General features: G+C 60.1%; 48 protein-coding genes (2 of these 48 cut by a window edge). 38 read left to right on the top strand and 10 right to left on the bottom strand.

The genetic code is table 11. From position 1 onward, the window contains the following. The 8 genes from HKN06_00845 to HKN06_00810 all read left to right on the top strand — a co-directional run. A protein-coding gene (locus tag HKN06_00845) for a hypothetical protein (GenBank protein NNF59854.1) crosses the window boundary here: on the top strand, positions 1-666 show its 3' portion. It extends 546 nt beyond the left edge of the window; 666 of the gene's 1,212 nt are visible here — the last part of the coding sequence; its start codon lies off the left edge, out of view; its stop codon occupies positions 664-666. Positions 667-684: 18 nt separating this feature from the next. Then, positions 685-6,579, top strand: a complete 5,895-nt coding sequence (locus HKN06_00840) for an OmpA family protein (GenBank protein NNF59853.1) — start codon at positions 685-687, stop codon at positions 6,577-6,579. A gap of 253 nt (positions 6,580-6,832) precedes the next feature. Further along, positions 6,833-8,758: an ATP-dependent DNA helicase gene (locus HKN06_00835; GenBank protein NNF59852.1), complete on the top strand. Its 1,926-nt coding sequence runs from the start codon at positions 6,833-6,835 to the stop codon at positions 8,756-8,758. Next, complete coding sequence (gene tsaB / locus HKN06_00830; GenBank protein NNF59851.1) at positions 8,755-9,420, top strand: tRNA (adenosine(37)-N6)-threonylcarbamoyltransferase complex dimerization subunit type 1 TsaB; 666 nt, start codon at positions 8,755-8,757, stop codon at positions 9,418-9,420. The genes HKN06_00835 and tsaB overlap by 4 nt, the downstream gene beginning before the upstream one ends. A 58-nt stretch (positions 9,421-9,478) precedes the next feature. Next, positions 9,479-9,973 (top strand): disulfide bond formation protein B, encoded by a 495-nt coding sequence (locus tag HKN06_00825; GenBank protein NNF59850.1) that lies wholly within the window; start codon positions 9,479-9,481, stop codon positions 9,971-9,973. A gap of 4 nt (positions 9,974-9,977) precedes the next feature. Continuing rightward, complete coding sequence (locus HKN06_00820) at positions 9,978-10,538, top strand: GNAT family N-acetyltransferase (protein ID NNF59849.1); 561 nt, start codon at positions 9,978-9,980, stop codon at positions 10,536-10,538. Positions 10,539-10,541: 3 nt separating this feature from the next. Beyond that, complete coding sequence (locus HKN06_00815; protein ID NNF59848.1) at positions 10,542-11,369, top strand: agmatinase family protein; 828 nt, start codon at positions 10,542-10,544, stop codon at positions 11,367-11,369. Next, complete coding sequence (locus tag HKN06_00810) at positions 11,362-11,781, top strand: DUF1801 domain-containing protein (protein NNF59847.1); 420 nt, start codon at positions 11,362-11,364, stop codon at positions 11,779-11,781. Before HKN06_00815 ends, HKN06_00810 begins: the two co-directional genes overlap by 8 nt. Before the next feature lie 8 nt (positions 11,782-11,789). Here HKN06_00810 and HKN06_00805 read toward each other — a convergent pair whose 3' ends face one another. Further along, positions 11,790-14,015 carry an adenylate/guanylate cyclase domain-containing protein gene (locus HKN06_00805; protein NNF59846.1) on the bottom strand — a complete coding sequence of 742 codons (2,226 nt, stop codon included), beginning with the start codon at positions 14,013-14,015 and terminating at the stop codon, positions 11,790-11,792. A gap of 33 nt (positions 14,016-14,048) precedes the next feature. Continuing rightward, positions 14,049-14,786, bottom strand: coding sequence for a hypothetical protein (locus HKN06_00800; protein NNF59845.1), 738 nt, complete (start codon positions 14,784-14,786; stop codon positions 14,049-14,051). Positions 14,787-15,273: 487 nt separating this feature from the next. On the opposite strand from HKN06_00800, the gene HKN06_00795 reads away from it, so the two are divergent. From HKN06_00795 to HKN06_00785, 3 genes are read left to right on the top strand one after another with little or no spacing between them, the layout of a single operon-like run. Further along, a complete protein-coding gene (locus tag HKN06_00795; protein NNF59844.1) occupies positions 15,274-18,723 on the top strand; it encodes a tandem-95 repeat protein in 3,450 nt (1,149 codons plus the stop codon). Then, positions 18,720-19,622 carry a hypothetical protein gene (locus tag HKN06_00790; protein ID NNF59843.1) on the top strand — a complete coding sequence of 301 codons (903 nt, stop codon included), beginning with the start codon at positions 18,720-18,722 and terminating at the stop codon, positions 19,620-19,622. The genes HKN06_00795 and HKN06_00790 overlap by 4 nt, the downstream gene beginning before the upstream one ends. Next, positions 19,623-21,545: a hypothetical protein gene (locus HKN06_00785; GenBank protein NNF59842.1), complete on the top strand. Its 1,923-nt coding sequence runs from the start codon at positions 19,623-19,625 to the stop codon at positions 21,543-21,545. Here HKN06_00785 and dapE read toward each other — a convergent pair. Genes dapE through map form a run of 5 tightly spaced genes read right to left on the bottom strand, consistent with a single transcriptional unit; the run spans position 21,542 to position 28,111 of the window. Next, positions 21,542-22,666 carry a succinyl-diaminopimelate desuccinylase gene (gene dapE, locus HKN06_00780; protein NNF59841.1) on the bottom strand — a complete coding sequence of 375 codons (1,125 nt, stop codon included), beginning with the start codon at positions 22,664-22,666 and terminating at the stop codon, positions 21,542-21,544. The genes HKN06_00785 and dapE overlap by 4 nt on opposite strands. Further along, a complete protein-coding gene (gene dapD, locus HKN06_00775) occupies positions 22,663-23,487 on the bottom strand; it encodes a 2,3,4,5-tetrahydropyridine-2,6-dicarboxylate N-succinyltransferase (GenBank protein NNF59840.1) in 825 nt (274 codons plus the stop codon). The genes dapE and dapD overlap by 4 nt, the downstream gene beginning before the upstream one ends. A 6-nt stretch (positions 23,488-23,493) precedes the next feature. Then, the gene (dapC, locus tag HKN06_00770) at positions 23,494-24,693 is read right to left on the bottom strand and encodes a succinyldiaminopimelate transaminase (protein ID NNF59839.1); all 1,200 of its coding nucleotides are present in this window, start codon (positions 24,691-24,693) and stop codon (positions 23,494-23,496) included. Then, positions 24,690-27,344, bottom strand: coding sequence for a [protein-PII] uridylyltransferase (glnD, locus tag HKN06_00765; GenBank protein ID NNF59838.1), 2,655 nt, complete (start codon positions 27,342-27,344; stop codon positions 24,690-24,692). Before glnD ends, dapC begins: the two co-directional genes overlap by 4 nt. Continuing rightward, positions 27,344-28,111 (bottom strand): type I methionyl aminopeptidase, encoded by a 768-nt coding sequence (gene map / locus HKN06_00760; GenBank protein NNF59837.1) that lies wholly within the window; start codon positions 28,109-28,111, stop codon positions 27,344-27,346. Before map ends, glnD begins: the two co-directional genes overlap by 1 nt. A gap of 208 nt (positions 28,112-28,319) precedes the next feature. On the opposite strand from map, the gene rpsB reads away from it, so the two are divergent. From rpsB to HKN06_00655, 21 genes are all read left to right on the top strand, one after another. Further along, positions 28,320-29,381 (top strand): 30S ribosomal protein S2, encoded by a 1,062-nt coding sequence (gene rpsB, locus HKN06_00755; protein NNF59836.1) that lies wholly within the window; start codon positions 28,320-28,322, stop codon positions 29,379-29,381. A 53-nt stretch (positions 29,382-29,434) separates the two neighbouring features. Further along, positions 29,435-30,310, top strand: a complete 876-nt coding sequence (locus HKN06_00750) for an elongation factor Ts (protein ID NNF59835.1) — start codon at positions 29,435-29,437, stop codon at positions 30,308-30,310. A 37-nt stretch (positions 30,311-30,347) separates the two neighbouring features. Further along, on the top strand, positions 30,348-31,094 hold the full coding sequence (locus tag HKN06_00745; GenBank protein ID NNF59834.1) for a UMP kinase: 747 nt from the start codon (positions 30,348-30,350) through the stop codon (positions 31,092-31,094). After that, on the top strand, positions 31,087-31,644 hold the full coding sequence (gene frr, locus HKN06_00740) for a ribosome recycling factor (GenBank protein ID NNF59833.1): 558 nt from the start codon (positions 31,087-31,089) through the stop codon (positions 31,642-31,644). Before HKN06_00745 ends, frr begins: the two co-directional genes overlap by 8 nt. 18 nt (positions 31,645-31,662) lie before the next feature. Next, positions 31,663-32,403, top strand: a complete 741-nt coding sequence (uppS, locus tag HKN06_00735) for a di-trans,poly-cis-decaprenylcistransferase (protein NNF59832.1) — start codon at positions 31,663-31,665, stop codon at positions 32,401-32,403. Further along, positions 32,393-33,196: a phosphatidate cytidylyltransferase gene (locus HKN06_00730; GenBank protein ID NNF59831.1), complete on the top strand. Its 804-nt coding sequence runs from the start codon at positions 32,393-32,395 to the stop codon at positions 33,194-33,196. Before uppS ends, HKN06_00730 begins: the two co-directional genes overlap by 11 nt. 71 nt (positions 33,197-33,267) lie before the next feature. Further along, entirely contained in the window at positions 33,268-34,626 is a 1,359-nt protein-coding gene (gene rseP / locus HKN06_00725) for an RIP metalloprotease RseP (GenBank protein NNF59830.1), read from the top strand. Between the two features lie 4 nt (positions 34,627-34,630). Beyond that, the gene (gene bamA / locus HKN06_00720; protein NNF59829.1) at positions 34,631-37,066 is read left to right on the top strand and encodes an outer membrane protein assembly factor BamA; all 2,436 of its coding nucleotides are present in this window, start codon (positions 34,631-34,633) and stop codon (positions 37,064-37,066) included. Positions 37,067-37,078: 12 nt separating this feature from the next. Then, positions 37,079-37,603: an OmpH family outer membrane protein gene (locus HKN06_00715; GenBank protein ID NNF59828.1), complete on the top strand. Its 525-nt coding sequence runs from the start codon at positions 37,079-37,081 to the stop codon at positions 37,601-37,603. A gap of 24 nt (positions 37,604-37,627) precedes the next feature. Beyond that, positions 37,628-38,644: a UDP-3-O-(3-hydroxymyristoyl)glucosamine N-acyltransferase gene (lpxD, locus tag HKN06_00710; GenBank protein ID NNF59827.1), complete on the top strand. Its 1,017-nt coding sequence runs from the start codon at positions 37,628-37,630 to the stop codon at positions 38,642-38,644. Positions 38,645-38,658: 14 nt separating this feature from the next. After that, positions 38,659-39,096 carry a 3-hydroxyacyl-ACP dehydratase FabZ gene (gene fabZ, locus HKN06_00705; protein NNF59826.1) on the top strand — a complete coding sequence of 146 codons (438 nt, stop codon included), beginning with the start codon at positions 38,659-38,661 and terminating at the stop codon, positions 39,094-39,096. Further along, complete coding sequence (gene lpxA / locus HKN06_00700) at positions 39,093-39,863, top strand: acyl-ACP--UDP-N-acetylglucosamine O-acyltransferase (protein ID NNF59825.1); 771 nt, start codon at positions 39,093-39,095, stop codon at positions 39,861-39,863. Before fabZ ends, lpxA begins: the two co-directional genes overlap by 4 nt. A 15-nt stretch (positions 39,864-39,878) precedes the next feature. Beyond that, positions 39,879-41,042 (top strand): lipid-A-disaccharide synthase, encoded by a 1,164-nt coding sequence (gene lpxB, locus HKN06_00695; protein ID NNF59824.1) that lies wholly within the window; start codon positions 39,879-39,881, stop codon positions 41,040-41,042. Then, positions 41,039-41,638 (top strand): ribonuclease HII, encoded by a 600-nt coding sequence (rnhB, locus tag HKN06_00690; protein ID NNF59823.1) that lies wholly within the window; start codon positions 41,039-41,041, stop codon positions 41,636-41,638. Before lpxB ends, rnhB begins: the two co-directional genes overlap by 4 nt. Further along, entirely contained in the window at positions 41,631-45,122 is a 3,492-nt protein-coding gene (gene dnaE / locus HKN06_00685) for a DNA polymerase III subunit alpha (protein ID NNF59822.1), read from the top strand. The genes rnhB and dnaE overlap by 8 nt, the downstream gene beginning before the upstream one ends. A gap of 6 nt (positions 45,123-45,128) precedes the next feature. Continuing rightward, on the top strand, positions 45,129-46,457 hold the full coding sequence (gene tilS / locus HKN06_00680; GenBank protein ID NNF59821.1) for a tRNA lysidine(34) synthetase TilS: 1,329 nt from the start codon (positions 45,129-45,131) through the stop codon (positions 46,455-46,457). A 186-nt stretch (positions 46,458-46,643) separates the two neighbouring features. Next, positions 46,644-48,290 (top strand): CTP synthase, encoded by a 1,647-nt coding sequence (locus tag HKN06_00675; GenBank protein NNF59820.1) that lies wholly within the window; start codon positions 46,644-46,646, stop codon positions 48,288-48,290. A 4-nt stretch (positions 48,291-48,294) separates the two neighbouring features. After that, positions 48,295-49,140 carry a 3-deoxy-8-phosphooctulonate synthase gene (kdsA, locus tag HKN06_00670; GenBank protein ID NNF59819.1) on the top strand — a complete coding sequence of 282 codons (846 nt, stop codon included), beginning with the start codon at positions 48,295-48,297 and terminating at the stop codon, positions 49,138-49,140. 3 nt (positions 49,141-49,143) lie between these two features. After that, on the top strand, positions 49,144-50,436 hold the full coding sequence (gene eno, locus HKN06_00665; GenBank protein NNF59818.1) for a phosphopyruvate hydratase: 1,293 nt from the start codon (positions 49,144-49,146) through the stop codon (positions 50,434-50,436). A 1-nt stretch (position 50,437) separates the two neighbouring features. Further along, the gene (gene ftsB, locus HKN06_00660; protein NNF59817.1) at positions 50,438-50,725 is read left to right on the top strand and encodes a cell division protein FtsB; all 288 of its coding nucleotides are present in this window, start codon (positions 50,438-50,440) and stop codon (positions 50,723-50,725) included. After that, positions 50,722-51,750 carry a tRNA pseudouridine(13) synthase TruD gene (locus HKN06_00655; GenBank protein NNF59816.1) on the top strand — a complete coding sequence of 343 codons (1,029 nt, stop codon included), beginning with the start codon at positions 50,722-50,724 and terminating at the stop codon, positions 51,748-51,750. Before ftsB ends, HKN06_00655 begins: the two co-directional genes overlap by 4 nt. 2 nt (positions 51,751-51,752) lie before the next feature. On the opposite strand, the gene HKN06_00650 is transcribed toward HKN06_00655, so the two are convergent. Next, positions 51,753-52,268 (bottom strand): DNA mismatch repair protein MutS, encoded by a 516-nt coding sequence (locus HKN06_00650; GenBank protein NNF59815.1) that lies wholly within the window; start codon positions 52,266-52,268, stop codon positions 51,753-51,755. A 71-nt stretch (positions 52,269-52,339) separates the two neighbouring features. Here HKN06_00650 and surE point away from each other — a divergent pair, with 71 nt between their 5' ends. Genes surE through rpoS form a run of 5 tightly spaced genes read left to right on the top strand, consistent with a single transcriptional unit; the run spans position 52,340 to position 55,936 of the window. Next, entirely contained in the window at positions 52,340-53,089 is a 750-nt protein-coding gene (surE, locus tag HKN06_00645) for a 5'/3'-nucleotidase SurE (GenBank protein ID NNF59814.1), read from the top strand. Then, positions 53,086-53,739 carry a protein-L-isoaspartate(D-aspartate) O-methyltransferase gene (locus HKN06_00640; GenBank protein ID NNF59813.1) on the top strand — a complete coding sequence of 218 codons (654 nt, stop codon included), beginning with the start codon at positions 53,086-53,088 and terminating at the stop codon, positions 53,737-53,739. The genes surE and HKN06_00640 overlap by 4 nt, the downstream gene beginning before the upstream one ends. Positions 53,740-53,741: 2 nt before the next feature. Then, positions 53,742-54,314 carry a DedA family protein gene (locus HKN06_00635; GenBank protein NNF59812.1) on the top strand — a complete coding sequence of 191 codons (573 nt, stop codon included), beginning with the start codon at positions 53,742-53,744 and terminating at the stop codon, positions 54,312-54,314. A gap of 17 nt (positions 54,315-54,331) precedes the next feature. Next, positions 54,332-55,009, top strand: coding sequence for a peptidoglycan DD-metalloendopeptidase family protein (locus HKN06_00630; GenBank protein NNF59811.1), 678 nt, complete (start codon positions 54,332-54,334; stop codon positions 55,007-55,009). A gap of 24 nt (positions 55,010-55,033) precedes the next feature. Further along, entirely contained in the window at positions 55,034-55,936 is a 903-nt protein-coding gene (rpoS, locus tag HKN06_00625) for an RNA polymerase sigma factor RpoS (protein ID NNF59810.1), read from the top strand. 5 nt (positions 55,937-55,941) lie between these two features. On the opposite strand, the gene HKN06_00620 is transcribed toward rpoS, so the two are convergent. Both HKN06_00620 and HKN06_00615 read right to left on the bottom strand, forming a co-directional pair. Then, positions 55,942-56,310, bottom strand: coding sequence for a hypothetical protein (locus tag HKN06_00620; GenBank protein ID NNF59809.1), 369 nt, complete (start codon positions 56,308-56,310; stop codon positions 55,942-55,944). 12 nt (positions 56,311-56,322) lie between these two features. Further along, a complete protein-coding gene (locus tag HKN06_00615) occupies positions 56,323-56,937 on the bottom strand; it encodes an OmpA family protein (protein NNF59808.1) in 615 nt (204 codons plus the stop codon). 19 nt (positions 56,938-56,956) lie between these two features. Here HKN06_00615 and prfB point away from each other — a divergent pair. Next, positions 56,957-57,671 (top strand): peptide chain release factor 2 gene (gene prfB / locus HKN06_00610; GenBank protein NNF59807.1). Its coding sequence is split into 2 segments (ribosomal slippage): positions 56,957-57,103 and positions 57,105-57,671, totalling 1,170 coding nucleotides; it runs 456 nt beyond the window's last position; the frame shifts between segments, so codons are not numbered across the junction.

Below are 57,671 nucleotides of genomic sequence, written 5' to 3'. Positions count from 1 at the left end.
CTGGTCGCCAATATCCCGCTGGCCCAGGTCGACGGTGATATTGCCGCATATGTGCTCGAGGCGCAGGTCGCAGAAGGCGGTGGGGCCGGCGTTGCAGGGGGCGCGATCGCTACAGATGATCGGGGAATTGCCGATACTACGTTGGGCGTAGAAGACGTTTTTGCCGACGGTGAAAACGCCAACTATGCGGGCGATGCCGACCGTGATGGTAAGCACTCGTCCGAAGACGCCTACAGGATTGCTGCGGCAGTCCTGTCGGTTCTGAAGAGCTCGGCGGTCATTAGTGATCCGTTCACTTGCCCGGGTGGTGTTTGCCCTGTGGGGTCATTCCCCAAGGCAATACCCGGTGCCATCGTCGAATACGTAGTAACGATTACGAACGCAGCAGGCGGTGCAGTGGCGACAAACGTGGTTATAGCTGATGACCTGAGCAGTGAGATGGGTGGGCCAACACCATCGCTGGCGTTTGTTGCGGACCAGTACGGGGCAGCCGGCGATATCCGCCTGGTTTATACCCCCGGTGCCGGAGCGCCGGTTACGAGTGATCTGAGCGAGGAAGCAGACGCTGATACCGGTCAGTTCATCGCAAATGTGATGACGGTGAACGGGGTAACGCTGAATGCCGGCGACAGAGCCGACGTTAGCTTCCGCGTGGAAATACAGTAAAGGAGGACTGGGGCGCGCATGATTCCGCGCTCGTACAACCAGAATAGAAATACAGCGGGCATTGAAGGTTTTGCAGGACTGCACCTGATCCCGCTGTGTTTCACGAGCCTCGACGCGCGTCAGATTCTGACGCGCGTCGTCGCGTTGCTGGCTGGTGCATTTTTGCCGCTGCTTTGCTCGGCGGCGACACCACCCGGCACTGTAATCCCGAACGTGGCGGCGGTTGCCTACAGTGACGCTGCCGGCGTCGGCCGCAGTGTCGCCAGCAATTCTGCCAATATCGTCACCAAAATGAGGCGCACGCCGGCGCGGCTGCAATTTGTTCGTGTCGATGCGGGCGGCGGGACATTTGCCGCGCCCACCGGACCCAGCAGCTGCGAAACCGGTTCGGGCCTGACCCTGCTGCCGCCACCGGTACTCGCTGACGGCACCCAGCTGAACGTCGCAGATTCCCAGCCACTGAGTCCGGCGCAGTTTTTTCATACCGGCGAGGCGTTTTTTGTCGAAGTCGCCGATCCCGACCAGAATCTCGATTCCGCCGTGGCGGAGACCGTCGAGGTGCAGCTGGAGGTACCTGCATCCGGCGACCTGGAAATAATCCAGCTGACAGAATCAGCACCCGACAGCGGGCAATTTGTAGGCTACGTGCCCAGCGCAGCGATGCCGTCAACGAGACACGATTGCCAGCTGCAGGTTGCGGTGGGTTACTCGATCAGGGCGACCTATGTTGATCCGGCCGATTCCAGCGATGTCACAACCGACAGCGCGCTGGTCGATCCGCTGGGCATTGTGTTCGACTCACAGACTGGTGTGCCGGTTGACGGTGCAATAGTCCGCTTGATTGAAGTGACCAGTGGATTGCCCGCGTTTGTTTTTGGTGACGACGGCGCAAGCGAGTTTCCTGCCGAAGTGGTAAGTGGCGGGGTCGCGACAGACAGCGGCGGGGCCGATTATGACTTCGATCCCGGCGCGTATCGTTACCCGCTGGTCAGCCCGGGGCAATACCGGCTGGAAGTGACTCCACCGGCGGGTTATACGGCGCCATCGACCACCGCGATAATTGATCTGCAGGCTTTACCCGGCGCACCGTTCAACATTAGTGCAGGTTCATTTGGCGATCCCTTCATGGTTGACCCGGGTCCGGCGATCATGATCGATATCCCGCTCGATCCGGTATCGACGGTCCTGTTTCTGCAAAAAAGCACGGCAACTGCCGTTGCGTCGATTGGTGATTTCCTCAAGTACACGCTCACACTGGAAAACCCGGACACACTGCAGCCGATAAACAATGTAATCATCACCGATGAGCTCCCGGTTGGTTTGCGCCTGATACCGGGTTCGGTCCGCGTGGACGGCAGCAGCGCCCCGGACCCGGCGGTATCAGCCGACCGCCGCCAGCTGCAGTTCGACATTGGTGACCTGCCCCCGGCCGGTCGCACGGTAATCGACTATGTTGCCGAGATCGTTGCAGGCAGCCGTGGTCCGGAAGCAATCAACACGGCGATCGCGCGCGCCGCGGGGGGCGCCGAATCCAACGTGGCTACTGCGACAGTACGCCTGGCAGAGGCGTTATTCCGCTCCCGCAGCACTGTGCTGGGCCGTGTCATCAGTGGATCCTGTGATGCGGATGTAGGCAACGACACTGACGGTGTGGCCGGAGTTCGCATCTACCTCGAGGACGGCAGGTATGTCGTCAGTGACGAGGGCGGGCGCTATCACTTCGAGGGCGTCCGGCCAGGTGGTCACGTTGTGCAGCTCGATGTCGATACCGTGCCGGAGGGCTTTGAGATCGTGCCGTGTGAGCGCAACGCACGGTTCGCCGGCCGCTCCTATTCACAGTTTATTGATGTACGCGCTGGCGCCTTGTGGCGCGCTGATTTCCACCTGCGTCAGTTGCCGGCGCCCAGCGGAGAGGTGGCGGTAGCATTGTCTTCCCGCGCCGCCGGTCAGGACGTGATTTACACGTTGACGGTAGGTGGTGATGGCGTGCCAGTCAGCAACGTCAGGACCATGGTGATGCTGCCAGACAACGTTATTTTCGTACCGGGCAGCGTCCGGCTCGATGGCGCACGCAGCGGCGACCCGACGGTGTCTGGAAACCTGCTGACGTTCCCGTTGAGTGATGCGGCGGGTGCCCCGTGGCAGCGGGTTATCCAGTTTCGTGGCCTGCCGGGAGCAGCTGCCGGCGAGCACGTAACCAAGGCCCTGGTCAGCTTCGACACCGAAACAAAGAAGAGGCAGCGCACGCCGCTGGCCGACAACACGCTCATACGCGAACCGCCGGTAAGCGACCGCGTCGACCTGGTGTTCACCACAAACTTTGATACCCGCAAGGCGGAGCTGAAGGCGCGCGACCGTGCACGCATTGCCGAAGCGCTGTCAGGATGGGAGCAGGCAAGCGACCTGCATGTCGTTATTTCCGGTCACACCGATAACGTACGAATTGCGCCACAGAATCGTCACGAATTCGCTGACAACTATGTGCTGTCACGTGCACGTGCAACGGCAGCTGCAGAATTCATTCAGTCGCTGCTGCAGCTGGCTCCGGAGCAAATCAGTATTTCAGGGAACGGGCCGGACAAACCGGTGGCAAGTAATGCAGGTGCGGCTGGCCGGGCGAAAAACCGCCGGGTCGAGCTGCAGCTCTGGGGTCAGATGCCGGTCAGTCCCGGTGCAATGCGCCTGGGCAAGACAAGCAGCGGGCCACAACGACTGGAAGTTGCACGCGAGCAGAAACTGTCGCTGGCGCAGTTACCGGTGGAGGCGTCTGATCCGCTGGCCGATTTCAATGACCCGGCATGGGTCAGCCGGCTCGATCCCGGCAGCGACCTGGTATTCCCGCTGCCCGGGTACAATCCGCCTATCCCGTCGCTGCGCATTGCGGTCAAGCACGCACCACGGCAGAAAGTCGAAGTTGCGCTGAATGGCGCACCGGTGAGCGCGCTGAGCTTTGAGGGCACCGATACCAATGCTGCAAAGACTGTCAGCCTGAGTCGCTGGCGTGGTGTCGATATTGCCGAAAACGACAACCAGCTTGTTGTCGTGGTGCGTGATGCAGACGGTACAGTGGTGCGACGGATTGAACGCAACGTGCACCTGTCCGGTGGACCGGTACGCGCCGAGGTCGACCGCGAGGCTTCGTCGTTGCTGGCCGACGGTCGCACCCGGCCGGTGCTGGCAGTGCGTCTTTACGATCGCTGGGGCTACCCGGCGCGGCCCGAGTCAATCGGGACATTTCGTGTCGATCCGCCGTACCGGTCCTGGTTTGAAGTGGAATCGTTACGCGAAAACCAGCTGCTCGAGCTCGGCAATCGACAGCCCCTTTACCGTGTTGGGGCCGACGGACTCGCCCGCATCGAGCTCGAGGCGACTTCGCTTAGCGGTGAAGTCGTGCTGCACATGGAATACGCCGACGAACGCGAGGAGGAGTTACGCGCGTGGCTCGAGCCGGCAACGCGTGAATGGATCCTGGTGGGATTTGCCGAGGGTACGGCCGGGTACAGTACGCTCAACGACAATGTCCAGAGCGCCAAAGACGCCGGTTATGAAGAGGACTTTTATACCGACGGGCGCGTAGCGTTTTTTGCCAAGGGTCGCATCAAGGGTGACTACCTGCTGACGCTGGCCTACGACTCGGATCGTGACGAACAGGAAGCGCGGCAGCGCCTGCATGGCACTATAGACCCGGATCGCTTTTACACGCTTTATGGTGATGCCACCGAACAGCAGTTCGATGCGGCCAGCCAGGATGAAATATTCGTCAAGCTGGAGCGTGGCCAGTTTTACGCCATGTTCGGCGACTACGACACCGGGATGACGGTAACCGAGCTGTCGCGCTACGACCGCAGCTTCAATGGCTTCCAGAGCGAGTACCAGGGCGAACGCTTTGGCTATACCGCATTCACCGCCCGCACTGACCAGGCTTTCGTCAAGGAAGAACTGCGTGGTGACGGTACTTCCGGGTTGTATCGTTTGTCACGTCAGCCACTGGTTATCAACAGCGAAAAAATCACGCTGGAAACGCGTGACCGATTCCGTTCGGAGGAGATTGTGAGCTCACGCACGCTCACTCGTCATCTCGATTACGATATCGATTACCTGGCCGGCACGATATTTTTCAAGGAGCCGGTGCGCCACCGCGACGAGCGATTTAATCCGGTATTTATTGTCGTCGATTACGAAAGCCGTGATCCGGTGGATCGCTCGACTACCGCAGGCGGGCGTGCATCGCTGCGACTGGCCGACGGCCGGGTCGAGGTCGGCGCGACCATGATCGACGAGGGTACCAGTGGTGCCGACGGAGACCTGCAGGGTCTCGATCTAAAACTGCGCATTGCCGACGGCACGGAGTTACGGGCCGAGTTTGCCAGCTCCGATACCCGCCAGGGCGGGGTGCCGACGGAGGGCGACGCGGCGATTGCTGAATTGCGCCACACCGCCGGCAAGGTAGATGGCAAGGTTTATTATCGCCAGATCGACACGGAATTCGGGCTGGGCCAGCAGCGCGCAGCAGAAACCGGAATGCGCAAGATGGGCTTTGATGGCCGGTTGCGTTTCAGCAAGCACCTGAGCATCGATGCTGCCGCCTATCGCCAGGATAACCTCGAGAGCGACGTGCGCCGCGAAGTGTATGAAAGCGGGTTACGCTGGCAACGTGGCGCTGCGACTGCCGGCGTTGGATATCGTGATGCAACAGACGAAGCGCGTGACGGGACGACTGCCGCCTCCGAGCAGGTCTTCGTCAACGGCAGCATCAAGACCATGGGTAACCGGTTGACGCTGCGCGGGTCGCTGGATTCTGATCTTGGTGATGATGCCAACATTGCCTATCCGACACGTACGATTGTCGGGCTGGACTACAAGCTGAACGATGACGTGACGCTTTATACCGAACACGAGCGGGCCGAAGGCCGGGATATTGAGTCACAGATGACACGTACCGGCGTACGCGCAACACCATGGAACCGGGCCCAGTTTAATTCCAGCGTCAGCCAGGAGATGACTGAATACGGGCCGCGGGCGTTTGCCACGCTGGGGCTGGTGCAGGGCTGGCAGATAAACGAACGCTGGGCAATGGACTTCGGCGTCGATCACTCCAATACGCTGACCGCGCCCGGTGCCGGTGCGTTCAACCCAGACGCCGGATTACCTTCAGGCAGCGAAGCTGCGGACTTCACCTCGCTCTATGTTGGTACGCTTTACAAGCATGATGACTGGACAGTCAATACTCGCAGCGAATGGCGCAACAGTGATGACGAGCGACGGGCCGGTCTGTTTGGCGGCTTCTATCGCGAAGAAAAACAGGGTCGCGCGTTTTCGGCGGCGCTGCAGTTCTTTAATTCGCAGCGTGATGTTGGCGTCGACCTGACCGATGCCGATATACGTCTGAGCTGGGCTTATCGACCGGCCACCGCACGCTGGGTATTCCTCGACCGGCTGGATCTCGAATACGAGGAACTCAAGGCGATCGGCACACAAACCGAGTCGTCACGCATCGTCAACAACCTCCATGCCAACTGGATGATAAATCGCAGCAATCAGCTGGGCTTCCAGTACGGCGTCAAATATGTGCGCAGCGATATCGACGGCAATGGCTACAACGGCTTTACCGACCTGGTGGGTATTGACTGGCGTCGGGACTTTTCGTCACGCTGGGATGCAGGCGTGCAGGGTTCACTGTTGCACTCGTGGAATTCTGATGTCGTCGACTACAGCATCGGCGCCGATATCGGTTACTCCTTTGCACGCAACGTCTGGCTGAGCCTGGGCTATAACTTTGCCGGATTCGACGACGAGGACTTCTCGGACGCCCGCTACACGGCGCGCGGCCCGTACATTCGTTTCCGCTTCAAGGCCGACCAGGACAACCTGCGCGACCGGGATTTCTGGGCGCGACGCGAGTCGAACGACTGACCGCAGGAGCGGCTTCAGCCGCGAACCTTCCATCTCGTTCATAACCCGGAACGCGCCTGCAGGAGCGGCTTCAGCCGCGAACCTTCCATTTTGTTCATAGCCCAGGACGTGACAGCAGGAGCGACTAACGCTGCGAATACTATTGCCTCGCGAAAATCTGACGCGCACGAACCCGTTGACACCGCGCATTTGGATCCAATGACCCGCAAATATCCGTTCGACCACCGTCCCGGCACGGTGCTATGGTGCGCCGGTGAACGATTACGCGCGTTTTTTCGGTTCCGACAGCCCGCTGGCAGAATATGTCAGCGGCTTCGCGCCGCGGCCGCAGCAGCAGGCGATGGCTGATGCCGTCGCCGACGCAATCGATGAGGGTCAGACGCTGGTGGTCGAGGCAGGCACCGGTATCGGCAAGACTTTCGCCTACCTGGTACCGGCGTTGCTCAGTGGCAAGCGGGTGATCATTTCGACCGGCACCCGCAATCTGCAGGACCAGTTGTACCAGCGTGATCTGCCAACCATTACCCGGGCAATCGGCCGGCCGGTGCGTGTGGCACTGCTCAAGGGTCGGGCCAATTACCTGTGCCGCCACCGCCTTGATCTCGCACGGGAGGAGGGCGGCGGCTCGTCCTGGCTGCGTGCGGTCAGCGAATGGGCGGCCTACACCACGGCGGGCGACCGGGCGGAGTTGCGTGAGATTCCAGAAGACGCTGCGGTCTGGGCGCAGGTCACTTCGACGGCGGACAATTGCCTCGGTAGTGAATGCCCGGCCTATGACGAGTGTCATGTCGTCAAGGCGCGTCGTACCGCGCAGGATGCCCATATAGTCATCGTCAATCATCATCTGCTGCTGGCAGACTTTGCGCTGAAGGAAGAGGGCTTCGGTGAGCTGTTGCCTGGCGCCGATGCGTGCATCATCGATGAAGCGCACCAGGTACCCGAGGTCGCGGCCAACTTTTTCGGCGTGACGGTCAGCGGTCGACAAATCAGCAACCTGGTCAAGGATTCGATTGCCGAGCTGATAAACGCAGGACAGGTGGAGCCCGAGTGGCGCAAGCCGGGCGACCAGCTGGATCAGTCAATGCGGGAACTTGCCGCCTCATTCGCGCGCCTGTCCGGGCGGCAGAACTGGACTGAGACCGGGCCTGGCACGCAATCGGCGCTCACAACGCTAAGGAAGAGCCTCGATAACTTCGATGACACGCTGGCGCCGCTGGCCGATACCAGTGCCGGCCTGGAAAATTGTCGCGAGCGTGCGCGTGATCTTAAGGAGCGGCTGGCACAGTTCTGCGATGACAGCGAGGAAAGTCCCGACGGGCTGCGCTGGCTGGATGTCCACCGGCGTGGCTTCAGCCTGCATCTGACCCCGTTCGATGTCGCGGAGCGACTTGGCGAACTGGTCGAGCGCCATGCCCGGAGCTGGGTATTCACTTCCGCCACCCTGGCGGTGGAGGATGACTTCGGTCACTTCCTCGGTCGCATCGGGGTAAGCGATGCTGATGTGCTGAAGCTCGACAGCCCCTTCGATTACGAGCGTAATACGTTGTTATTCCTTCCAAATGACTTACCGATGCCCAACGATCCCGGGTATACGGAGCAGCTGTGCAACATTGCAATCAAGCTGCTGGCTGCAGCAGGCGGCGGCGCTTTCCTGCTGTTTACCAGCTACCGCGCGCTCAATGAAGCGGCGGGACTATTGCGCCAGGCAGACCTGCCGTACCCGCTGCTTGTGCAGGGTGAGGCGCCGCGCGAGGCCCTGCTCGACCAATTTCGTGACCATGGCCATGCCGTGCTGCTGGGAACCTCGAGTTTCTGGGAAGGTGTCGATGTCCGCGGTGCGGCCCTGCGACTGGTCATCATCGACAAGCTGCCGTTCGCTTCGCCCGGTGATCCGCTGATGCAGGCGCGTCTGGAAGCAATACGGCGGGCCGGCGGTAATCCCTTCGCTGAATACCAGCTGCCGCAGGCCGTGCTGAGCCTGAAGCAGGGGGTTGGCAGATTGGTACGGGACCATGATGACTACGGTGTTGCAATGCTGTGCGACCCGAGGCTGCGCACGCGCAACTACGGGCGCGTATTTCTGCGCTCACTGCCTCCGATGCCGCTTACCGATGCGCTGGACAATGCCTGCGACTTTTATAATGAGCGACAGGCATTCGAGCTGACCGCACCCGCATGAAGATTCTGGCGCTCGACACCGCGACCGACGCCTGTTCGGCCGCCCTCAATATCGATGGTGAAATCAGCGAGCGATTCGAGATTGCACCGCGACAGCATGGTCAACTTATCCTGCCCATGATTGAGCACCTGCTGACATCGGCAGGGCTTGCGGTCAGCCAGCTGGATGCAGTTGCTTTCGGTCGCGGTCCGGGAGCATTCACCGGCGTCCGCATCGCCGCCGGGGTTACCCAGGGCATTTCCTTCGCCGCCGGTTTGCCGGTAATTGCCGTGTCAGACCTTGCTGCCGTCGCGTTGGCGGCAGCAGAAAAACATCGACAGGAGCGCGTGCTGGTTTGTATGGATGCGCGGATGGGCGAGGTTTACTGGTCCTTGTTCGAACAGGCCAACATTGCGCAATCCGGCAGCAAGGAGTCACTTGGCGCGCCCGAGACAGTGCTGCTTGCCGGGCCGGCCTTTGCGGCAGGCTCGGGCTGGTCGGCCTATCCGCAGATGAAGCAGCGCCTGGAAAAAAACCTGACCGGGGTCGACGACGAGCTGTTGCCGCGAGCCGGCGTGATCGCACGTCTGGCGGTATCGCTGCTGCAGCGTGGCGACCTGGTGCGCCCGGAACAGGCAATTCCTGTTTACCTGCGCGACGAGGTAGCCTGGAAAAAACCCTGAACTTGCAGCGCCAACGGCAAGTTTGCTCCAATAGTCGTTTACCCATTGCGGAGAAAGCATGCTTCCACTGTCAGCCAGGCAAGTGAATCTCGGTGGTGCGCTGACGTGTGCCGGCCTGATGGCCTGTGCGCTGTATTTCCAGCACGTCGTCGGCCTCGATCCCTGCCCCTTGTGCGTGTTCCAGCGCATTGCGGTAATTGCCCTTGGCATAGTCTTCCTGGTCGCGTTCATCCATCGATCTGCAGGCTGGGGCCGCTACATTTATGCGGTGCTGTTTTTTCTTGCGGGCGGGTTCGGTGCGGCGGTAGCTGCGCGCCACGTGTGGATCCAGAATTTGCCACCGGACCAGGTTCCGGCATGTGGCCCCAGTCTGGATTACATGCTGGATACTTTCCCGCTTGCAGATGTCCTGAAGAAAGTTTTTGTCGGCTCTGGTGAATGCGCTGAAGTAGTGTGGCAATTCCTCGGCCTGAGCATGCCGGCCTGGGTGCTGGTGTGGTGCGTCGCGCTCGGCCTGGCTGGCGTCGCCAACAGCCTGCGCCGGCCTGGATAGAAAAATGGCCGTCAGTGCGTTGATGCATTCAATTGCTATTCGCCCCTACCGGGTGAGCGACGCGCACGATGTCTACGCAGCCATCAGTGAATCTATCGAGCAGATGAGCCGCTGGATGCCATGGTGTCAGTCCAGCTACTCCGTGCATGACGCATTGAACTGGCTGGTCGAGCAGGAGAGCTGCCGCGACAGGGGGACGGCCTATGAATTTGCCATTACCGGCCCCGACGGCGGCTACCTGGGTGGCTGCGGTATCAACCAGGTAAATCGGGAATACCGTCTGGCAAACCTCGGCTACTGGGTGCGCAGCAGCGCAACTGGTCGCGGCATTGCCGCACATGCCGTCGAACTGGTTACGCAATGGACTTTTGCCAACACCGATCTGTTACGCCTCGAGCTGGTCATCGCGGTCGATAACCAGCGCAGCATCCGGGTGGCGGAAAAGGTTGGCGCGGTTTATGAAGGCGTGGCACGTTCCAGGCTGCTGCTTCGACAGCAACCCACCGACGCGCTGATGTATTCGATTATTCGAGCCGATGTGGCCGGTGGTATTTCTGGTTATTGAACCATGACCGCGGCCAACAGCGTGGTACTGCTGGGCGTGCCGAGCGATGAGAATTCCAGTTTTATGCGCGGACCGGCGCTTGCGCCGGCTGCTATAAGAAAGAGCCTGTTCAACGGCGCCTCGGGACTGACCGCCGAATGTGGCACTGATCTTGCCGGTCGCTCGGGTTTTCGCGACGACGGAGACCTGGAAATTGCACCCGCAGACGACTGGCTGGCATCAATTGAGCAGCCGGTCAGGCAGAGGGCCAGCCGCGGCGTACGCCCGTTGCTGCTCGGCGGCGATCATGCGATTTCCTACCCGGCGCTACGCGCCATCGTCGCAGTGCACGGCGCTGTCGAAATACTGCATTTCGATGCCCATCCCGATCTCTACGACGAATACGAAGGCAACCGGTATTCGCACGCCAGTCCGTTTGCCCGGGTTATGGAGGAGGGGCTGGCAACCCGGCTGGTGCAGGTTGGAATACGAGCACAAAACGCACACCTGCGTGAGCAGGCGCGCCGTTTCGGCGTCGAGTCCCACGTCGCAGCGGGTTTTGACGCTGAAGGTTTTGCGCCGATGCTGCGCGGGCCGCTGTATATTTCTATCGACCTGGATGCACTGGACCCGGCGTTTGCACCGGGCGTCTCCCATCATGAGCCCGGCGGACTTAGCATGCGTGATGTGCTGACCGTGCTGCAAAAACAGCGTGCGCCGGTGGTCGGCGCCGATATAGTCGAATACAATCCACGCCGCGACGTGCACGACATGACTGCGGCGGTTGCAGCCAAGCTGGTAAAAGAAATTGCGGCCTTAATGTTGCGGGAAGGAGAAAGAGCGGATGGCTGAACCAAAAACCAGGCCAGGCAAGCTAAGCGTGGCAAAATTTCTCAATTCCATCGAAGACGAGCAGCGCCGTCGGGATTGCAAGGCAGTCGCGAAGCTGATGCGCGAAATTACCGGCGAAAAACCGGTCATGTGGGGCGACAGCATGGTCGGCTATGGTAGTTATCATTACAAGTATGCCAGTGGCCGTGAGGGCGACTGGTTCCAGACTGGCTTTTCACCGCGTAAGCAGGCATTGACGCTGTACATCATGGCCGGCTTTTCAAGCTACGACGCGCTGATGAAAAAGCTTGGCAGGTACAAGACCGGCAAATCCTGCCTGTACGTGAAAAAACTGGACGATATCGATCAGAAGGTACTGGTGCAGCTGATCACCCGCTCGGTTAACTACATTCGCAAGACTTACCCCGACTGACAGTGCAGCTATTTTGACTTGTGCGTGTGTACGCCGTTCCAGTCATCGGGCGGCGGCGAGTTCTTGTAGTCTTCGATACGCCGCAGGTATTCCAGGTACAGAAACAGGTGCCAGTCCGCCCGGCCTGGTTTTTCTGCGTCCGCTGCCAGCCCATGCAGTATTTTTCCGGCATCCTTCCAGTTCTGCTCATGGTAATGGCTGATCGCCTTGTGAAAGCGTTCGATAAAGTCATTCTGTTCATCAGTAAGTTCGTCGCGGGGAGCGATCGGTTCGTGGATGCTCACCGGCTCGTCACGTCCCTTTACTCTCACTCGGTCAAGTTCCATGAAGCGGTAGGCCGGGGTGGCTTTCTTTGTGTTCTCGCTGGCAATTACCGGCACCCCGTATTGCTTGGTCAACCCCTCTAGTCGTGAGCCGAGGTTTACAGCATCGCCAAGCACCGTGTAGGCCATGCGAAACTCCGAGCCCATATTTCCGACATTCATTACGCCGCTGTTGACGCCGACACCAAGCTTGATTTCCGGCCAGCCGCGTCTGGCAAATTCGCTGTTGAGTTCATTCAGGCTGGCGATCATCGCGTGCGCAGCCTTGACGCCGTCATGGGCGTGGTCCGGTTTTTCCAGCGGTGCGCCCCAGAATGCCATCACGGCATCACCCATGTACTTGTCGATCGTGCCGCCATGGTCATGAATGACACGAGTCAGGGGCGTCAGCAGCTCATTCATCAGTGAAGTCAGCTCTTTTGGCTGCAGTCCCTCGGATATCGAGGTAAAGCCGCGTACATCGGCAAACAACACGGTCATGTCACGCGCCTGTCCTTCCATCGAAATGGAGTCGGGCTGTACCGCCATTTCATCGACGACTGCCGGCGGTATGTAGCGGCCGAATAATTTCTTGATTGACCGCCGGTTGCGGTGCTCGACCAGGTAACCCCAGCACATGTTGACCATGAACACGCCCAGCAACATCAACAGCGGGCTGGCCAGCGGCAGGATAAGGCCGGTGTTCCAGGCGTAAAAATTTCCCGCCACGACTACGGCGGCTATGCCGGCGATGAGCGCAATAATCGATTTTGGTCCCAGCCACTGCGGTACAACCAGCATGGTAATTGCCAGTAACAGCAGCAAAATCAGTTCCAGCGCGATTACCCACGCCGGTTGCATCGGAATACGGCTATCGAGAATGCCGCTGATGATGTTCGCGTGAACTTCCACCCCGGGGTAGGCGTTTGACAGTGGTGTCGTGCGCAAGTCCACAAGTCCCGGCGCAGTTGCCCCCACCAGCACAACGCGTCCTTCCAGCGCATCTTTTGGCAGTGACTTGTCGAGGATGGCGGCGATGGAATAGTAGGGGAAGCTGCCCTGGTTGCCGAGATACGGCACCGTCACCGACCCCGAGGCGTCCAGCGGAATAAGCAGACTGCCGACCTGCAGCTGCTCGATAGCTGCGTAGGCGCCATCGTCGAAAACCGCCAGGTTAATGGGTGGGTCATCGAGGGCGGCGCGCGTTACTGCCAGCGCAAGGGATGGGTAAAGGGCAGTGCCGTATGCCTGGATAATGGGTGCGCGTCGGACCATCCCGTCGACGTCGAAATCCGGGTTGTCAAAAAACCCGGCGGATGCTGCCTTGGACTGGAGTGCTTCCAGGTTGCCGGTAAAGCCTGCGGGTGTGAACAGTTCGAGCCGGTCAAGAAGGGCACCATCGATGTTTGCCATCGGGTCGGGCAGCACATTCCGGGCTACCGGCTCGTCCTGCTGGAATACATATCCCAGTACAACGTTTCTGTCTGCAAGCGACGACGCAAACTGCCGGTCAAATTCGTACTGACGTTTAAGCAGGCGGGCGACTGCCTGGTACTCGTCGAGGCCGCCCGCCGGGCTGCGGTCCAGCGAATCCAGCACGTCGAGAGCGACACTTTCGTCCGGTTCGGCAAACAGCACATCGAACCCCAGCACGAGGATGCCGTAGTGATCGAACAAGGTATCGACGAGCGAGCCCAGTTTGTCCCGGTTCCAGGGCCAGCGTCCGATTGCGGCCAGGCTGGCTTCGTCGATGTCTGCAATCACAATGCGATCGTCGATGTAGCCGGGCAGGGTCGCCCGCAGCCTTATGTCAGCGACATTTCGTTCCAGTGTCTCAATAAAGGGCAGGCGAAACGCGGGCGTAGCGTTTAGCAAAAGCGGAACGATGATGGCCAGGTTAATCAGGCTTTTTGCAAGACGCCTGGTCCGCATATGTTGTTTAGCCCGTTGCCGGCGGCGCGCAGCTCACATCCGGTATCCGTCGCGACGCGGCGTACTGTAGGGATCAAGCAGGGAGGAAAACGGCGGCGTTCGGCCAACTATCTCCTCCAGCAGCATGAGTTCCTGGTCAGTGTGATCCTTGAACGGTGCCGGTTCGATCAGCTTCCCGCCATAGGTATCGCTGTAGACGTACTTGGGCGCGTCGTGGTGTTTGGTCTTAAGTCGTTCTTTCACGTTTTCGTCTGCGCGGGCAACCAGGTCGACGGTGCCGTAACAGGTACAGATGTAACTGACGTCAGGATCCGCCTCGATATAGATACCGGTACCACGTATACCGATTACCGCCGTGGTGGTTTGAATCGTGTAACTCTCCTTGCGCTTTCTCCGCCCGAATACCGCAAGCACTTTGCCGGCAACCACACGCATTGCGTCCTCTACCATGCCGCTGCCGGATAATTCCAGCCGGCTGTTTTCACGTACATGGTGCGCATCTTTGCCAACCTTGAACTCAATAAAGCTGTCTGAGCCGGTCACAATCACTGAAGTGGCCGTGATAAGTGTCTCCATTGTTGCGGGCTCGCCATCAACCAGAACTTCGCCGCGCATGTCATAGATGGATCGGCCGGGTGGCAGCACCCTTGCTTTTTTTGCCGCGGCCATGAGAGGCGTGAGCAGGCCGCTGGCTGCAGCCAGCGTCCACGCCCCGCTGCGCAGCGCCTGGTCCATGAAAGCCCTGCGGCCGGCAAACTTATCTCGATCCATCCTGATTCCTTTTGTAGTTATAAGTAGTGCCTGTAGCTGATCACGCCATCGCAACAGGTATCGCGCAAGAGTAGTACGCCGTAGTCATCAAAAACAACCGATAAATGTAACCAGCAAAATTGTTTATGGAATGGTGCAGCGCACTCGTCTATGCTGGATTGATAATAGCTGCCTCCGCAACAAGAACTGAAAGGATGGGGACCGGGTGATGTCGTGTTACGTGGCTTGGCTGCGGCGTGTGCTTTTTGCGCTGGCCCTATATTGCGTACCACTCGCTCTTTCGGCAACCGTTACCTGGAACGGCACGGAAGGCGTTAGCGATCAGGTGTTCGCGCCTAACTGTACAGCGTGCCATGCCAGCACCGCACCTTGTTACTTCGCTGATTCCAGCAACTACACGGATTTCAACACGGCAAAGGTATCGATCGCGACTGTTTTGAGGCGCATTGATCCTGATGACCCTGGCTTCAACCCGGCGCTTGAACCGATGCCACCCGACTGCATTGGTGGCTTGCTGGACTCGTCCCTGATCGCGCTGGTGCGAGCGTGGCGCGATGCAACGGCGCTCCTGGAAGCTGCACCGACGGTTACGACGTTGCCGGCGACGGGGGTCGGCAAAAACAGCGCAACTCTCAACGGCACGCTCAATACCAATGGCGGGAATAACGCCATCTACGAATTCGCATACGGCGAGAATTTGGCGTTCGACAACACCATTGCGGCTAACTTTGATGCCGCCAACACGGGTGGCGGCCTCGAGTCACAGTCAGCGAACGCAAACCTCGCCAGCCCCACTCTGAAGTGCGGTACCACGTATCAGTTCCGGTTGGATGGTATGTCCAGCGCAGGATCAGCAGAAGGAAATGCCCCGGAGTTCACTACAGATTCCTGCCCGGTTGCAACGCCACAAAGTGTCTCGCTCAATGAGGATCCACAGGATTCGGCGCCAATTACGCTGACGGCGCAAAATTCCGACGGTGTGACGGGTTTTGTTGTTACCTCGGGACCAGCGAACGGCGTCCTGTCCGGCACGCCGCCAAACCTTTTTTACACGCCGAACCTGAATTTCAATGGCGATGACCAGTTCGCTTTCGAAGCTAACGACATTGGCAGCAGCAGTCCCGCCTCCGTTTCTATAACCGTGAATCCTGTCAATGACGCGCCGGTTGCCTCAGCCCAGGATGTTTCGGTGCTGGAAAACTCATCGGTAAATGTCGTGTTGGCGGGGCAGGACATCGATGACGTTAACCAGGTGTTTTCATTCTCCGTTATCCGGCAACCGGCAAATGGCATGCTCGATGTCAGCGCAATTCCTGCGGTTGTGTATACGCCCAATCCCGGCTTCGCGGGTGGCGATAGCTTTGATTTCATCGTCAATGATGGAATTGTTGATTCTGACTCGGCCACGGTTATGATTGACGTGACAGATGTGGCGCCACCATTGGCACAAGCACAGGAGGCGCTGACGGTAGCGGAGGATAATCAGCTACCCATCGTGTTGACCGCACAGCTGGTCGATCCAAATACCCCGCCCATTTCCGGATTTTCAATTGTCGAGAATTCCGGCCCCGCGAATGGCACTCTCGTCGGTACGCCACCGAACGTGACTTATACGCCGGATGCGGATTTTTTCGGCACCGACGGCTTCCAGTTCACCGCGAGCGCAGGGCTTTTCAATTCAAACCCGGCGCAGATTACGGTGGAGGTTACTGCGGTAAATGATCAGCCGGTATTAACAGGGTTTGCTGATCAGCAAGTGACAGAACTGAGCCTGCTAAGCGTCGATGCCGGCAGCAATCTTGACGATGTTGATGACGCCAACGATGGTTCCGGAGCAATCACCTGGAGCCTGGCAGGATCAATTCCTGCCGGCATGGAAGTCTCCAGCGTCGGGCTCGTTAACTGGACACCCGGAGAAAACACCGCGGGACAATACAGCGTAACGCTGCAGGTGCAGGATGGCGGCGAAGATGGCTCCCTGCTGCAGAGTCAGTTGCTGAATATTACCGTCGAGCTGCTCGACACTGATGCGGACCTCGTCGCTGACTACGATGATAACTGCCCGAACGATGCTAACGCTGACCAGGAGGATTTCGATCTGGATGAACTCGGCGATACCTGCGATCCGGATGATGACAATGACGGCGTGGGCGATATTGCCGAAGTAGCGAATGGGCTGGATCCGCGTGATGCGTCGGATGGCGCGCTCGATAGCGACGGCGATGGCCTGACCAACGCCGAGGAATTCGCATTGTGCGATATGGACGGGGATACGAGCTGCGGCGCGATCCTGGTGGACACCGTCGCGCCGGAAATCACCGCCAGCGACCTTACGGTTGTTGCGACCGGCTATGTCACCGACGTAGACCTCGGCGCCGCTGCGAACGACTTCAAGGACGGACCGGTGGCAGTGACTCCTGATCCGACCGGTCCATACCGGCCGGGACGGTATCTGATCGAGCTGTCGGCGGCCGATCTGGCCACTGTGCCCAATATTGCGACAGAGACGCAGCAACTGGACGTGTTGCCACTGGTTACGCTGGCTGGTGCGACGGTCACTGGTGAGGGCCGGGTCATTTCAATACCGGTGACGCTCAATGGTGATGCGCCCGTGTATCCGGTGACACTTGATTACGCTGTAACGGCCACGACGGCAGATGCAGCTGACCATGATCTTGCCGACGGTACGCTGGTCATCAACAGCGGCAGATCGGGTCTGATTTCAGTTACGGTTAATGATGATGGCGTTGCGGAGGGTACCGAGACCTTCAGCGTCACGCTGACCCGTAACAGCGACAATGTCGCGCTCAGCAGCGCGGTGACGCACTCCGTTGCGATCGTTGAGCAGAACATCGCTCCTGCAGTGAGCTTTGTTGCCATGCAGTTGGAAGGATGGTTCGAAATAATTTTTGGCAAGGTCGTCTACCTGGACAAGGGGCCGGTAATTATTTCGGCAATTGCCACCGATCCCAATGGCGACGAGCTGACATTTGACTGGACGGCGACGGCCAGCGAGCTCGGCGGTGTGGTATCGGGCAGCCAGTACACCTTCGATCCGGAAATTTCCGGCCCGGGCAATTTCGTCGTCGGCGTTACGGTCGATGACGGGCTTGCCCGGACTGTCGCGTCGGCTGTCATTGTTGTTGCGGCAACCAGGCCGGAACTGGTTGAGGGCGCCGATACCGACGGTGATGGCATCGAAGACCGGGACGAGGGGCTGGGGGACAGTGACGGCGATGGCCTGCCCGATTTTCTCGACCCGGTTGACGATCCGACTCTGCTCAACGGCAGGACGTCGGATCGCTATTCCCGACTGTTGCGCACCAGTCCCGGCACTACGCTCGCGCTCGGCGATTTTGCGATTGCGGCGCAGGTCGGTGGCGCACGGATCAGCACCGTCGACGTAACGGATGCGGCCGGGCAGCCGGTACCGGACGACGAATTCACAATGATCGGTAGCGTGCATGACTTTGAAGTACGCGGCCTTTCGCTGGCTCAGCCTGCGGCTTCAGTAGTATTGCCGCAAACCATTGCGGTGCCCATCGATGCCAGCTATCGGAAGTTCTCCGGCGGCGTCTGGTCAACGTTTGTCGAAAACGGCACCGATACGATCGGCTCGGCCCGCAGTGTTGATGGCGAGTGCCCCGCGCCAGGCGATAGTGCTTACCAGCCGGGGCTGCAGATTTTTACCGACTGTGTCCAGCTGGTGCTGACCGACGGTGGCCCGAATGACGCCGACGGCGTGGCCGACGGGGTCATCCGCGACCCGGGTGGTGTTGCCGTCAGGCCAACGGTGCCCGGCTCGGTCAACACGCCGCAGCAGGCAAACCCGCCGCCGACCAGCGGGCCGCGTGGCAGCGGCACGTTGGGGCTGTTATTCCTGTCAGCACTGCTGTTGTTGCTGCTGGCCCGTGTAGCAGGGCGTGTGCAACGATGAGGTGCCACTGGAATCCAGTATCGCTGTTACTTGCCGGCCTGCTGCTGGTGCCTGCGGTTTATGCCGAGAATGAGGTTGAGACCCAGTGGTTGTTCGATGCGGAAGTATCGACGGTGTATGACGACAATATCGGCCGGGCCGAACGCGAGCGCGACATCGTCGATGACAAGATGCTGCGCGGCAGCTTTGCAGCATCTTATATCCGTGAGATTTCGGTTGAGCAGGTGCTCACGTTGCGCGCCTTTGTCGAATCAGAGTTCGTCCGCTACGTCGACGGCCTCAGTCATGTGGCTGCCGGTGCGCAGTTTGTGTACCGCTGGCAGCACCGGATGGGCCTGTTCGCCCCCTTTTATCAGTTCAATACCAGTATTCGCCTGAAGGAATACGATGTGGAGCAGCGAGATGTCACTGCATACAGCAGCCAGCTGCTGGTATCCAGGCGACTTACCGACAGGGTACTGGCTACGGTCGGTTTCGAGTACCAGCGCGAAGTATCCGACGGAATAGTTTTCGATCAGAAACGGGCACGTGTATTTGCCAATGCCGACTACACCAACCGGACCGGCTGGGCTTTCTATGGTACCTACAGCTACATACACGGCGATGTCTGGTCGACATCCCAGGATTCCTTCTGCAATGGTGCGCCGGCACTCGATATTTTCAACCTGGTAGCGCAGGCGGCCGCGATCGAGCCGGATGAGGCTTTCAATAAAGCCTATTGCGGCAGCTGGCTCGCCTATCGCCTGCCGGCAAACGTCAACATGCTCGTGCTCGGCATTAACAAGCCACTGGGCAGACGCGTTGCGCTGGATGTTTCGGCAGCGCACATAAGGGTCAATGCGGTCGCCAATGAATATAACGTGTCGTCATTCAATGCCAGCTTGCTGCTGAGGTTTTAGATGTACCGGCGGATAACCCATAGCGTTGTGTTCATGCTTGGCGTGGTCGGGCTGGGCGGCTGCCCCAGCGGGTCGGGCGGCGACAAGGATATTGTGCCTCCGCCGCCGACCGTCGACGCAACAGTAGAGCCGGACAATTTTCTGCTGTTCGATAACACCCAGACGGTCGATGGCCAGAGCCGAATCTCGTCAGAGGAGTATGCGCAGGCGTACTATGACGCAGTCGACCCGTTCGAACGACGCACCACCCTGGCTGCCTGGAAGGCCGTCAACGGATTTGATAACGGCGTATCCGCCCACGCCACATTCCGCGATACCAAAGATCTCGGCTACGGCCGCGATATGTACGCTCGCCAGCGCGCCGACGGTGGTATTGCGGTATTCGTTGACAATTATGTGGTGCAGGCTACGCCGGGGGATGCCACCCGATACGGTCCGCTCAACCTGCAGGCGGCGCAGGAGCCGGACCGGGACTTCCTGTTTTCCACCAACGCAATAGAATTCAGCCCGGTTAATCCGACTGACCCCTCCTCTGACAGAATCGTGAAGATGTTCACCTTTGGCCCGCCCGAAGCGAACGGGCGTCAAGCGCGGCGGACTTTTCTCAATGCTGATGGGCGCGGCGAAAAATCCATGCCTACCGTGTGTTTCGCGTGTCATGGCGGTAAAGCTCTGCCCCTGAACACCGATGGCAGCTTTCCTCTCGACTCGCTGAAATCGTTGAAGATGAACATTCTTGAGCCGACTACTTTCGAATTCTCAGAGTCCGAAGAAGAAATGCAGCAGGGCCAGATCAAGATCATCAATCAACTGGTGCACCAGCAGTTCGTAGAGATCGGTGCTCGTTCCGAGGATGAAGTGGCGAAATGGAACGCTGATTTCGCCATCGAGCTGGTGGCCGGGCCTTACGATAATTTTTCTGCCGGCTCCTACGATGCCGATTTTGTACCTGAAGGCTGGCGACGCGGTGCAAATCGTCCGGACGGTGTCGAGTTGCTTTACCGTGAAGTGGTCTTGCCCCACTGTATCGAGTGCCACGCGATTCGTGGCACAAATGCCGGTGAGCTTTATGCTCCAGCCGCCGTAGTAGACGGCGTGCCGCTGGGCAACGCGATAAATTTCAGCAGTTACGAAAAATTTATCAGCTACAACGACGAGATTATCGATCGCGTCTACCGTCGCGCCAATATGCCGCTGTCGCTGCTAAATTACACAGCCTTCTGGCGTAACCCGTCCGGTCCGCCAACGTTTCTCGCCAGTTTCCTGGCGGGTTTCGACGTGCTGGATCAGGGTGGCAACGTGGTTCGGCCGGGACGCCCGGTGCCGCTTGGCGGAGCTGACCGTACGGTGACTTCACCGGCAGTCCAGGATGCTTCAGCCAGCCTGCTCGCCGACAGCTTTTCCTGGGCCATCAGCGAATCCCCGGTTGGTGCTCAATCCAGCCTGGCCAACGCTGCCAGCCCCGTTACCACGCTTTCCACTGATACCGATGGTCAGTATGTACTGACGCTCTCAGCAAGCAATGCGATGGGCAGCGCGTCATCGGAGGTAACGCTGACCGTCGACAGCATGCTGCGTCCTGCGCCTGAAGAGCTGACATTCGCGGCCGATATCCGCACCGTGCTGGCGGATCCGGGCAGCGGGCGCAGCTGCGTGTCATGCCACCGGCCCGGAATGGAATTTCCCGGCATGGCGGTGTTTTTTGATGACACCAATCCCGGGCTTTACCGGGATGTGCTGGAACGGGTAAATCTCATCGAGCCGGAGAACAGTCTGCTGCTGACCAAGCCGACTGCACTACAGCATGGTGGCGGTATCGTGCTGGATCGCGGCAATGCTTCAGGGAAGACAAGATTCAACACGCTGCTGAACTGGATACGAAACGGCGCGCCGTGTGGCAGCGATCCAGCGTTCTGTAATTAAAGCAGCTTGCCCAGGATGTCTTCGTAAAGAGCTGCAAGCGTGTCGAGCTCTGCAGTATCGACATGCTCGTCGATACGGTGGATGCTGGCGTTAACCGGGCCCAGTTCGACCACTTCGGCGCCGCTCGGCGCGATAAAGCGGCCGTCGCTGGTGCCGCCGGCAGTCGACAGCTCGGTGTCATTGCCGGTGCGCCCGCGGATGGCGGCGCGTACCGCATCGATCAGGCGACCGTGTTCGGTCAGAAACGGATGGCCGCCAACGCGCCAGTCGATTTTGTAGTTCAACTTGTGGCGGTCGAGGATTGCGTGGACACGCTGTCTTAGTTGATCAACGGTAACGGCGGTGGAAAAGCGAAAGTTGAACAGTGCTTCCAGCACGCCGGGTATCACATTGTCGGCGCCGGTGCCGGAGCGCAGGTTGGAAACCTGCAGCGTGGTGCGCGGAAAATGTTCATTACCTTCATCCCACTGTTCCGTGCAAAGTTCGGTCAGCGCCGGGGCCAGCCGGTGTATCGGGTTGTCGGCCTGGTCGGGATAGGCGATATGACCCTGCACGCCGCGCAGGGTCAGCTTGCCGTGCAGGGACCCACGCCGCCCGATACGCACCGTGTCGCCGACGCTGCGGTTGCTGGTCGGTTCGCCAACCAGGCAGAAATCAATCCATTCTTCACGCGCGGTCAGGGTCTCCATGACGCGCTTTGTACCGTCGTCGGCAATGCCTTCTTCGTCGCTGGTAATCAGGAATGCGATCGAGCCGTCGTGGCCGGGGTTGCTGCTAACAAATGCCTCGGTCGCCACCAGCATGGCGGCGATGCTGCCTTTCATATCGGCCGCACCACGACCGTACAGCAGGCCGTCACGAAGCGTTGGTTCGAACGGGTCGCTGTGCCACTCCTCAAGCGGGCCGGACGGCACCACATCAGTGTGGCCGGCAAAGCAGAATACGGGGCGGACATTGCCACGCCGCGCCCACAGGTTAGTTACTTCGCCGAATGGCATATCCTCGATAACGAAGCCCAGCGCGTCGAGACGGTCGGCAATGAGTTGCTGGCAGCCGTCATCAGCCGGCGTAACAGAACGACGACGGATCAGTTCGCGGCTGAGGTCGACGACGTCGCTCATCGAATACCGCGCAGTAACTCGTTTAGCCCAACCTTGGCGCGGGTTTTTGCATCGACGCGCTTGACGATCACCGCGCACGCGAGGCTGTAGCGGCCGTTGTCTGCGGGCAGGCTGCCCGGCACGACTACGGCACCGGCCGGCACCCGGCCGTAAGTGACTTCGTCTCGCTCGCGATCGTAAATGCGTGTGCTCTGGCCGATGAATACACCCATTGACAGCACCGCGCCGCGCTCGACAATTACACCTTCGACAACCTCCGAGCGCGCGCCGATGAAGCAGTCGTCTTCAATAATGGTCGGATTGGCCTGCAACGGTTCCAGCACCCCGCCAATGCCGGCGCCACCGGAAATGTGCACATTCCTGCCGATCTGTGCGCACGAACCCACGGTGGCCCAGGTATCAACCATGGAACCGCTGTCGACGTAGGCACCGATGTTGACGTAGCTGGGCATCAGCACTACATCCGGGGCGATGTAGGCGCCGCGGCGCACCACGGCCGGTGGTACCACGCGGGTGCCATCGTCGCGGAACCGGGCCTCATCGTGCTGGGTGTACTTCAGCGGTACCTTGTCGTAAAAGCGGGTGTAGCCGGCATCCATCCGCCGGTTGGGAAACAGCCGGAACGACAGCAGTACGGCCTTCTTCAGCCACTGGTTGACGCGCCAGCCATCGCCATCCGGTTCAGCCACCCTGACGGCGCCGCGGTCGAGTTCGTCGAGAGCCTCACCGACGGCAGCGAGCAGCTCGCTCCCGACGGTTTCAGGCGTCAGCTCGCTGCCCATCTCCCATGCTGAATCAATTAGTTGCGAGATATTATTCATAGTGGTTCAAGCTCCTGAGACGAGCGCTTCTATGCGATCCGCTGCGGCGTCGCAGTCGGCCCCGGTTGCCACGAGTGACAGCCGCACCATGCCCTTGCCGGGGTTGCCACCTGTCGTTTCGCGGGCGAGGTAGCTGCCGGGCAGGGCCAGCACATTCTGCTTGCTGTAGAGCTGCGATGCGAATTGTTCGTCGTCGCCACCGGGGGCCGGGGCCCACAGGTAAAAGGCGGCAGCCGGCAGCGCACAGCCCAGCGTTGCCGCGATGCGCCGCCCCGCGCTGTTGAACTTTGCGCGGTAAAGCGCGCGATTGGCTGTTACATGTTGGTCGTCATTCCATGCCGCAATGCTCGCCTGCTGGTGATGGATCGGCATGGCGCACCCGTGATAGCTGCGGTAAAGGCGGAATTTTTCGATGATGCGCGGGTCGCCGGCGACAAAACCGGAGCGCATACCCGGCACGTTGGAGCGCTTCGACAGTGAATGGAACACAACGCAGTTGTCGAAACCATCACGGCCAGTTTGTACGCAGGCCTGCAGCAGCGACGGCGGTGGTTCATGTTCATCACGATATATTTCGGCGTAGCATTCATCGGCCGCGACGACAAAGCCATATCGATCGGCCAGTGCCAGCACGCGCTCCAGGTAGTCCAGGCCTGTCACTGCGCCGGTCGGGTTACCGGGTGAACACAGGTACAGCAGCTGGCAACGCCGCCACTGCTCCTGCGTCACCGCCTCCAGGTCTGGCAGGAAACCGCTGGCCGCAGTGGCATTGACGTACACGGGCTCGGCGCCGGCCATCAGCGCCGCACCCTCATAAATCTGATAGAACGGGTTGGGCATTAGCACGGTGGGGTTTGTGCTGCGATCAATAACGGCCTGGGCCAGTGCAAACAGCCCCTCGCGCGTGCCACTGAGCGGCAGCACGCTGGTTGCGGCATCGACGCTGCCGGCGGCAAGCTCGAAGCGTCGTTCAAGCCAGCGTGCGCAGGCTGCGCGCAAGCCGGGCAGGCCCGCCGACTGTGGATAGGTGCCCAGATCTTCACCGGCCCGGGACAACGCCTCGACCACGAACCCGGGAGCCGCGTGGCGGGGTTCGCCTATTGCCAGGCTGATGAAATCCAGCTGCGGTGGTGGCTGCAGTGACGCGCGCAGCGCATCAAGTCTGGTAAACGGGTAGGGGTGGAGCCGGTCGAGATCCGGATTCACTGCTGGTCCAGCGACTCGAGCAACTCGCTATTGAGCTGCTCGCACTGTGCGCCGGAAAGCGCGTTGCCTGTGGCATCGGTGATGTAAAAGACGTCTTCGGCACGCTCGCCCACGGTTGTGATCTTCGCGGTCTCGATAACGATGTCGTAGCGGCGGAATACGTCGCCGACTTGTGATAACAGGCCCGGACGGTCGCCGGCAGTCAGCTCCATCATGGTGCGGCGATTGTGTTGATCATCGCTGAAGTTGATCCGGGTAGGCGTGCTGAACATTCGCACCTGGCGTGGCGCCCGGCGGGTGACGCCGGGCTGGCCGGGGGCATCGGCGTTCAGTTCGCGGCTGATGGCAGTTGTGAGTGCCGCGGCACGGTCTGCGTCGATCAGGGCCTCGCCACTGGCTTCGGTTACGCGAAATGCTTCGATGCTGGCGCTGTCCCGGCTGCGGCTGATGCGGGCGTCGATAATGTTAAATCCCATTTCGTCCAGTACCGCGGTAGTCATGGCAAAGGTATGCATGCGGTCAGGCGAGTAAACGAAAAGGCTGGTGCCACCACGGGTTGGCGTAGCGTCAACTGCCACCAGCGGCTGGTCAGCGGTGTGACTCGCCAGAAGTTGCGTGTGCCACGCAATTTCCTGTGGCGAATGACGCAGGAAATAGCCATCCGGCAGGTGCGTCCAGACTGCTTGTGATTTTTCCCGGTCAACTTCCAGCTCTGCCAGAAGCTGCAGAGCCTCGCTCTGTGTTTCGTTTATCAGCGTGTCGCGGTCAATCGGGTTGCCCAGGCCGCGGCGCAGCGCGCGGCGGGTCAGCAGGAACAGCTCCTCGAACAACGAAGCCTTCCACGAATTCCACAGTTTCGGGTTGGTGCCGGTAAGGTCCGCCACCGTCAGCACATAGAGATACTCGAGATGCTGTTCGTCACCTACCTCGGTAGCAAACTCGTGAATAACCTGCGGGTCATCGATGTCTTTTTTCTGTGCCGTCACCGAAAGAATCAGGTGTTTGCTTACCAGCCAGGCAACCAGCCTCGCTTCGTACTCGCTCAGGCCGTGATCCAGGCAGAAGCGTTTGGCATCCGCCGCACCAAGCATTGAATGATCGCCGCCGCGGCCCTTGGCGATGTCGTGGAACAGCGCCGCCAGGTAGGCCAGCTCGGGCTTGGCCAGGCCACGTATGATCTCGCTGCAATGCGGATAGGCGGGGTTTGCAGGCTCGACGGCAAAACGCCGCAGGTTGCGCAACACGAACAGCGTGTGTGCATCGACGGTGTAGGTGTGGAACAGGTCGTACTGCATACGGCCGACTATCTGACCGAACTCCGGCAGGTAACGCCCGAGCACGCCGTAGGCATTCATGCGGCGCAAAGCGGTGGTTACAAACCGGTCGGCGCGCAGAATGTCCATAAACATTTTCTTGTGCGCGGGAGCCGCGCGAAAGTCATCGTCGATCAGGTGCAGTGAATCACGTATGTGGCGAATGGTGTTGGCGCTGACCCCGCGCAGGTGCGGGTTTTCCTGCAGCAGCTGGAATGTCTCGAGCAGCGCCGCCGGGTTGCGCTCGAACACATCGTCGGCAGACAGCGCCAGGTAGCCATTGTGCTCGTGGAAGCGCTCATTAATTGGCGTTGCCGGCGCATCGGGGCGCATCAGGATAGCTTCCTGGAACAGCTGCAGCAGCATTTCATTAAGCAGGCCGAGCTCCATGACGGTGCGGTAATAGCGCTGCATGAGTTGCTCGACGGCAAGGTTGTGATTGCTGTCGCTGTAACCGAGCATTTTGGCGATGCGCACCTGGTGGTCGAACAGCAGTCGGTCCTCGCGCCGCCCCGTGAGCACGTGCAGGGCAAAGCGCAATTGCCACAGGAATGCACGGCCAGCCCGCAGGCGGCGGATTTCCTGTGCGGTCAGAAAGCCAAGCTCCACAAGTTCGCGTGATGTGGCAACGCCAAAATGACGTTTTGCCACCCAACCGATCATCTGGATATCGCGCAACCCGCCCGGACTTCCTTTTACATTAGGTTCCAGTTTGTACGGGGTTTCGTCATAGCGCTTGTGACGTGCAACCTGTTCGGCCAGCTTGGCCTCGAAAAACTCTGCCGAGGGCCAGACGCGGTCTGGCCCAACCGCTGCCCGCATGCTGGCAAAGTGGTCGCCGTTGCCACACAGGCAACGCGATTCCATCAGCGCGGTGGCAACCGTTATATCGGCTTCGCTTTCGCGTACGCAGTCGCTTATCGTGCGCACGCTATGGCCGATTTCCAGGCCGATGTCCCACAGGAAAGTGAAGTATTTTTCCGCCGGCTCGCGCCAGCTGTCGCCGGTATGATCCGGTAGCAGCAGCATGATGTCGATATCGGAACCCGGGTGCAGTTCACCGCGCCCGTAACCGCCAACGGCAACAAGCGCAACGTCGCCGGGGCCGTCGATCCCCGTCCAGGCGTGTACCAGCAGCTCGTCGATCAGTTTCGCTCGATCGCGCACGAGCGTTTCGATGTCCTCGCCCGCGGCGAAACGTTGTGCCAGCAATTCATCGCCGCGCGAGATTGCGTCTTTGTACGCTGCCAACCGCTGCGCAGCAGGTTTTGCTACCACTTCGGCCAGCCCGTGCACCGGCGGCCAGCTATTGCCGGCAACATGCGCGCCGTGCGACATCAGATCTCGCCGCTGGCGCCCAGCGTGAGCACTTCGAATCCGGCTTCGGTAACGAGGATCGTGTGTTCCCACTGCGCCGACAGGGAATGATCCTTTGTTACTACCGTCCAGCCGTCTTTCAGCAGTTTTGTGTGGTAACGGCCAACGTTGACCATGGGTTCGATCGTAAACGTCATTCCCGCCTCAATCTGCAACCCGGTGCCTGGCGTTCCGTAATGCAGCACCTTCGGGTCTTCGTGAAATACCTCGCCGATTCCGTGGCCACAGTAGTCGCGCACAACCGAACAGCCTTCGCTTTCGACATAGGACTGGATCGCATGGCCTATGTCACCGAGGCGGGCACCGGGTCTGACCATTTCGATACCGCGCCGCATGGCTTCGTGCGCGATATTGCAGATCCGCCGAGCGCGAACCGCTGGCTCGCCAACCAGGAACATGCGGCTGGTATCGCCATGCCAGCCGTCCTTGATCACGGTGATGTCGATGTTGACGATATCGCCTTTCTTCAGTTTCTTTGGCCCCGGGATCCCGTGGCAGACCACGTGATTCACCGAAGTACAGATTGATTTGGGGAAACCCTTGTAATTGAGCGGTGCCGGGACCGCGCCCTGGACCTCGGTAATGTGGCGGTGGCAGATCGCGTCCAGCTCCTCGGTGGTGATCCCCGGCCTGACGTGCTCGCCGATCATGTCCAGGGCGGCCGCCGCCAGGCGGCCGGCAATCCGCATTTTTTCCTGTTCTTCCGGTGTTTTAAGGGTGACTGTCATGATGCTTTCCGGGTGGCCGGGCGCTGGCATTGTCCGGCGCCGGCCGCTCTGGCGCAACCAAATTGTTGCGCCGCGGCCTTTATGGTATAAATCGCGCGCTTTTTCAGCAATTTAACACCACACATGTGTCGTCACATGCGGCTGGGTGCCCCTCGCCAGGCGAGGGGTTGTCGTATGGGGCACGTGGAGGCTCAACCCGGGAGACAACATGTATAACGTATCGATGCGGCAGATGCTCGAGGCTGGCGTTCACTTCGGCCATCAAACCCGTTACTGGAGTCCGAAGATGGCACCCTACATCTTCGGCGAGCGCAACAAAATTCATATTATAAATCTCGAGCGTACATTGCCGATGTACCTCGAGGCGACCACCTTCATCAAGCGTATCGTTGCCGACGGCGGCAACGTGCTGTTTGTTGGAACAAAGCGTTCTGCTCGTCAGGCTATCCGCGAGGAAGCCGGCAAGTGCGGCATGCCGCATGTCAGTCATCGCTGGCTCGGTGGAATGCTCACCAACTTCAAGACAATAAAGCAATCCGTCAAGCGCCTGAAGAATCTTGAAACGATGGCCGAGGATGGCAGCTTCGAAAGGCTGACCAAGAAAGAGGCATTGGGACTCACGCGCGAAATGGAAAAGCTCGAGCGCAGCCTCGGCGGTATCAAGGACATGAATTCGCTGCCTGATGTTGTGTTCGTCGTGGACGTCGGTCACGAGAAGATTGCGGTGCACGAGGCGCGCAAGCTCGGCATTCCCGTGGTGGCGATTGTCGACACAAACTGCTCGCCCGACGAGGTGGATTACATCATTCCGGGCAACGATGACGCGATGCGGGCGATACAGTTGTATTCGCAGGGCGTTGCCGAAGCCGTGCTGGACGGCAAGGCATCTGTGCCGGAGGTCGCGGTGGGCGACGACGAGTTTGTCGAGCTCGACGAGGACGGTAAGCCGCGCAAGAAGAAAGCGCAGCGCAAGACCGGCAGGAAGAAGACCGGTCGCAAGACAGCGACACGAAAAAAGGCGGCTGCCAAACCGGTAGAGAAAAAACCGGCGGCTGCAGCTGACGGTGAGAAGACCGCCGAGCCGGCTGCTGCGAAGAGCGAGCCCGAGGCACCAGCCGCCGAGCCGGTTGCTGCGAAGAGCGAGCCCGATGCGCCGGCCGCCGAGCCGGCTGCTGCGAAGAGCGAGCCCGAGGCGCCGGCCGCCGAGCCGGTTGCTGCGAAGAGTGAGCCCGATGCACCTGCCGCCGACAGTGATGTCGCGAAATCCTGAAACGATCAAGTTGCCGTGCCCGTGAACGCGGGCACGCAAGGGAGAGACTAGAAATGGCAATTACTGCAGCGCTGGTAAAAGAGCTGCGCGAGCGCACCGGCGCAGGGATGATGGACTGCAAGAAGGCGCTGACCGAAACCGGCGGCGATATCGAAGCAGCCGTCGACCAGATGCGTAAATCCGGTGCACTCAAAGCTGACAAGAAAGCGGGACGTGTTGCGGCCGAAGGCGCCGTAGCCATCGCCGAAGGCGACGGCAGCGCAGCGATCGTCGAGGTCAACTGCGAGACAGATTTTGTTGCTCGCGGTGACGCCTTTGCTGATTTTACCAGCGCGATCGCGCGGACCGTGCTGGAGGCAAAGCCGGCTACCATCGACGAGCTTGCCGCTTGTCCGATGGCAGGCAAGACAGTCGACGAGGCTCGTCGCGACCTGATCGCCAGTCTTGGAGAAAACATCCAGGTACGTCGTTTGGGTGTGCAGCAGGGCGGCACTTTGCTCGGCAAGTACATTCACACCAACAACAAGATCGGCGTGGTAGTGGCCCTCGAAGGGGGCGATGCGGAACTGGCGCGTGACGTAGCGATGCACATTGCGTGGAACAACCCGCCATACCTGAGCCCCGATGACGTGCCGGCAGACCAGGTCAGTCGTGAGAAGGAGATTTTTGTTGAACAGGCACGCGGCGAAGGCAAGCCCGACGCCATAATTGACAAGATTGTCAGCGGCAAGCTGCGCAAGTTTCTCGATTCGATCTCGCTGCTGGGCCAGCCGTTTGTAAAAGACGACAAGTCGTCGGTAGGTAAGCTGCTTGGCGCTGCCGAAGCGAGCGTAGTTGGCTATGTGCGCCTCGAAGTCGGTGAGGGAATAGAGAAAAAGCAGGAAGATTTTGCTGCTGAGGTCATGGCGCAGGTGCGCGGCGATGACTAGCGTAGTGCGCGCCTGATGCAGCTGCCGGGTACCTTTAATGAATGACGCCGATCCTACCCTGAAACGTGTCCTGCTGAAGCTCAGCGGTGAGGCCCTGATGGGGTCCGAGGACTACGGCATCGATCCGGAGGTGTTGCGGCGAATCGCGGCTGAAATACGCGATATCGTGGAACTTGGCGTCGAAATTGGTGTCGTTATTGGCGGCGGCAATATTTTCCGTGGGGCCGGGCTGGCACGTGCCGGTATGGATCGGGTCACCGGCGATCACATGGGAATGCTGGCTACAGTCATCAACGCGTTGGCAATGCAGGACGCGCTGGAACAATTCGACATGTATGCACGTGTCATGTCGGCTGTACGCATAAATGAAGTCTGTGAGGACTACATTCGCCGCCGCGCCGTCCGCCACCTGGAAAAGGGGAGGGTGACGATTTTCGCTGCCGGCACCGGCAATCCGTTTTTTACCACCGACACTGCAGCTGCATTACGCGCAATCGAGGTAGGCGCGGACATCCTGCTGAAAGCAACTAAGGTCGACGGCGTGTACTCGGACGATCCGGTTACAAACCCGGATGCCGTGCACTTCAGCCAGATCGGATTCGACCAGGTGTTGACCGACAAGTTGATGGTGATGGATGCGACTGCAGTAGTTATGTGTCGCGACAACGACCTGCCGTTGCGGGTTTTTAACCTGGGAGACCAGGGCGCACTGGAACGTATTGTGCGTGGTGCTCAGGTAGGCACTCTGGTAACAAATGACGATCGGGTTATAACCAATGATTAAGGAAATCATGAACGACGCTTCTGAGCGGATGGACAAGAGCATCGAGGCTCTGCATCGTGAGTTCAAGAAGCTGCGTACCGGCCGGGCTCACACCAGCCTGCTGGATCACATCACCGTGGAATACTATGGCTCCGACGTGCCGCTGTCGCAGGTTGCGAATATTGGTGTTGAAGATTCGCGCACGCTGACCGTGTCGCCGTGGGAAAAGCCGATGGTGACGGTAGTCGAGAAGGCGATCATGACTTCCGATCTCGGGCTTACCCCGGCAACGGCAGGCACCCTGATACGTGTGCCATTGCCGCCACTCACCGAAGAGCGGCGCAAAGACATGATTCGCATCGTCAAGGCCGAGGCCGAGCAGGCTCGCGTAAGCGTCAGGAATATTCGCCGTGATGCCTTGCATCACCTGAAGGATTTGCTGAAAGACAAGGATATCAGCGAGGACGAGGAGCGCCGTGCGCATGACGACGTGCAGACGCTCACCGACCAGCACGTCGCCAAAATTGACGAGGTGTTGGCCGAAAAAGAAAAAGAACTGATGGAATTTTAACGGCAGTACCTGCCGCCCATGAGTTCTGACAGCAAACAACCCGAATATCCGCGGCATATTGCCATCGTGATGGATGGCAACGGCCGCTGGGCGCGCCGGCGAGGCCTGCCGCGAAATTCCGGGCACCGGGCGGGTGTACGGGCTGCGCGGAAAGTCGTGGAGGCCTGCGGCCAGCGCGACATAGAGATGCTGACCCTGTTTGCCTTCAGCAGCGAAAACTGGAATCGCCCGCCGCGCGAAGTCAGCCTGCTGATGCGCTTGTTCGTCGAGGCAATCCAGCGAGAAGCGCAGGATCTGCACACAAATAACGTTCGTCTCAGGTTTATCGGTGACCGCGCCATGTTGCCCGCCAACCTCACCCGGCAAATGGCTGCCAGCGAGGAGCTGACTGCCGGCAATACCGGGTTGCAGCTCAATATTGCCGTTTCCTATGGCGGCCGCTGGGACATACTGCGCGCAACCGGCCGCATCGCCGCCCGCATCGCCGCCGGCGAGATAGATGCAGACTCCCTCGACGAAGCGACTCTTGCGGCCGAGTTGTCGCTCGGCACTGCGCGTGACCCTGACCTGTTTATTCGAACGGGCGGCGAAAAACGCGTGAGCAACTTCCTGCTGTGGAACCTGGCCTATTCCGAGTTTTATTTTTCCGATGCACTGTGGCCCGATTTCGATGCCGTTCTGCTCGATCGCGCGATCGACAGTTACAGCGAGCGGCAGCGACGCTTTGGCCGCACGGCAGAGCAGCTCAGTGCCAGCTGAGGGCCTGATAAAGCGCCTGGTTACCGCTTTGCTGGCAATTTCCGCGGTCGCAGCGGTGTTGTTTCTTACACCACGGATGGCGGGAGCCGCGTTTCTCGGAGCGATCGTCCTGATCGGAGCATGGGAGTGGGGTGGCTTTCTCGCATTGCCGGCCGGAGCAAAACGCGTCGGCTACATGCTCGTGGTCGCGACGGGGCTGACGTTGGCCTGGTGGCTGGCGGGAGATTCGCCAATGCCGCTGATGCTGCTGGCCGCCGTATGGTGGGTCGCCGCGTTTATTATGGTGCTGCGTTACCCGGTGTCGGTACCGCTTCCGCTGGTTCTGCTTGCGGGCCTTTTGATACTGGTACCCGGCTGGCTGGCCCTGGCGCACCTGCATGTAGCTTACGGGCCGCAGTGGGTCATGTATTTCTTCGTCCTGATTGCCGCGGCCGACAGCGGAGCGTATTTCAGCGGCCGGGCATTTGGCCAGACCCGGCTGGCCCCTCACGTCAGCCCGGGAAAGACCTGGGAGGGTGTGATCGGCGGCTTGCTGCTGGTTGCGGTGATGGCTGGAGCCGGAGCGTGGTGGTTCGGGATGCCGCTGGTCTTCATGTTGTCGCTGGGCATCGCGGTCGCGCTGATTTCGATCGTGGGTGACCTGACTATGAGCGTTTTCAAGCGCAACGCAGGGCTGAAAGACAGCGGCAACCTGTTTCCAGGTCACGGTGGCGTGTTGGATCGTATTGACAGCATGGCGGCCGGTGCGCCGTTGTTCCTGATCGGGTTGGGCTGGTCACAGCAGCTCACATGAGTTTTCGGGGAACCTAATGGTCAGTATTGTGGTCGTCATGTTAAGCAGCTGCGGGTGTTAATAAAGAAGTGTTGAGTACCATCGTCATCTGGATACTGGCTTTTGCATTTGCCATCAGCGTGCTGGTGGCGGTGCATGAGTTTGGCCATTTCTGGGTGGCGCGACGGCTCGGTATCAAGGTGCTGCGCTTTTCGATAGGTTTTGGTAAGCCTTTATGGCGTCGCACCGGCAAGGTCGATGGCACTGAGTACGTAATCTCGGCGCTGCCGCTTGGTGGTTACGTGAAAATGCTCGACGAGCGCGATTGCACCGTCGCGCCTGAGGAAAAGCAGCGCGCATTCAATAACGCGCCAATCTGGGCCCGCCTTGCCGTGCTTGCTGCCGGTCCCGCATTCAATTTTCTGTTCGCCATCGTCGTGTACTGGGTCATGTTTATGGTCGGCGATACCTTGTTGCGGCCGGTCATAGGTGACGTCGCCGAGGATTCCTATGCAGCCGCGGCCGGCCTGCAGGCCGGAGACGAGATGATTGCCGTCGGTGGTGAGCCGGTGCAATCCTGGCAGGATGCAACGCTGGCCATCATCGATGACATGATTGATGACGGCCGGATCAGCATCGAAGTGCGTGAGGCCACCGGCAGCACGCGCAGCGCCCTGATCGATGTCGGTGGCGAACAACGCCGGCTGACTGAACCGGGCGAACTCCTGCCCGGTCTCGGGATCAGCGTATGGCCATCGAATATTCCTGCTCAGATCGGCCAGCTGGTGCCGGGCGAGGCCGCCGAACGATCGGGTTTGTTACCCGGTGATCTGCTCCTGGCAGCGGACGATGCCGAAATCGGCACGTGGCGCGAGTGGTACGACTTTGTACGCGCCAATCCATCGCGAACCGTACGCTTGCTGCTGCAGCGCGATGGCCGGGAGATGGAGCTGGACCTGGCGATTGGCGAGATGCGTGACCAGGGCGAAACGGTCGGACGCATCGGTGCCGGCCCGGTAGACCTGGCAGCACAGCGCGAACTGTCGGTGCGTTACGGCCCTGTCGAGGCAATGAGCCGGGCAGTCGGACGCACCGCGGAGATGAGCATTTTTACGGTACGCATGCTGTGGCGGATGGTCACCGGTGATTTTTCCGCCCGCAACCTGAGCGGGCCGATTACAATCGCTGAATATGCCGGGACCACAGCCCAGATGGGGCCGGAATTTTTCATCAAGTTTCTGGCAATAGTCTCGATCAGCCTGGGGATTCTGAACCTGTTGCCGGTGCCGATACTGGACGGTGGGCAAATGGTGTTCCAGCTTGCCGAGGCATTGAAAGGCAGCCCGCTGTCGCCGGAGACCGAGTTACGCGGACAGCAGGTGGGTATATTCCTGTTGTTAATGCTTATGAGCCTTGCTTTCTATAACGACATTCTGCGCCTGATGGGGTAACCGTATGAGCACCTGCCTTCGAAGCGTTGTTATTCTCGTGCTTGTGCTGGCCGGCATGCCGGCACACTCTGCGAGCGAAGCATTTGTCGTTGACGACATACGGATAGAAGGGCTTGGTCGCATCACCGAGGGAACGGTTTTCAATTACCTTCCTGTGAATGTGGGTGACCAGCTCGATGATCAGCGCATATCCGAGGCTTTGCGCGCCATGTATGGCACCGGTTTTTTCGATGACATCGAATTCCGTCGTGATGGTGACACTCTGGTGATCGCCGTAGCCGAGCGCCCGACCATCGCCAGCTTTACCATCGAAGGTAACAAGGACATCAAGTCAGAGGATCTCGAGACTAATCTGTCCGGTGTCGGCCTCAAGCAGGGTGGCAGCTTCGACCGGTCGGTGCTCGACAACGTCAAGCAGGTACTGACCCAGGAGTATTTCAACCGCGGCAAGTACGGCGCCACAATCGATACAGCCGTCACCGAGATCGACAACAACCAGGTACGTATCGAGATCGATATTACTGAAGGAGACCGGGCCCGCATCAGGCAGATAAACGTGGTAGGCAATACGCAGTTCGGTGATAAGGAGCTGTTGCGCCAGTTCAAGATGAAAACGCCGAACTTCCAGGCGCTGTGGAAGAAAAACGATCGTTACGCCCGCGAAGTGCTCAGCGGCGACCTGGAGACGCTTACTTCCTATTACATGGATCGCGGCTATGCCGATTTTGCCATCGAGTCGACGCAGGTGGCGATCACCCCTGACAAGAAAGACATTTATATAACCATCAATATTGACGAGGGTGACAAGTACACAATCGCCGATACGGCTGTCAGTGGTGACATGGTAGTCCCGGAGGAGCAGCTGAGGCAGCTGATCCTGCTCCAGCCTGGTCAGACTTTTTCGCGCAAGCAGCTTACAGGCACCACTGAGCTGATGTCCTTCCGTCTCGGCCAGGACGGGTTTTCGCGCGCCACGATTACGCCGATCCCGAACATTGACGAAGACGCCAAGTCAGTTTCGATTGATTTTCGTGTCGAGCCGGGCGAACGGGTTTATGTGCGCCGTATTAACTTCAACGGTGCCAATAGCATCGATGACGAAGTCCTGCGTCGCGAAATGCGTCAGCTTGAAGGAGCACCATTGTCCAACACGGCAGTGGACCGTTCGGAACAGCGCGTGCGACGTCTGCCCTTCATCGAAGAGGTCGCGGTAGAGACCGTGCCGGTGCCGGGCAGCCCGGATGAGGTCGACGTCGAATTTGATATCGAGGAGGGGCTGCCAGGTCAGTTCGGTGGCGGCCTCGGCTTTTCCGGTACCCAGGGCTTGCTGCTGAACGGAAATTTCACTCACACAAATTTTCTCGGTTCCGGGGAGCGGGTCGCGGCAAACGTGAGTTCCGGCCGGTTCCAGACCGTTTACAGTCTCGGCCACAGCGACAACTACCGAACTGCAGACGGTATCGGGCGCAATATCTCCCTGTCGTATTCCGATCTCACTGCATTTACCGCCGAGTCCTCGGATTTCTCCATTGAGTCCCTGGTCGCGTCCATGGAATACAGCTGGCCGATTTCCGAGTTTGGCCGCGTGCAGTTTGGTGGCTCATACCTCGACAGCCAGCAGATTACGAGTCTGTTCAGTTCGCAGCAGAACAACCAGTTCGTGCGCAATAATGGTAATCCCTTTGTAGTCTCCGCCGTAGGAGACGTATGCGGCGAAAGCATCAACGATATCTGTGGCACCGAATTCAAGGCATTCGAGCTGTTTGCCGGCTGGGTTCGGGACACCCGCGACCGGGTAATTTTCCCAACCAAGGGAACGCGCCACACCTTTTCGTTGTCAACCACCATACCTGGCAGCGAGGTGGAGTATTACTCCGCACGATATAATTTCACCAGGCTGTGGAGGTTGTTTGGTGACTGGTCATTGGGCTGGAATGTGGAACTCGCCTATGGTGAGCCTCTTGGCACTTCGACCGATCTGCCGCCGTCCAAGCTTTTTTACGCCGGTGGGCCGGAAACGGTGCGCGGCTTCGAGAACAGTCGCCTCGGGCCGATCGATTCACGAGGTAATCCCAATGGCGGCAACCTCAAAACGGTGAGCCAGCTGGAATTGCTCCTGCCAACCCCCGCACGGCTGCGCACCAGCACGCGGTTCAGCCTTTTCTGGGACGTCGGCAACGTTTTTTACACGGGTGCCAATGACATCGGATTCACGGACTGTCTTGCCTCGCTGGGATATGCCTGCGCTCCCCGGCCAGTAGAATATGGTTTTGATGCCAATTCCCTGCGACAATCGGTCGGAGTTGCCGCTCAGTGGCTTGCGCCACTCGGTACGTTCAGGTTCAGCTACGCGGTCCCGATCCGCAAGTTCGATGGAACTTCGCGGCTGCCCGGTGATCAGGTTGAACGGTTTCAGTTTTCTGTCGGCTCGACGTTTTGAGCGTGTTTTAGTATGAGAAAAATTGTAATTAAAGTTTTGTCCATTGCCTTACTGTGCTGCTGCACGGCTGTCCCGGTACTGGCCGCTGATTTGAACATCGGCGTGGTGAATGTCGCGCGATTGCTCGATGAAGCACCGCAGGCCAGGTCCGCGATGAAAGCCCTGCAGGATGAGTTTGCGCCACGACAGCGTGAAATCCAGTCGCAGGAACAGGAATTGCGTAGCCGGCAGGAAGAGATCGAACGCGATGTTGCAGTGATGGGCGAGACCGAACGTCGTGATGCCGAGAAGGACCTGCGTGAACGTGCCCGTGATCTGGCGCGCAAGCAGAACGAGTACCTGGAAGATCTCAACCTGCGGCGTAATGAGGAACTCGGACGGCTGCAGCGTGCCTTGATGGAAGAGGTGCAGACCTTTGCCCGGCAGAAAAATTACGACCTGATCGTCGGTGATGGCGTATTGTTCGCCAGTGGCAATGTCGATGTTACGGCCGAGGTGCTTGCCGGGCTCGAACGCAGCTTTCAGTCCAGCAACTGAGTTGCGCAGCCTGCCGCAGCGGTCATGAGTCTTACCGTCGCGGAAATCGCCGTACGTCACGGCTGCGAGGTTCGTGGCGACCCGGCAACCGTCGTCGAGCGTGTCGCCACGCTCGAGCGGGCCGGCAACGGCAGTATCAGTTTTCTTGCCAATCCGCGGTACCGGCGCTGCCTCGCAGCCACCGGTGCATCGGCGGTTATCCTGGCTGCCGCCGACGCGGATGAATGCCCGGTAACGGCGCTGATCAGCGACAATCCTTATGCACTTTATGCCCGCGTGGCAGGCGAACTGGAACCGCCACCCGCACCGCGGCCGGGTATTCACCCCGCAGCGGTGGTCGCGGCAGATGCTGACGTGCCCGAGACTTGCGAAGTGGCTCCCGGCGCCGTAATCGAGGCCGGCGCGCGGCTTGGCGCTGGCGTGATAGTTGGCCCTGGCTGTGTCGTCGGGACAGGTGCCACGATTGGTGCCGGCAGCAGGCTCACGGCCAACGTCACGGTCTGTCACGACGTGACGCTGGGCAGTCGTTGCCTGGTGCATCCGGGAACGGTAATCGGTTCAGACGGGTTTGGTATTGCGCGTGAACCGGAAGGCTGGATAAAAGTGCCGCAGCTGGGCAGCGTGGTGGTTGGCGACGATGTCGAAATTGGCGCCTGCACCAGCATCGACCGCGGCGCAATCGACGACACGGTTATTGGCAACGGCGTAAAGCTGGACAACCAGATTCAGGTCGCGCATAACGTGCACATTGGCGAGCACACGGTCATTGCTGCGGGCAGCGGAATTTCCGGCAGCACCCGCATCGGCAGGCGATGTATGATTGCCGGGCATGTTGGTTTTGTCGGTCACCTCGATATTGCCGACGACGTAGTGATTACCGGCCAGACTATGGTCAACCGTTCCATCAGCGAAGCGGGGGTTTACTCAAGCGCGTTGCCGATGGACGAGGCACGACGCTGGCGCCGCAACAGCGCGCGCTTCCGCCAGCTCGATGCCATTGCGAAGCGGCTGAAGAAACTGGAAAAGAAAAGCGGGGAGTGAACCAGGTTATGCAGATGGATGTTCATCGAATCATGCAGCTGCTGCCGCACCGTTATCCGTTCCTGCTCGTGGACCGGGTAACCGAGTGTGTGCCGGGCGAGCGGCTCAGCGCTATCAAGAATGTCACGGCAAACGAGCCATTTTTCCAGGGCCATTTTCCGCAGCGACCAGTAATGCCAGGCGTCATTATCCTGGAAGCCATGGCGCAGGCCACCGGCTTGCTTGCTTTTGCTACGGCGGGTACACCGGATGACGACACTTTGTATTACCTCGTGGGTATCGACAAGGCGCGGTTCCGCCGTCCGGTTGAGCCCGGCGACCAGCTGATACTCACTGCGACGCTCAATCGGACCCGGCGTAACATCTGGATGTTTGGCGCCCGGGCAGAGGTCGATAACGAGCTGGTCTCGAGTGCGGAAATGATGTGTGCTCCGCGGAGAAATGACAGTTGATCGATCAGCATGCGGTTATTTCGCCGGATGCCAGTATCGCGCTTGGCGTCGAGGTCGGGCCGTATAGCATTATCGGTGCCGGCGTCGAGATCGAGGCCGGCACCTGGATCGGCCCGCATGTGGTCATCAAGGGCCCCACCCGGATCGGCCCGGACAATCGTATCTACCAGTTCTGCTCGATCGGCGAGGATCCGCAGGACAAAAAATATGCAGGTGAGCCCACCAGGCTGGAAATAGGTGCTCGCAACACCATCCGTGAATCCTGCACCATAAACCGCGGTACGGCCCAGGACCGCAACGTTACGACCATAGGCGATGACAACTGGATCATGGCCTACGTGCACATTGCTCATGATTGCGATGTTGGAAACAACATCATCATGGCAAATGCAACAACGCTCGCAGGCCATGTAAGCGTCGGTGACTGGGCCATCCTGGGTGGCTTTACCAAGGCACACCAGTTTTGCCGCATTGGCGCCCATGCGTTTACCGCGATGGACTGCGCGATCAGCCGCGATCTGCCGCCGTACGTAATGGCTGCCGGCCACCTGGCATTACCGCGTGGTATCAACAGCGAGGGCCTGCAACGGCGCGGGTTTTCCAGGGAGCAGATCAGCCGTATTAAAAAAGCATACAAAATCCTGTATCGCTCGGACCTGCGGCTGGCTGAAGCCATCGACAAGCTGCGTGAACTGGCGACAGGTCACGAGGAGATCGGGTTGCTCGTCAGGTTCCTCGAGACGAGCGAACGCAGCATCATTCGTTAGTGGAGCGGCCGTCGCATGACCCCTGAACGCCCGCTGCAGATCGCACTGGTCGCCGGCGAGGCATCCGGCGACCAGCTGGGAGCCGGCCTGATCACGGCAGTGCGCGCCCGGCTGGGCGACCGGGTGCAATTTGCCGGTGTCGCAGGGCCGGCCATGCGTAGCGCCGGTTGCGAGGCATGGTTCGACAGCGACGAGCTGGCGGTAATGGGCCTGGTCGAAGTGCTCGCGCACCTGCCGCGACTGCTGGCGCTGCGTCGTAAACTGTACCGGCGCATCATCGCTCAGCAGCCGGACGTATTCATTGGCATAGATGCTCCGGATTTCAACCTGGGGCTCGAGCGCCGGCTGCGGCGCACCGGCATACGCACGGTGCACTACGTCAGCCCTTCGGTCTGGGCCTGGCGGCCAAAACGCGCTGCACGCATGGCACAGTGCGCCGACCTGGTGCTTTGCCTGCTGCCGTTTGAGCCCCGATTCTATGAAGACTATGGAGTTGCGGCCGAGTTTGTCGGTCACCCGCTGGCCGACAGTATCCCGCTGCGTCCGGACCGCGCCGCGGCACGCGCCGCTCTGGAACTGCCCGGCACAGGTGAGGTGGTTGCGCTGCTACCCGGGAGCAGGGCAAGCGAGCTAGACCGGTTGGGTGCAGTTTTTGCTTCGGCAGCTGCCCGACTCGACCAGAGCCGGCCCGGTATCGGCTTTGTTGCCCCGATGGCTGCGCCTGCCTTGCGCGAAAAATTTGCGGCACAGTTGGCGGCACATGCGCCCGGGGTGCCGGTCAGGCTGGTCGATCGTCAGGCACAACAGGCGATTGCGGCCGCCGACGCCGTGCTGGTTGCGTCCGGTACGGCAACGTTGGAAGCTCTGCTTCTGAAAAGACCAATGGTGGTCGCGTACCGGCTGGCGCAGGGCACGCGCATTCTCCTGGAAAAACTCAAGCTGTTGAACATCAGGCGCTTTGCATTACCCAACCTGTTGGCGGACCGGGAAATCGTCGCTGAAGTGCTGCAGGATGAACTTACCGCCGAGCGTTTGTCGGCGGAGCTTACGGCCTTGCTGGACCGTGACAGTCACGACGACTACCTGCAGGAATGCGACCAGATTCATGACGTGCTGCGTCAATCCGCCAGCGAGCGCGCTGCCGATGCCGTGTTGCGGCTGACAGGTCGCAGCTCATGAGCGGGGCACCCCGCTGGCTGCTGGTCGCCGGTGTCGATGAAGTAGGGCGTGGTCCGCTGGCCGGACCGGTGACATCGGCAGCGGTGATGCTCGATCCACAGCGGCGTATTAACGGTCTGCGTGATTCGAAGCAACTACGGCCAAAACGGCGCGAACTGCTGGCCCAGCGGATTTGCGACAGGGCCCTGGCCTGGTCGGTGGCCTGGGCCGACCCGCACGAGATCGATTCACTCAATATATTCCAGGCGTCGCTCATTGCCATGCGGCGGGCGCTGCAGGGCCTGCGTCTGGACCCGCAACGCGTTGAAATTGACGGGCGGCACACCGTGCTGCCGGATCGCTGGTGCTGTGAGGTCGAGGCGGTGGTCGGCGGCGATGCCAGTCGTCGCGCGATAAGCGCCGCTTCGATACTGGCCAAGGTGCATCGTGATCACGTTATGCGCGAGCTTGACGGACTGTACCCACAGTATGGATTTGCACGTCACAAAGGTTATCCCACGCCCGCACATCTTGAGGCGCTGACCCGACACGGTCCGGCGCCGGTGCATCGACGCTCGTTCCAGCCGGTACGTGTGGCTTTGAAAGAGCATGAGTAGTGGCCCCGCTTTTGTGCACCTGCGGGTGCATACCGAGTATTCGCTGGTCGACAGCGTGGTTCGCGTCAAGCCGCTGATGAATGCCGTTGCGCAGGCCGATATGCCGGCGGTAGCCCTGACCGATGAGAGCAACCTGTTTGCCATGGTCAAGTTCTATCGTGCTGCTGAAGCACGCGGGATCAAGCCGATCATCGGTGCAGACCTGTGGCTGGACCTTGCCGACGAACGCGACCCACTGCGTTTCACTTTGCTGTGCCAGGACCGCAATGGCTATGCCAACCTGTTGCGACTGATTACCCGTTCCTATGTCGAGGGCGACCACAAGGGTCATGCCCGCGTCAGCCGGGAGTGGCTTTGTGAAAGCGCGGCCGGGCTCATTGCGCTATCAGGTGGTCGCGCGGGGGATGTGGGGCGGGCGCTGCTCAACGGCAACGAGGTACAGGCAGCAGAGCGCCTGGGATGGTGGCGTGAGCTGTTTCCCGATCGCTACTACCTGGAGCTGCAGCGAACCGGCCGGCCGGATGAAGCGACTTATAACAACGCCGCAGTGAAGCTGGCAGCCGCCAATGCTGTCCCGGTTGTCGCCACCAATGACGTCTGTTTTATAAACCGCGCAGATTACGAGTCACACGAGGCGCGAGTCTGCATTCACGATGGTTACACCCTCGCCGATCCGCAGCGCCCGCGGCGTCATACCGAGCAGCAATACCTGCGTACCCCCGCGGAAATGGCCGAATTGTTTGCCGAAGTGCCGGAGGCACTGGAAAACACCGTGGAGATCGCCCGGCGCTGCAATCTGGAAATCGAATTCGGGCGCAGCGTGCTGCCTGATTTTCCGGTACCGGACAGCGATACGGTAGACAGCTACCTGGCGCGCAAGGCAGGCGAGGGGCTCGACGAGCGGCTGCGCCAGGTGCGCGAACACCACCACGAGCGTAGTGACTACGAGGCACGGTTGCGCAGTGAACTCGAAGTTATCTCCGGCATGGGTTTTCCCGGGTACTTCCTGGTCGTTGCCGACTTCATTCACTGGGCGCGCAACAACAAGATCCCGGTAGGGCCGGGGCGTGGCTCCGGTGCCGGTTCCGTTGTCGCCTGGGCATTGCAGATCACCGACCTGGACCCGCTGGAGCACGACCTGCTGTTCGAGCGATTTCTCAATCCGGAACGTGTCTCGATGCCGGATTTCGATATCGACTTCTGCATGGAGGGGCGCGACCGGGTTATCGAATATGTCGCCGATCGTTACGGGCACGACAAGGTGTCGCAGATCATTACTTTTGGCAGCATGGCGGCACGCGCGGTGGTGCGTGATGTAGGCCGGGTGCTGGGGCATCCCTACGGCTTTGTCGATCGCATTGCCAAGCTCATCCCGTTTGAAGTAGGAATGACGCTCGACAAGGCCCTGGATTCGGATGATGAGCTGCGGCGGGTGTACGAGGGCGAGGAAGAAATTCGCGCTCTGATTGACCTGGCGCGATCGCTGGAAGGGCTGGCACGTAATGCCGGCAAGCATGCCGGCGGCGTGGTAATCGCGCCGTCGCAACTGATCGACTACACGCCGCTTTACACTGAGAGCGGCGTCGAGGCGGTAACGCAGTACGACAAGGACGACGTCGAGGCGATCGGTCTGGTCAAGTTTGATTTTCTCGGCCTGCGTACACTCACCATCATCGACTGGGCGGTGCAGACAATAAATAGCGCCCGGGCTGCTGCGGACGAACCGGTACTGGAAATCGCCGAGTTGCCCATGGACGATGCGGCGACCTACGCGTTGTTGAAAAGCTGTACCACGACTGCAGTGTTCCAGCTCGAGTCGCGCGGGATGAAAGACCTCATCAAGCGCCTGCAGCCGGACTGTTTCGAAGATATCGTGGCCCTCGTTGCATTGTTTCGCCCTGGCCCGCTGCAGTCGGGAATGGTTGATGACTTCATCCAGCGCAAGCACGGGCAGGCGGTCATCGTTTATCCGCATCCGCAGCTCGAGCAGATCCTGCGGCCCACCTACGGCGTGATCCTCTACCAGGAGCAGGTAATGCAGATCGCGCAGGAGCTGTCCGGTTATTCGCTTGGCGGTGCCGACCTGTTACGGCGCGCAATGGGCAAGAAGAAGCCCGAAGAAATGGCGCGGCAGCGATCCGTTTTTCTCGATGGCGCGGAGGAGCGTGGTGTCGATCGCGCGGTTGCCGCGGGGATCTTTGACCTGATCGAAAAGTTTGCCGGTTACGGGTTCAACCGGTCGCACTCTGCAGGCTATGCCGTGCTGTCGTATCAGACGGCATGGCTCAAGGCTCACTACCCGGCGGCCTTCATGGCTGCGGTGTTGTCAGCCGATATGGATCACACCGACAAGATCGTCACTATTATCGATGACTGTCACAACATTGGCCTGGACGTGTTATCGCCCGATGTAAACTACTCGGGCTACAAGTTTGACGTCGCCAGCGATCAGGCGATCCGCTACGGTCTTGGCGCCATCAAGGGCGTCGGGCGGGCAGCCGTAGAATCGATCATCAATGAACGTGACGCGGGCGAGCCCTATGCCGACCTGCACGACCTGTGCGCGCGCATCGATCTGCAGAGGGTCAACAAGCGGGTGCTGGAAGCGCTGATCAGGGCTGGCGCCCTTGATGGCATCGGGCCAAACCGGGCCACACTGATGGCGCAGCTGCCGACTGCGCTGCGCCTTGCAGACCAGTCGGCACGCGCGTCCGCCGCCGGTCAGGTCGATCTGTTCGGACTGGAGCCGGCGGCAGCTGCCTCTGGGAACGGGGCAGCGCCGGCAGAATTGTTGCCGGAGTGGCCTGATGCCGAGCGCCTGGCTGGCGAACGTGACACGCTGGGCCTGTTCCTTACCGGTCACCCGGTCGATGAATTCGCCGCTGAGCTGGCAGCGCTCACCGCTGCGCCGCTCGCTGAGTTGATGGCAGAGAATGCACCAACCGAGCCTTCATGGCGCAGTCCGAAGCGCAACGTCACGGTAGCAGGGCTTGTGCTCGACCTGCGCCGGGCCGGTTCGCGTCTTATCGTGACGCTCGACGACCGCAGCGCACGCATGGAAGTGATGTTTTTCGACGACGTCTTTCAGCAGTTCCGCGATTTGCTTCAGCGTGATGCAATCCTGGTAATCGGCGGACTGCTGCGTTATGACGATTTCAGCAGCGCCTGGCGACTTACGGCAAAGTCCGTGCAGACGCTTGACCAGGCGAGGGCGCAATACGCCCGCAAGCTGGTCATCCGCTGGCAGGGGACGGCTGAGGACGCAGCCTTCGCGCGCGAACTGCAGCAGGTACTGGCGCCATATCGCGACGGGCAGTGCGAGGTAAGCGTGCATTACCACGGCAGCGGTGCGGTTGCCCGGCTGCAGCTGGGCTCAGAATGGTCGGTCAGGCCGTGTCCGGAATTGCTGAGCGAATTGCATGCGTTGGCCGGCAACGAGCACGTTCATATTGTCTATCCGCACCTTGCCGACATGGCCGGTTGACAAACCGTGGCCCTGACACCTGAACTGATTCTCAGCCAGGTTGCTGCACAGGTTGAATTGCAGGGACCGCGCCGCTATATCGTGGCATTCAGTGGTGGCCTGGACAGCACGGTGCTGCTTGACCTGACGCGGCGCGCCCTGCCACGGATTCCCGGAGCCGATCTGCTGGCGGTGCATGTCGATCACGGGCTGCACGCCGACTCGGCACAGTGGGCATCACGGTGCGCCGATGTTGCCAGGCGCTTTGGCGTTGCGTTCGCCTTGCAACGCGAACAGGTCAGTTACGAGCCGGGCGACAGCCCCGAAGCCAGGGCGCGATCTGTCCGCTATGCAGCGCTGTTAAAACACTGCAAGCCGGGCGATGTACTGTTGACCGCGCACCATCGCGACGACCAGCTGGAGACAGTGTTGCTGCAGCTGTTGCGTGGTGCCGGCAGCGCCGGTCTCGCCGGCATGCCGGTGTTGCGCCAGCTGCAGGCCGGGGCGTGGCATTTTCGACCGTTGCTGGATACTGCCCGGGAACAGTTGCACACGTATGCCGGTGCGCACGGGCTGGAATGGAGCGACGACCCGTCAAACGTCGACCAGCGTTACGACCGCAACTACCTTCGCCACGTCGTGCTGCCGCTGGTTCGCGATCGCTGGCCGGGTGCCGCAGTAGCGGTCTCGCGGGCTGCCCGGCATAGCGCGGCAATGGCAAGACTGGCGCACCAGGTCGGTGCGCAGGACGCACTGGCTGCCGCGGCCGGTGATACCTTTGATTGCAGCCGGGTTGGGACCTTATCCGGTGAGCGCGTCGCCAACGCGCTGCGCCAGTGGCTGGTCGCTACTGGTTTGCCAACACCCGACACGGCGCAGTTCACACAGGTTATGCGGCTCATCGACAGCCAGCCTGGTGAGGCCTGTGTCAGCTGGCCCGGTTGCGAGGTGCGTCGCTACGGAACGCGCCTGTACGCGATGCAGCCGCTGGCAGCACTGACAGACGGTTTCACCGCCACGCTCAGCGCCGGCGCAAGCGTAACCTTACCGGCCGGTTTAGGCCGGCTGGTCTACGCGGAAGACGAGGCCGGGCTGGCTGCCGGTGAATGTGAAACATTGTCGGTTCGTTTTCGTCGTGGCGGCGAAAGCATCCGGCCGAAGGGTGGCGGTCAGACACGCAAATTGCGCAATCTCTACCAGGAAGCTCGGGTCGTGCCATGGATGCGGCCGCGTATTCCGTTGCTGTATGCCGGCGACCAACTCGCTGCGGTCGCCGATTTGTGGCAGGAAGAGGCATTGAGCAGCGCCGGGCGGGGGCTGCGGCTGCGCTGGGAAGATCATCCCGCGCTGTACTGACCGTGCCTGTTCTGGTAATTTTTCCCGGTCGCCGCAGCCGGTGACGCCCATTTGTCGGAGGTCGTGAAACGGCTTGGCTTTGTCAACGAGCCATTGCGTAACAACGTTTCGGCCAGTGACCGCGGTCACGGCTAAGGCCACGCTCCCCCGAAGTTTCTCAGGCAACCAGCACACGAGACATCACTTATGACTCGCTTCGTATTTATTACCGGCGGTGTTGTCTCGTCGCTGGGCAAGGGAATCTCGGCGGCTTCGCTCGGCGCGATACTCGAAGCGCGCGGGCTGAAGATCAGCATGATAAAGCTGGATCCTTACATCAACGTCGATCCGGGCACCATGAGCCCGTTCCAGCACGGCGAGGTATTTGTCACCGCCGACGGTACAGAGAGCGACCTGGACCTGGGTCACTACGAGCGTTTTGTTCGAACCACCACCGGGCGCAACAGCAATTTCACCACCGGGCGCATCTATGAAACCGTTATCCGTAAGGAGCGGCGCGGGGATTATCTCGGTGCCACGGTGCAGGTAATCCCGCATATCACGGACGAAATTATTGACAGCATCAAGCTCGGGGCCGGTGATGCAGACGTCTGCATGGTCGAAATTGGCGGCACGGTGGGTGACATCGAGTCGCTGCCTTTTCTCGAGGCGATCCGCCAGTTTGGCGTCGAGTCAGAACCGGGCCAGGTTCTGTACATGCACCTGACCCTTGTGCCGTACATAGCCACCTCGCGCGAGATGAAAACGAAACCGACACAGCATTCGGTGAAGGAACTTCGCTCGATCGGCATCCAGCCGGATGTGCTGTTGTGTCGTGTAGACCGGCCGCTGCCGCGGGACGAGCGCCGGAAAATTGCGTTGTTTACCAATGTTGCCGAACGCGCGGTTATTCCGGCAATGGACGCCGACGACATCTACAAGATTCCAATGCTGTTGCGCGACGAAGGGCTCGACGACATCGTTGTCGAGAAAATGCAGCTCGACCTGCCGCCGGCTGACCTGGCGGAGTGGATTGGTGTGGTAGAGGCCAAGCAGAACACGACCGCAGAAGTGAACATCGCGATGGTTGGCAAGTACGTGCACTTTCGCGATTCGTATATCTCGCTCAGCGAGGCATTGACCCATGCCGGCGTGCATACAGCTACCAAGGTCAATATTCACTATGTCGAGTCGCAGGATCTCGAATCCGGCAGCACAGATGTATTGGCGGGAATGGACGCCATCCTGGTCCCCGGCGGTTTCGGTGAGCGCGGCGTGGAGGGCAAGATCCGGGCCGTGCAGCATGCGCGCGAACTGGGTATCCCGTACCTGGGTATCTGCCTCGGGCTGCAGGTGGCAGTCATCGAGTACGCCCGCAATGTGGCCGGGCTGGACGGCGCCCAGAGCACGGAATTCGATCGCCAGACACCGCATCCGGTCATTGCGCTGATTACCGAGTGGCAGGACCACGAAGGTTCGATCGAACGCCGCAATGTCGATTCCGAGCTCGGTGGCACTATGCGGCTGGGTGCCCAGGAATGCCTGCTGGAGCCCGGTACCCGTGCTGCCGAACTATATGACAATGCCAGCGTGATGGAACGTCACCGCCATCGCTACGAGTTCAACAATATATATCGCAAGCGGCTCACCGCTGCCGGTCTGAGCATTTCCGGCAAGTCGGTCGACGATCTCGTAGAGATCATCGAGATTGCCGATCACCCCTGGTTTGTTGCCTGCCAGTTTCACCCCGAATTCACCTCCAATCCGCGCGACGGTCACCCGTTGTTCTCGGGCTTTGTCGAGGCAGCCCGGCGCTATCGCTTCGAGCAGCTGCCGCAGCGCGCCCGCGCCTGACACTATGGAATTGTGTAACTTCAAGGTGGGGCCGGACCACCCGCTGTTCCTCATCGCCGGGCCCTGCGTCATCGAGAGCGAGCAGCTTGCTATCGATACCGCCGGTACGCTCAGGGAAATCACCGGCCGGCTTGGCGTGCCGTTCATATTCAAGTCCTCGTTCGACAAAGCCAATCGCTCATCGATCGGCAGTTTTCGCGGTCCGGGGATTGCTGACGGATTGCGTATTCTCGAGGCGGTACGCAAACAGGTGGGGGTGCCCGTACTGACCGATGTGCATGAAGACACGCCGCTGGCAGAAGTGGCTGCTGTCGTCGACGTACTGCAGACGCCCGCCTTCCTGTGCCGCCAGACCAATTTCATCGTGGCGGTTGCCGGGCTAGGCAAGGCGGTCAATATAAAGAAAGGGCAGTTCCTGTCGCCGTGGGAGATGGGTAATGTGGTTAACAAGGCGCGCAGTACCGGTAATGAACAGATAATGGTGTGTGAACGCGGTTTTTCATTCGGCTATAACAACCTGGTCTCCGACATGCGCTCGCTTTCTGTGATGCGTGACACCGGTTGTCCGGTTGTATTTGACGCGACCCACTCGGTGCAGCTGCCGGGCGGGCGTGGCGATGCTTCCGGCGGCCAGCGCGAGTTCATACCCGTGCTGGCCCGGGCCGCCGTGGCGGCCGGGGTGTCCGGCCTGTTCGCCGAGACTCACCCCGATCCGGCCAACGCGCTCAGTGACGGGCCGAATGCGTGGCCGCTCGATCGCATGAAGCAGTTGCTTGAGGTGCTGGTAGATATAGACCAGGCAGTGAAAAAACGGGAATTTGCCGAGGACAGCTTGCGCCGGGAGCGTTGAGAAATGAGTGAAATCAAAACAGTTCGCGGGCGTGAAGTCCTGGATTCGCGCGGTAACCCGACAGTCGAGGCGGACGTCTGTCTCGCATCCGGCGTGATGGCACGCGCTGCGGTTCCGTCAGGCGCCTCGACCGGTGCGCGCGAGGCGGTGGAGCTGCGTGACGGCGACAAGACGCGATATCTTGGAAAGGGCGTGCTTACTGCGGTAGCGCACGTCAATGGCGAGCTGCGCGATGCGGTAACCGGTATGGCGGCTGCGCAGCAACGTGAGCTGGATCAGAAAATGATCGATCTCGATGGCACTGAAAACAAGTCGCGTCTCGGCGCAAACGCGATTCTCGCTGTGTCGCTGGCTGCGGCGCGAGCGGCAGCGATCGAAGCAGGTATCGGCCTGCACCGGCATATCGCGGCGCTGGCGGAAAACAATTCTCTGGCGATGCCGGTACCGATGATGAACATCATCAACGGCGGTGCCCATGCGGATAACAGCGTCGATATCCAGGAGTTCATGATCATGCCGGTCGGCGCGCCCAGTTTCCGCGAAGCGCTGCGTTATGGTGCCGAGATTTTTCATGTTCTGAAAAAGGTGCTGCAGGAACGTGGCCTGACCACGGCGGTGGGCGACGAAGGTGGTTTTGCGCCAGACCTGCCATCCAACGAAGCAGCGCTGGAAACAATAATGGAAGCCATCGATCGTGCCGGCTATACACCGGGCAAACAGATCGCGCTGGCACTTGACGTCGCCTCGTCGGAATTTTGCAACGACGGCACCTACAGCCTGGCAGCGGAAGGCAAGGACTTCGATGCCGCCGGATTCAGCCAGTACCTGGCCGGGCTGGCGGATCGCTATCCGATAGTGTCGATTGAAGACGGCATGGGTGAGGACGACTGGGCCGGTTGGGCCATTCTCACTGACGCGCTTGGCGCGCGGACGCAGCTGGTCGGCGATGATCTTTTTGTCACCAACACGCGAATACTCAGGAAAGGTATCGACGAAGGCATTGCCAACTCCATTCTCATCAAACCAAACCAGATTGGCACGCTTACCGAAACCCTGGACGCCATTGCCATGGCGCGCGAGGCGGGTTACACGGCGGTGATCTCCCATCGCTCGGGTGAAACCGAGGACAGCACCATTGCCGATATTGCTGTTGCAACTACCGCTACGCAGATCAAGACCGGGTCGTTGTCGCGTTCTGACCGTCTGGCGAAATACAATCAGTTGATTCGCATCGAGGAGGGCCTTGGCGAATCTGCGAGCTACTACGGCCACGCGGCGCTAAAAGCGATCGATTGAAGTGCGTACTATGCTGGCAATTATGGCTGTCATCCTGGCGGTATTGGTGTACCGCTACTGGCTGACAGATGACGGCATTCGTGAGGTGTGGCGGCTGGAGCGGGCGGTCGCAGAACAACGGGAACAGAACGAACAACTGCAGCGGCGCAACGATGCCCTGGAGGCGGAGGTTGCGGACCTGAAAAGCGGCAGTGATGCCATCGAAGAACGGGCACGTGCGGAACTGGGTATGAAGCGCGCCAATGAGACGTTCTACCAGGTCGTCGAAAAGGATAACGAGAACGAATGAACCTGCCGTCAGGCGGCGTGGACAAGGTCAGCGGCACCATACGCACCCGGCCCCAGGATTTTCGCGTCGATGAAGCGCTCGGATTTGCACCGGCCGGGGCAGGTGAGCACCTGCTGGTGCGACTGGAAAAAACCGGCGCCAATACCGCCTGGGTGGCGCAGCAGCTGGCCCGCTGTTACGGGGTCGGCAGGCGAGATGTGGCTTTCGCCGGTCGCAAGGATCGCCATGCCGTAACCCGCCAGTGGTACTCGGTCTGGTTGCCAGGCAGGCAAGCCCCTCCCGCCGTACAGTTGGCTATCGAGGGCGTGGAGGTACTCGAAACGGTGCGCCACGATCGCAAGCTGCGGCGCGGCGCCCTGGCGTATAACCAGTTCGAAATCACGGTGCGCGAGCTGCATGATCCGGAGCAGTTGCTGGAACAGCGTTTGCAGGCGATCAGCAACGACGGCTTTCCCAATTACTTCGGTTCGCAGCGCTTCGGTCACGACGGGCACAACCTGCAGCTGGCGCGACGGCTGTTCGCCGGTTCGGCAAAGCTGAGAAGAAACCAGCGCTCAATGGCGCTTTCGGCCGCACGTGCGGCAATATTCAATGCGGTCCTGGACCGGCGTATAGCTGATGACAGCTGGAACAGCGCGCTGGCCGGTGATGCACTGATCCTCGATGGCAGCGGCAGCTTTTTCTCGTGCGAGACGCCGGATCAGGAGATTGCCGGCAGGCTGCAAGCCGGCGACATTCACGTCTCCGGGCCGCTATGGGGCCGCGGTGAGCTACCGGTCTGCGGTGCGGTCGCTGCGCTGGAGCGGGAGACCGCAGAACAGTTCAGCGACCTGGCCGCCGGACTGGAGCACAATCGGCTCAGGCAGGAGCGCCGTGCACTACGTATCCTGCCGAGTGACATGGCGTGGGAAATTACGGACGAGCTGTTGCTGCGTTTCCGGCTGCCGTCGGGAGTATACGCAACCAGCCTGCTGGCAGCCGCAATGACCGTGCACGATGCTGCATCAGCGCAGCGCCACTCATGACTTCAGCGCAGCAGGACGTAGAGTGCCCCGCTGCCGCCGTCGTGGTTGGGTGCGGTGGTAAAAGCGAGTACCTGCTCGCGGCGGCGCAGCCAGTGACAGACTTTGGGTTTCAGCACCGGCCCACCATGACCGGAGCGTGTGCCCTTGCCATGGATAATGCGCACACAGCGATGGCCGAGGCTGCTGCATTCGGCCAGAAACTCATCGAGCGCCTGTGCCGCCATTGCGACATTGAGCCCGTGCAGGTCAAGTTCGTCGGCAATGCTGTATTTACCACGTCGGAGTTTGCGCAATACGGTGGGGCTTACGCCCGGCTGCGCGTAGCGTACTTCCGCCTGGCTGTCGCTGGCCGGTTCGCCGGTCAGGCTTTCCTGCAGTACCTGCTGCTGATCGGCCCGGGCAAATCGTGCCTTCGCGCGCGGTCGTGGCCGCTCGGTGTGGGTCTTGTGCGCGCGCAGGCGTCGCACACCAGCCATGTGCCTGCGAAAGATATCGTCGTCGTCGTGGTCGTCAGTCATGCTTTGGTTCCAACGTGCCGGGCTGCCGGCAGGTACAATAATGCAGCTCAACTGACAGGGATAATAGCCCAGTGAACATATTGCTCAGTAACGATGACGGTTATCACGCCAAGGGGTTGCTCGCCCTGTCATCGGTGCTGCGTGAAATGGCTGAAATTACCGTGGTCGCGCCGGATCGCAATCGCAGTGGGGCGAGCAACTCACTGACACTGGAAGCGCCGCTGCGTATACGGCGGCAGGGCCCTGGTGTTTATGCAGTCAATGGTACGCCGACAGATTGCGTGCATGTCGCCATTACCGGCTTTCTCGATGATGATCCGGACATGGTTATATCCGGGATAAACCACGGCGCCAATCTCGGTGACGATGTCCTGTACTCGGGCACCGTCGCTGCCGCAATGGAGGGTCGTTTTCTGGGCCTGCCGGCCGTTGCTATTTCGCTGGTCTCATCGCGCAGCACCAACATGCCGGCGGCTGCCAGGGTGGCGGGCGACCTGGTGCGTATGCTGCGCAAGTCGCCGTTGCCGCCGGATTCGATCCTCAACATCAACGTCCCGGATCTTTCTTACGAGCAACTGGCTGGTTTCAAAGCCACGCGGCTCGGCTACCGGCACCGCGCCGAACCGGTGGTGCGCTCGACGGATCCGCGCGGCTCGACGATTTACTGGGTCGGGCCGGCCGGACCCGAGCAGGACTGCGGTCCCGGCACCGATTTTAATGCGATCTCCGAGGGCTACGTTTCGGTTACGCCGTTGCAGGTGGACCTGACGGCACACAACGAGATTGCTGACGTCGCAACGTGGCTGGATAGCGAACGATGAATCCGCTCGGGATTGGCATGACCTCGGCGCGAACCCGCGAAAGGCTGATAGACCGGCTGCGGCAGCAGGGTATAGCCGATGAGATGGTGCTTGACCGCATTCGCAACGTACCACGGCACCTGTTCGTCGATGAGGCGCTGGCCAGCCGCGCATACGAAGATACAGCGCTACCGATCGGCCAGGGGCAGACGATTTCCCAGCCATACGTGGTCGCGCGGATGACCGAGGCGCTGATGGCCGCCGGCCGGCCGGAGAAAGTGCTGGAGGTTGGCACCGGGTGTGGCTACCAGACAGCCGTGCTGAGCCCGCTGGCAGGAAATATTTTCAGCGTGGAACGGATCGGGTCACTGTTACGTCGTACTCGCCGTCTGCTGCGTCAGCTCGACATTTATAACGTCAAGCTGCGTCACGGCGATGGCTGGCAGGGGTGGAAGGCAAATGCGCCGTATGACGGCATCCTTGTCGCCGCCGCGCCGCGCGAAATTCCGTGCGCCCTGATCGAGCAGCTCGCAGATGGCGGGCGCCTGATCATTCCGGTCGGGGCACAGGGCCGGCAGACTCTGATGGCTTATACCCGCAACGGTAAAAACGTGGAGCAGGCGGATCTTGGTGCGGTAAGTTTCGTGCCACTGCTGCAGGGCACTCACTGACGATGATTTTCACCGCACTTTATGACCGGGCATTGCGCTGGTCGCAGCATCGCCACGCTCCCTGGTACCTCGGTACGCTCAGTTTCGCCGAATCGTCGTTCTTCCCGGTGCCGCCGGACGTCATGCTGGCGCCAATGGTGCTGGCCCAGCCGCGTCGCGGTCCCTCTCTGGCATTGCTGACGACTGTCACATCCGTGCTGGGCGGCGTTGCCGGATGGCTGATCGGCTACTTCGGTTTCGAGGCCGCGTCGGGTTTGCTGCAGCAGGCTGGGTACATGGATGACTATGCCCGGGTCAGTGAGTGGTTTGGGCGGTGGGGTTTCTGGGCTGTCCTGCTGGCCGGGTTTTCCCCGGTGCCATATAAAATATTCACAATCGCCGCCGGTTCGCTGGCGATGCCGCTGCCGTTGTTTGTTCTGGCGTCGACCTTTGGTCGCGGCGCGCGGTTCTTCCTCGTCGCTCTGATGATCATGGCCGGTGGCGAGCGTGCCGCACAAAGCCTTCGGCGACACGTGGAAGTGCTGGGCTGGGCCATCGTGGCAATCGGTATTGTCGTCTACCTGTGGGTGCGATAGCGAAATCACTTGTCGTCATGCTGGCGGTGATGTTGCTGTTGGCCGCTTGCGGCGGCAAAGCATTACGCTGGGAGCAGCGAGTACACGTAGTACGTGCCGGCGATACGCTGCAGGCAATTGCGTTCCGTTATCGGGTTGATGCACGGGAACTGGCGGCATGGAATCGCATCGATAACCCTGATCTGTTGTTTCCGGGGCAGACGCTGCGGCTGTCAGCGCCGCCCGGTTACCGGCGGCCGGTCAGTGCCGCAACGTCAGCCGCGCCGCGAAGCGGCAGTTCGGCGCCGCGTGATCCTCCGGCGGCAAGCGCGCCGCCCCTTGCATGGGTGTGGCCGGCGAACGGCCCACTTATTGCGCGTTTCGGCGATGCAACATCGCTGGGCCAGGGTGTGGATATCGGCGGAAACGCCGGAGATTACGTGCTTGCAGCCGCTGCGGGAACCGTGGTCTACAGCGGCAGTGGACTTCTTGGGTACGGAAAACTTATCATTTTGAAACATAATGAAGTCTACCTGAGTGCTTACGGGCACAACGACGCGCTGTTGGTGGGAGAAGGGGATATTGTCACTGCCGGTCAGCGCATTGGAAAAATGGGTTTTGGTCCCGGCGAACGGGCGGCGCTGCATTTCGAGATCCGGATAAAGGGAAAACCGGTCGATCCGTTGCAGTTCCTGCCGTCACGCGAGGCTGAATAGGCTCCTGCAGGAAAGGGGGCAGAAATGCCAGGCGAAAAAGCGGCTGACTCCGCGTCAGCCTCGTTGGGGAAGCCGGCAAAAAGGTTTGACCGCAGTGTTCATGACGCTACCCGGTTGTACCTGAGCGAGATCGGGTTCTCACCGCTGCTCACGGCGGAAGAAGAAGTGTACTTTGCCCGTCGCGTGCAACGCGGTGACGAAGGCGCACGCAAGCGAATGATCGAAAGCAATCTTCGCCTGGTCGTAAAGATCGCGCGGCGCTACATGAATCGTGGTCTGCCACTGCTCGATCTGATCGAGGAGGGTAATCTCGGACTCATTCACGCGGTAAAAAAATTCGATCCCGAGCGTGGTTTTCGTTTCTCTACTTACGCCACCTGGTGGATTCGCCAGACAATTGAACGCGGCATCATGAACCAGACCCGTACCATCAGGTTGCCGATTCACGTGATCAAGGAGATCAACACCTACCTGCGATCCGCGCGCAAGCTGGCGCAGGAACTCGATCGCGAGCCGGAGGTAGACGAGATAGCAGCCGACATGGGTTGCTCGGCGGATAATGTGCGGCGGCTGTTTGGTTTGAACGAGCGCACAACCTCTGCGCATGCGCCGGTTGGTCGCGACAGTGAGCGCACGGTTCTCGATTCGATACCCGACACTGACGGTGCCGATCCATCCCGGTCAGCCCAGTCCGACCGGGTCAATGAAGTGCTGCATTACTGGCTGGAAAAGCTGAACGACAAGCAGCGAGCGGTGGTACAACGGCGTTTCGGTCTGCATGGCTACCGGAAGTGCACGCTGGAACAGGTCGGTGAGGAAATTGGCGTAACGCGTGAGCGAGTGCGTCAAATCCAGATGGATGCCCTGAGCCGGTTGCGCGGCTTCATGGAAAGCGAGGGCCTGGACTACGAAGCTGTGTTCGAGTGATCAGCTCACCCGGCCAGTAGCGCCACCGCAACAGCCCGTCCTTCATGCGCCAGCACGTTGTAGGTGCGGCAGGCCGCGGCGTTGTCCATAAATTCAAATCCGACTCCAGCATCATTGATTGCTGTAATCAGGCCGGGATTGGGAATGACCAGGCTCATGCCGGTACCCAGCAAAATCAACTCAGGTGACTGATCAATTGCAGCGGCAAAGTCAGAAACGGACAGCTGTTCCGCTGAAATCGGCTTCCATGAAACAATTTCGCTGACCGTCACGATGCATGGCACGGTGAATTTCTGCTCGCCAACGATGATGTGCTCATCATCCATGCTGCGAATGATGTTGATTTGATCGCTGCGTTCGCGGTGTAGTTGCATAACAGTTTTATCCTAGCCTGGCTCGATGCCCAGCACGTGAAGCACAACCCGACGGTTGCGGCTGCGGCCCTGTTCGGTGGTGTTGTCCGCGATCGGACGGCTTTCGCCATAGCCGCGGGCAACGATGCGGCCGGAATCAAGGCCGGCCGCCACCAGATACTGGCGCACCGCCTCGGCACGTTGGCGTGACAAACGACGGTTGTGCTCGGCGCTGCCCACGTCATCGGTGTGTCCGGCGACCAGGACCTGGCGGTACTGCGTGTCGACCAGCATGCGCACGGCCTGTTCCAGTACGGGATGAGTCGTGCCGGCAAAGCGTGCGGAATTGGTTTCAAAAGAGAGTCCTTCCAGAAATATTTCCAGTCCGGCCGGACAGCCCCAGGCATCGACGCTGGCGGCGCTGAGGTGCGGGCAGCGGTCACGATAGTCGGGAATGCCGTCTGCGTCGGTGTCGTGGGCACAACCGGTCATTGTGACCGGCGCGCCGTGCTCTGATTCCGGGCACTGGTCAGCCGTATCGACGACGCCATCCCTGTCGCCATCGGGGCAGTCAGGGGCACAGCTGCCAAAGGCGGCCGGCTGGACCGCGGCGATGAACATGACCAGCACTGTCACGCGTGAGAACATGCGCGAGATATATCACAGTATGTGGCGGGCATCGACTGGCGCCGGGTGCATTGGTAACATCCGCGACCAGTCAGACAGACAGGAAAACAGTCAATTGGAAACCGGCCAGGTACGTGCACGAATCTCCGACCTCGAGAGCCGCAGTAAAGCTCTGAGGGGGTATCTTTGACTATGCCGGGAAAAAGGAGCGTCTGACCGAAGTTTCGCGCCAGCTGGAAGACCCGACCGTCTGGGACGACCAGGAGCGCGCCCAGTCGCTTGGCCGTGAGCGGGCGCGCCTCGATGCGACAGTTGCCGAACTCGAGGCGCTCGATACCGGGGTCAGCGATGCTGCCGACCTGCTGGAGCTGGCTCTGGCAGAAGAAGATGACGACACGCTCGCGGAGATCGAGCGTGATCTCGAAAAACTGACAACACAGGTCGAACAGCTCGAATTTCGCCGGATGTTTTCCGGCGAGCTGGACGATGCAAATGCGTTCCTGTTTATCCAGGCCGGTTCAGGCGGTACCGAAGCCCAGGACTGGGCCGAAATGCTGCTGCGCATGTACCTGAAGTGGTGCGAATCGCGAGACTTCAAGGCAGAGATAATGGAGGCATCGCCCGGTGAGGTCGCGGGAATCAAGAGTGCCACGGTGCAGGTTACCGGTGATTACGCGTTTGGCTGGTTGCGCACCGAGGGTGGCGTGCACCGGCTGGTGCGCAAGTCACCGTTCGATTCCGGGAATCGCCGGCAC

This window comes from Gammaproteobacteria bacterium (assembly GCA_013003425.1).
GTDB lineage: Bacteria > Pseudomonadota > Gammaproteobacteria > Steroidobacterales > JABDKV01 > JABDJB01.
Note: the sequence above shows the minus strand (reverse complement) of the source record. Positions and strands in the feature narration are given on the sequence as shown.

Bases quoted from the DNA above. Each gene is read 5' to 3' on its own strand.
- HKN06_00840 (NNF59853.1), top strand. From the start codon at position 685: ATGATTCCGCGCTCGTACAACCAGAATAGAAATACAGCGGGCATTGAA.
- tsaB (NNF59851.1), top strand. From the start codon at position 8,755: ATGAAGATTCTGGCGCTCGACACCGCGACCGACGCCTGTTCGGCCGCC.
- HKN06_00825 (NNF59850.1), top strand. From the start codon at position 9,479: ATGCTTCCACTGTCAGCCAGGCAAGTGAATCTCGGTGGTGCGCTGACG.
- HKN06_00820 (NNF59849.1), top strand. From the start codon at position 9,978: ATGGCCGTCAGTGCGTTGATGCATTCAATTGCTATTCGCCCCTACCGG.
- HKN06_00815 (NNF59848.1), top strand. From the start codon at position 10,542: ATGACCGCGGCCAACAGCGTGGTACTGCTGGGCGTGCCGAGCGATGAG.
- HKN06_00810 (NNF59847.1), top strand. From the start codon at position 11,362: ATGGCTGAACCAAAAACCAGGCCAGGCAAGCTAAGCGTGGCAAAATTT.
- HKN06_00805 (NNF59846.1), bottom strand. From the start codon at position 14,015: ATGCGGACCAGGCGTCTTGCAAAAAGCCTGATTAACCTGGCCATCATC.
- HKN06_00800 (NNF59845.1), bottom strand. From the start codon at position 14,786: ATGGATCGAGATAAGTTTGCCGGCCGCAGGGCTTTCATGGACCAGGCG.
- HKN06_00795 (NNF59844.1), top strand. From the start codon at position 15,274: ATGCCACCCGACTGCATTGGTGGCTTGCTGGACTCGTCCCTGATCGCG.
- HKN06_00790 (NNF59843.1), top strand. From the start codon at position 18,720: ATGAGGTGCCACTGGAATCCAGTATCGCTGTTACTTGCCGGCCTGCTG.
- HKN06_00785 (NNF59842.1), top strand. From the start codon at position 19,623: ATGTACCGGCGGATAACCCATAGCGTTGTGTTCATGCTTGGCGTGGTC.
- dapE (NNF59841.1), bottom strand. From the start codon at position 22,666: ATGAGCGACGTCGTCGACCTCAGCCGCGAACTGATCCGTCGTCGTTCT.
- dapD (NNF59840.1), bottom strand. From the start codon at position 23,487: ATGAATAATATCTCGCAACTAATTGATTCAGCATGGGAGATGGGCAGC.
- glnD (NNF59838.1), bottom strand. From the start codon at position 27,344: ATGTCGCACGGCGCGCATGTTGCCGGCAATAGCTGGCCGCCGGTGCAC.
- map (NNF59837.1), bottom strand. From the start codon at position 28,111: ATGACAGTCACCCTTAAAACACCGGAAGAACAGGAAAAAATGCGGATT.
- rpsB (NNF59836.1), top strand. From the start codon at position 28,320: ATGTATAACGTATCGATGCGGCAGATGCTCGAGGCTGGCGTTCACTTC.
- HKN06_00750 (NNF59835.1), top strand. From the start codon at position 29,435: ATGGCAATTACTGCAGCGCTGGTAAAAGAGCTGCGCGAGCGCACCGGC.
- HKN06_00745 (NNF59834.1), top strand. From the start codon at position 30,348: ATGAATGACGCCGATCCTACCCTGAAACGTGTCCTGCTGAAGCTCAGC.
- frr (NNF59833.1), top strand. From the start codon at position 31,087: ATGATTAAGGAAATCATGAACGACGCTTCTGAGCGGATGGACAAGAGC.
- uppS (NNF59832.1), top strand. From the start codon at position 31,663: ATGAGTTCTGACAGCAAACAACCCGAATATCCGCGGCATATTGCCATC.
- bamA (NNF59829.1), top strand. From the start codon at position 34,631: ATGAGCACCTGCCTTCGAAGCGTTGTTATTCTCGTGCTTGTGCTGGCC.
- HKN06_00715 (NNF59828.1), top strand. From the start codon at position 37,079: ATGAGAAAAATTGTAATTAAAGTTTTGTCCATTGCCTTACTGTGCTGC.
- lpxD (NNF59827.1), top strand. From the start codon at position 37,628: ATGAGTCTTACCGTCGCGGAAATCGCCGTACGTCACGGCTGCGAGGTT.
- fabZ (NNF59826.1), top strand. From the start codon at position 38,659: ATGGATGTTCATCGAATCATGCAGCTGCTGCCGCACCGTTATCCGTTC.
- lpxB (NNF59824.1), top strand. From the start codon at position 39,879: ATGACCCCTGAACGCCCGCTGCAGATCGCACTGGTCGCCGGCGAGGCA.
- rnhB (NNF59823.1), top strand. From the start codon at position 41,039: ATGAGCGGGGCACCCCGCTGGCTGCTGGTCGCCGGTGTCGATGAAGTA.
- dnaE (NNF59822.1), top strand. From the start codon at position 41,631: ATGAGTAGTGGCCCCGCTTTTGTGCACCTGCGGGTGCATACCGAGTAT.
- HKN06_00675 (NNF59820.1), top strand. From the start codon at position 46,644: ATGACTCGCTTCGTATTTATTACCGGCGGTGTTGTCTCGTCGCTGGGC.
- kdsA (NNF59819.1), top strand. From the start codon at position 48,295: ATGGAATTGTGTAACTTCAAGGTGGGGCCGGACCACCCGCTGTTCCTC.
- eno (NNF59818.1), top strand. From the start codon at position 49,144: ATGAGTGAAATCAAAACAGTTCGCGGGCGTGAAGTCCTGGATTCGCGC.
- HKN06_00655 (NNF59816.1), top strand. From the start codon at position 50,722: ATGAACCTGCCGTCAGGCGGCGTGGACAAGGTCAGCGGCACCATACGC.
- HKN06_00650 (NNF59815.1), bottom strand. From the start codon at position 52,268: ATGACTGACGACCACGACGACGACGATATCTTTCGCAGGCACATGGCT.
- HKN06_00640 (NNF59813.1), top strand. From the start codon at position 53,086: ATGAATCCGCTCGGGATTGGCATGACCTCGGCGCGAACCCGCGAAAGG.
- HKN06_00635 (NNF59812.1), top strand. From the start codon at position 53,742: ATGATTTTCACCGCACTTTATGACCGGGCATTGCGCTGGTCGCAGCAT.
- HKN06_00630 (NNF59811.1), top strand. From the start codon at position 54,332: ATGCTGGCGGTGATGTTGCTGTTGGCCGCTTGCGGCGGCAAAGCATTA.
- rpoS (NNF59810.1), top strand. From the start codon at position 55,034: ATGCCAGGCGAAAAAGCGGCTGACTCCGCGTCAGCCTCGTTGGGGAAG.
- HKN06_00620 (NNF59809.1), bottom strand. From the start codon at position 56,310: ATGCAACTACACCGCGAACGCAGCGATCAAATCAACATCATTCGCAGC.
- HKN06_00615 (NNF59808.1), bottom strand. From the start codon at position 56,937: ATGTTCTCACGCGTGACAGTGCTGGTCATGTTCATCGCCGCGGTCCAG.